At 67.0% G+C, this 57250-nt stretch carries 51 protein-coding genes and 3 pseudogenes (1 of these 54 cut by a window edge); 23 read left to right on the top strand and 31 right to left on the bottom strand.

All coding sequences use genetic code 11. The features are described 5' to 3' along the window. From A5673_RS06565 to A5673_RS06555, 3 genes are all read right to left on the bottom strand, one after another. Nucleotides 1-402: the 5' portion of a DUF421 domain-containing protein gene (locus tag A5673_RS06565; protein WP_231970907.1), read on the bottom strand. 12 nt of this gene lie to the left of the window's left edge; the window shows 402 of its 414 coding nt (coding positions 1-402); its start codon is at nucleotides 400-402; its stop codon lies off the left edge, out of view. A 122-nt stretch (nucleotides 403-524) separates the two neighbouring features. Further along, complete coding sequence (locus A5673_RS06560) at nucleotides 525-1889, bottom strand: NarK/NasA family nitrate transporter (RefSeq protein ID WP_068228760.1); 1365 nt, start codon at nucleotides 1887-1889, stop codon at nucleotides 525-527. Nucleotides 1890-1952: 63 nt separating this feature from the next. Then, entirely contained in the window at nucleotides 1953-3149 is a 1197-nt protein-coding gene (locus A5673_RS06555) for a phosphatidylserine decarboxylase (protein WP_068228757.1), read from the bottom strand. 119 nt (nucleotides 3150-3268) lie between these two features. Between A5673_RS06555 and A5673_RS06550 the strand changes: the two genes are divergently transcribed. Further along, a complete protein-coding gene (locus A5673_RS06550; RefSeq protein WP_068228754.1) occupies nucleotides 3269-4207 on the top strand; it encodes a nitrilase-related carbon-nitrogen hydrolase in 939 nt (312 codons plus the stop codon). Here the strand turns inward: A5673_RS06550 and kasB are convergent. Further along, nucleotides 4204-5463: a 3-oxoacyl-ACP synthase KasB gene (kasB, locus tag A5673_RS06545; protein WP_068228815.1), complete on the bottom strand. Its 1260-nt coding sequence runs from the start codon at nucleotides 5461-5463 to the stop codon at nucleotides 4204-4206. The two genes, A5673_RS06550 and kasB, sit on opposite strands and share 4 nt — an antisense overlap. Nucleotides 5464-5831: 368 nt before the next feature. Here kasB and A5673_RS06540 point away from each other — a divergent pair. Beyond that, a pseudogene (locus A5673_RS06540) lies at nucleotides 5832-7228 on the top strand (flavin monoamine oxidase family protein). 71 nt (nucleotides 7229-7299) lie between these two features. Here A5673_RS06540 and A5673_RS28900 read toward each other — a convergent pair. Then, nucleotides 7300-7464 carry a hypothetical protein gene (locus A5673_RS28900; RefSeq protein ID WP_197518309.1) on the bottom strand — a complete coding sequence of 55 codons (165 nt, stop codon included), beginning with the start codon at nucleotides 7462-7464 and terminating at the stop codon, nucleotides 7300-7302. Between the two features lie 884 nt (nucleotides 7465-8348). Between A5673_RS28900 and A5673_RS06530 the strand changes: the two genes are divergently transcribed. Further along, nucleotides 8349-9371, top strand: a complete 1023-nt coding sequence (locus A5673_RS06530; RefSeq protein ID WP_255396630.1) for a tellurite resistance/C4-dicarboxylate transporter family protein — start codon at nucleotides 8349-8351, stop codon at nucleotides 9369-9371. Between the two features lie 34 nt (nucleotides 9372-9405). Here the strand turns inward: A5673_RS06530 and A5673_RS30395 are convergent, their stop codons facing one another. Together A5673_RS30395 and A5673_RS06520 are read right to left on the bottom strand one after the other, a co-directional pair. Further along, nucleotides 9406-10791: a PPE family protein gene (locus A5673_RS30395; protein WP_068228748.1), complete on the bottom strand. Its 1386-nt coding sequence runs from the start codon at nucleotides 10789-10791 to the stop codon at nucleotides 9406-9408. A 52-nt stretch (nucleotides 10792-10843) separates the two neighbouring features. Then, entirely contained in the window at nucleotides 10844-12055 is a 1212-nt protein-coding gene (locus A5673_RS06520) for a PPE family protein (protein ID WP_068228809.1), read from the bottom strand. A gap of 329 nt (nucleotides 12056-12384) precedes the next feature. On the opposite strand from A5673_RS06520, the gene A5673_RS06515 reads away from it, so the two are divergent. Next, nucleotides 12385-12780: a hypothetical protein gene (locus tag A5673_RS06515; RefSeq protein WP_068228745.1), complete on the top strand. Its 396-nt coding sequence runs from the start codon at nucleotides 12385-12387 to the stop codon at nucleotides 12778-12780. A gap of 8 nt (nucleotides 12781-12788) precedes the next feature. On the opposite strand, the gene A5673_RS06510 is transcribed toward A5673_RS06515, so the two are convergent. Both A5673_RS06510 and A5673_RS06505 read right to left on the bottom strand, forming a co-directional pair. Next, nucleotides 12789-13112 (bottom strand): hypothetical protein, encoded by a 324-nt coding sequence (locus A5673_RS06510; RefSeq protein WP_068228742.1) that lies wholly within the window; start codon nucleotides 13110-13112, stop codon nucleotides 12789-12791. A 1-nt stretch (nucleotide 13113) separates the two neighbouring features. Next, nucleotides 13114-14604: a molybdopterin-dependent oxidoreductase gene (locus tag A5673_RS06505; RefSeq protein WP_068228740.1), complete on the bottom strand. Its 1491-nt coding sequence runs from the start codon at nucleotides 14602-14604 to the stop codon at nucleotides 13114-13116. 541 nt (nucleotides 14605-15145) lie between these two features. On the opposite strand from A5673_RS06505, the gene A5673_RS06500 reads away from it, so the two are divergent. Next, nucleotides 15146-17113: a SpoIIE family protein phosphatase gene (locus A5673_RS06500; RefSeq protein ID WP_068228737.1), complete on the top strand. Its 1968-nt coding sequence runs from the start codon at nucleotides 15146-15148 to the stop codon at nucleotides 17111-17113. Here the strand turns inward: A5673_RS06500 and A5673_RS06495 are convergent. Then, a complete protein-coding gene (locus A5673_RS06495) occupies nucleotides 17073-18317 on the bottom strand; it encodes an acyl-CoA dehydrogenase family protein (RefSeq protein WP_068228735.1) in 1245 nt (414 codons plus the stop codon). The two genes, A5673_RS06500 and A5673_RS06495, sit on opposite strands and share 41 nt — an antisense overlap. Beyond that, nucleotides 18314-19465, bottom strand: a complete 1152-nt coding sequence (locus tag A5673_RS06490; RefSeq protein ID WP_068228733.1) for an acyl-CoA dehydrogenase family protein — start codon at nucleotides 19463-19465, stop codon at nucleotides 18314-18316. The genes A5673_RS06495 and A5673_RS06490 overlap by 4 nt, the downstream gene beginning before the upstream one ends. 154 nt (nucleotides 19466-19619) lie before the next feature. On the opposite strand from A5673_RS06490, the gene A5673_RS06485 reads away from it, so the two are divergent. Both A5673_RS06485 and A5673_RS06480 read left to right on the top strand, forming a co-directional pair. Beyond that, nucleotides 19620-20348, top strand: coding sequence for a hypothetical protein (locus A5673_RS06485; RefSeq protein WP_068228731.1), 729 nt, complete (start codon nucleotides 19620-19622; stop codon nucleotides 20346-20348). Continuing rightward, nucleotides 20345-21013, top strand: coding sequence for a hypothetical protein (locus A5673_RS06480; protein WP_369806465.1), 669 nt, complete (start codon nucleotides 20345-20347; stop codon nucleotides 21011-21013). Before A5673_RS06485 ends, A5673_RS06480 begins: the two co-directional genes overlap by 4 nt. A 4-nt stretch (nucleotides 21014-21017) precedes the next feature. On the opposite strand, the gene A5673_RS06475 is transcribed toward A5673_RS06480, so the two are convergent. From A5673_RS06475 to A5673_RS06460, 4 genes are read right to left on the bottom strand one after another with little or no spacing between them, the layout of a single operon-like run. Continuing rightward, entirely contained in the window at nucleotides 21018-21977 is a 960-nt protein-coding gene (locus A5673_RS06475) for an alpha/beta hydrolase (protein ID WP_068228806.1), read from the bottom strand. Nucleotides 21978-21990: 13 nt separating this feature from the next. Then, entirely contained in the window at nucleotides 21991-23139 is a 1149-nt protein-coding gene (locus A5673_RS06470) for an amidohydrolase family protein (protein ID WP_068228729.1), read from the bottom strand. Further along, nucleotides 23139-24176, bottom strand: coding sequence for an amidohydrolase family protein (locus tag A5673_RS06465; protein WP_068228726.1), 1038 nt, complete (start codon nucleotides 24174-24176; stop codon nucleotides 23139-23141). The genes A5673_RS06470 and A5673_RS06465 overlap by 1 nt, the downstream gene beginning before the upstream one ends. Then, nucleotides 24173-24532: a Rieske (2Fe-2S) protein gene (locus A5673_RS06460; RefSeq protein WP_068228723.1), complete on the bottom strand. Its 360-nt coding sequence runs from the start codon at nucleotides 24530-24532 to the stop codon at nucleotides 24173-24175. Before A5673_RS06460 ends, A5673_RS06465 begins: the two co-directional genes overlap by 4 nt. A 103-nt stretch (nucleotides 24533-24635) precedes the next feature. Here A5673_RS06460 and A5673_RS06455 point away from each other — a divergent pair, with 103 nt between their 5' ends. Next, nucleotides 24636-25862, top strand: coding sequence for a cytochrome P450 (locus tag A5673_RS06455; RefSeq protein WP_068228720.1), 1227 nt, complete (start codon nucleotides 24636-24638; stop codon nucleotides 25860-25862). Then, entirely contained in the window at nucleotides 25859-27013 is a 1155-nt protein-coding gene (locus A5673_RS06450; protein WP_068228716.1) for a Zn-dependent alcohol dehydrogenase, read from the top strand. The genes A5673_RS06455 and A5673_RS06450 overlap by 4 nt, the downstream gene beginning before the upstream one ends. Here the strand turns inward: A5673_RS06450 and A5673_RS06445 are convergent. Then, a complete protein-coding gene (locus tag A5673_RS06445) occupies nucleotides 27010-27801 on the bottom strand; it encodes an SDR family NAD(P)-dependent oxidoreductase (protein WP_068228713.1) in 792 nt (263 codons plus the stop codon). The two genes, A5673_RS06450 and A5673_RS06445, sit on opposite strands and share 4 nt — an antisense overlap. Next, nucleotides 27798-28238 (bottom strand): VOC family protein, encoded by a 441-nt coding sequence (locus A5673_RS06440; protein WP_068228711.1) that lies wholly within the window; start codon nucleotides 28236-28238, stop codon nucleotides 27798-27800. The genes A5673_RS06445 and A5673_RS06440 overlap by 4 nt, the downstream gene beginning before the upstream one ends. A 260-nt stretch (nucleotides 28239-28498) precedes the next feature. Between A5673_RS06440 and A5673_RS06435 the strand changes: the two genes are divergently transcribed. Next, nucleotides 28499-29938, top strand: coding sequence for an MFS transporter (locus tag A5673_RS06435; RefSeq protein WP_068228708.1), 1440 nt, complete (start codon nucleotides 28499-28501; stop codon nucleotides 29936-29938). On the opposite strand, the gene A5673_RS06430 is transcribed toward A5673_RS06435, so the two are convergent. The 4 genes from A5673_RS06430 to A5673_RS06415 all read right to left on the bottom strand — a co-directional run bounded on the left by A5673_RS06430 (nucleotide 29939) and on the right by A5673_RS06415 (nucleotide 33405). Then, nucleotides 29939-30148 carry a dsRBD fold-containing protein gene (locus tag A5673_RS06430; RefSeq protein WP_068228705.1) on the bottom strand — a complete coding sequence of 70 codons (210 nt, stop codon included), beginning with the start codon at nucleotides 30146-30148 and terminating at the stop codon, nucleotides 29939-29941. A 147-nt stretch (nucleotides 30149-30295) separates the two neighbouring features. After that, nucleotides 30296-31132: an SDR family NAD(P)-dependent oxidoreductase gene (locus tag A5673_RS06425; protein WP_068228702.1), complete on the bottom strand. Its 837-nt coding sequence runs from the start codon at nucleotides 31130-31132 to the stop codon at nucleotides 30296-30298. A gap of 18 nt (nucleotides 31133-31150) precedes the next feature. Further along, nucleotides 31151-32371, bottom strand: coding sequence for a cytochrome P450 (locus A5673_RS06420; RefSeq protein ID WP_068228800.1), 1221 nt, complete (start codon nucleotides 32369-32371; stop codon nucleotides 31151-31153). Nucleotides 32372-32382: 11 nt separating this feature from the next. Further along, the gene (locus A5673_RS06415; protein WP_068228699.1) at nucleotides 32383-33405 is read right to left on the bottom strand and encodes an LLM class F420-dependent oxidoreductase; all 1023 of its coding nucleotides are present in this window, start codon (nucleotides 33403-33405) and stop codon (nucleotides 32383-32385) included. 137 nt (nucleotides 33406-33542) lie between these two features. On the opposite strand from A5673_RS06415, the gene A5673_RS06410 reads away from it, so the two are divergent. Further along, nucleotides 33543-35039: an acyl-CoA carboxylase subunit beta gene (locus A5673_RS06410; protein ID WP_068228696.1), complete on the top strand. Its 1497-nt coding sequence runs from the start codon at nucleotides 33543-33545 to the stop codon at nucleotides 35037-35039. Nucleotides 35040-35133: 94 nt separating this feature from the next. Here A5673_RS06410 and A5673_RS06405 read toward each other — a convergent pair whose 3' ends face one another. Genes A5673_RS06405 through A5673_RS06390 form a run of 4 tightly spaced genes read right to left on the bottom strand, consistent with a single transcriptional unit; the run spans nucleotide 35134 to nucleotide 39274 of the window. Beyond that, nucleotides 35134-36180, bottom strand: coding sequence for a TIGR03857 family LLM class F420-dependent oxidoreductase (locus A5673_RS06405; RefSeq protein WP_068228693.1), 1047 nt, complete (start codon nucleotides 36178-36180; stop codon nucleotides 35134-35136). Continuing rightward, nucleotides 36177-36554 carry a nuclear transport factor 2 family protein gene (locus tag A5673_RS06400; protein WP_068228690.1) on the bottom strand — a complete coding sequence of 126 codons (378 nt, stop codon included), beginning with the start codon at nucleotides 36552-36554 and terminating at the stop codon, nucleotides 36177-36179. The genes A5673_RS06405 and A5673_RS06400 overlap by 4 nt, the downstream gene beginning before the upstream one ends. Then, complete coding sequence (locus A5673_RS06395) at nucleotides 36551-37651, bottom strand: alpha/beta hydrolase (RefSeq protein WP_068228687.1); 1101 nt, start codon at nucleotides 37649-37651, stop codon at nucleotides 36551-36553. The genes A5673_RS06400 and A5673_RS06395 overlap by 4 nt, the downstream gene beginning before the upstream one ends. Next, nucleotides 37652-39274, bottom strand: coding sequence for an NAD(P)/FAD-dependent oxidoreductase (locus tag A5673_RS06390; RefSeq protein ID WP_068228685.1), 1623 nt, complete (start codon nucleotides 39272-39274; stop codon nucleotides 37652-37654). Between the two features lie 86 nt (nucleotides 39275-39360). Here A5673_RS06390 and A5673_RS06385 point away from each other — a divergent pair, with 86 nt between their 5' ends. The 11 genes and pseudogenes from A5673_RS06385 to A5673_RS06335 all read left to right on the top strand — a co-directional run bounded on the left by A5673_RS06385 (nucleotide 39361) and on the right by A5673_RS06335 (nucleotide 50155). Next, entirely contained in the window at nucleotides 39361-40353 is a 993-nt protein-coding gene (locus A5673_RS06385) for a Rieske 2Fe-2S domain-containing protein (protein ID WP_068228682.1), read from the top strand. Continuing rightward, a complete protein-coding gene (locus A5673_RS06380; protein WP_068228679.1) occupies nucleotides 40350-40967 on the top strand; it encodes a cysteine hydrolase in 618 nt (205 codons plus the stop codon). The genes A5673_RS06385 and A5673_RS06380 overlap by 4 nt, the downstream gene beginning before the upstream one ends. After that, nucleotides 40964-41578: a PaaI family thioesterase gene (locus A5673_RS06375; protein WP_068228676.1), complete on the top strand. Its 615-nt coding sequence runs from the start codon at nucleotides 40964-40966 to the stop codon at nucleotides 41576-41578. The genes A5673_RS06380 and A5673_RS06375 overlap by 4 nt, the downstream gene beginning before the upstream one ends. An 8-nt stretch (nucleotides 41579-41586) precedes the next feature. Next, nucleotides 41587-43239: an acyl-CoA synthetase gene (locus A5673_RS06370; protein ID WP_068228673.1), complete on the top strand. Its 1653-nt coding sequence runs from the start codon at nucleotides 41587-41589 to the stop codon at nucleotides 43237-43239. Between the two features lie 2 nt (nucleotides 43240-43241). Further along, nucleotides 43242-43718: an SRPBCC family protein gene (locus A5673_RS06365; RefSeq protein WP_068228670.1), complete on the top strand. Its 477-nt coding sequence runs from the start codon at nucleotides 43242-43244 to the stop codon at nucleotides 43716-43718. Next, nucleotides 43715-44532: pseudogene (locus A5673_RS06360) on the top strand (SDR family NAD(P)-dependent oxidoreductase). The gene A5673_RS06365 and the pseudogene A5673_RS06360 overlap by 4 nt, the downstream one beginning before the upstream one ends. A 94-nt stretch (nucleotides 44533-44626) precedes the next feature. Then, nucleotides 44627-45835, top strand: coding sequence for a cytochrome P450 (locus A5673_RS06355; RefSeq protein WP_068228667.1), 1209 nt, complete (start codon nucleotides 44627-44629; stop codon nucleotides 45833-45835). 21 nt (nucleotides 45836-45856) lie between these two features. Continuing rightward, on the top strand, nucleotides 45857-47071 hold the full coding sequence (locus A5673_RS06350; protein WP_068228664.1) for a CaiB/BaiF CoA-transferase family protein: 1215 nt from the start codon (nucleotides 45857-45859) through the stop codon (nucleotides 47069-47071). Next, nucleotides 47068-47874, top strand: coding sequence for a thioesterase family protein (locus A5673_RS06345; protein WP_068228661.1), 807 nt, complete (start codon nucleotides 47068-47070; stop codon nucleotides 47872-47874). Before A5673_RS06350 ends, A5673_RS06345 begins: the two co-directional genes overlap by 4 nt. A 25-nt stretch (nucleotides 47875-47899) precedes the next feature. Beyond that, nucleotides 47900-49048 (top strand): thiolase family protein, encoded by a 1149-nt coding sequence (locus A5673_RS06340; RefSeq protein ID WP_068228658.1) that lies wholly within the window; start codon nucleotides 47900-47902, stop codon nucleotides 49046-49048. 375 nt (nucleotides 49049-49423) lie between these two features. Beyond that, nucleotides 49424-50155, top strand: coding sequence for an NAD(P)-dependent oxidoreductase (locus tag A5673_RS06335; protein WP_068228655.1), 732 nt, complete (start codon nucleotides 49424-49426; stop codon nucleotides 50153-50155). A 54-nt stretch (nucleotides 50156-50209) separates the two neighbouring features. Here A5673_RS06335 and A5673_RS06330 read toward each other — a convergent pair whose 3' ends face one another. The 6 genes and pseudogenes from A5673_RS06330 to A5673_RS29870 form a co-directional block, all read right to left on the bottom strand. Beyond that, nucleotides 50210-51409 carry an acyl-CoA dehydrogenase family protein gene (locus A5673_RS06330; RefSeq protein ID WP_068228652.1) on the bottom strand — a complete coding sequence of 400 codons (1200 nt, stop codon included), beginning with the start codon at nucleotides 51407-51409 and terminating at the stop codon, nucleotides 50210-50212. Nucleotides 51410-51426: 17 nt separating this feature from the next. Next, nucleotides 51427-52485, bottom strand: coding sequence for an acyl-CoA dehydrogenase family protein (locus A5673_RS06325; protein ID WP_068228649.1), 1059 nt, complete (start codon nucleotides 52483-52485; stop codon nucleotides 51427-51429). Nucleotides 52486-52487: 2 nt separating this feature from the next. Continuing rightward, a complete protein-coding gene (locus A5673_RS06320; RefSeq protein ID WP_068228646.1) occupies nucleotides 52488-53318 on the bottom strand; it encodes an amidohydrolase family protein in 831 nt (276 codons plus the stop codon). Then, nucleotides 53315-54934 carry an acyl-CoA synthetase gene (locus tag A5673_RS06315; protein WP_068228644.1) on the bottom strand — a complete coding sequence of 540 codons (1620 nt, stop codon included), beginning with the start codon at nucleotides 54932-54934 and terminating at the stop codon, nucleotides 53315-53317. Before A5673_RS06315 ends, A5673_RS06320 begins: the two co-directional genes overlap by 4 nt. Nucleotides 54935-54945: 11 nt before the next feature. After that, nucleotides 54946-56148, bottom strand: a complete 1203-nt coding sequence (locus A5673_RS06310) for an amidohydrolase family protein (RefSeq protein WP_068228796.1) — start codon at nucleotides 56146-56148, stop codon at nucleotides 54946-54948. 29 nt (nucleotides 56149-56177) lie between these two features. Then, a pseudogene (locus tag A5673_RS29870) lies at nucleotides 56178-56345 on the bottom strand (enoyl-CoA hydratase); the annotation flags it as partial. Between the two features lie 118 nt (nucleotides 56346-56463). Here A5673_RS29870 and A5673_RS06305 point away from each other — a divergent pair. After that, nucleotides 56464-57250: enoyl-CoA hydratase (locus A5673_RS06305; RefSeq protein WP_068228793.1), on the top strand; the 787-nt coding region annotated here is incomplete at its 3' end.

Here is a 57250-nt window from a genome sequence, read left to right as displayed (position 1 = left end):
GGCGAACACGGAGACCACACCTTTGGTCTCAAAGAGCGCTAGGCGAACGTCGCGTGGGGTTTGCTGGCCGTGCTGGCGCAGAATCGCGTCGAGATCCTCGTGCGTCAGTCGGCAACGTTTCAAGTTCCTTTCATCGAGTTCTCCGTCGCGGACGAGGACCCGCACCGGTGGGTCAACGAGCCGGCGCACCCACGGGATGAACCGCAGGCGCGCAACGACGTCATGCGCGGCGATCAGCGCCAGTAGCGCGGCCGCTCCCGTGAGCCACGAGGTATCGGCGGCCGTCGCGGTGCGGCCGACGATGGCGCCGACCGCCACGGCGGTGACCCAGTCGAACGGCGTGAATTCGGCGATGGTGCGCCGGAGGGTGAGCCGGAAAGCCGTTGCGGCGGTGACGAACAACGCGAGGGCCTTGACGGCGGCGTAGGCCGCCGGCCGCCACCCGTCAACCAGCTCCAGTAAGAGGTCCTTCATCCCAACCACCCCGTTCCACCCGAGCGTGTCTTCTTGCCGTTGAGCTCAGCCTATCCCCGATCCGTGACCGGCCGGCGAACATACACGGCCCAGGTCAGAACGGCGAAACCGATGTAGCAGCCGAGGAAGATCCACAATGCGGGGGTCTCCGTGTGAGCCATCAGATACGACTGCCGCAGCGCGATGTCGATCGCGAAGCCGCCGAACGCGCCGACCGAGTCGGCAAACCCGACCATCGCTCCCCCAACGTTTTTCGACCACTGCTTGCGGTCGTCCTCACCGAGATCCAGCGATCGGCTACGTGCCTCGAACACCGAAGGGATCATCTTGTAGATCGATCCGTTGCCCGCCCCGGCGAAAAGGAACAGGAAGACGAAACCGACGATGTAGGTGATGATCGACGTGGTGGTGAAACGGCCGCCGTTGTTGTCCTCGAGGGTGCTGGCAAACACGAGCAATCCGGCGGCGAGGATCATGCCGCCGAAGACGGCGAGCGTCACCCGGCCGCCGCCGACACGGTCGGCCAGTTTGCCACCGAAGATGCGGGCCAGCGAGCCCAAAAGAGGCCCCACAAAGGCGATTTGGGCGGCGTGCAGCGATGCCTGCGCCGAGCTCTGCCCGGCTTCGGTGAACTTCATGTGGAGCACCTGGCTAAGCGCGAACGCGAACCCGATGAAGGAACCGAACGTGCCCACATAGAGCAGTGAGAGCAACCAGGAGTCCGACTGTCCGATCATCTTCCGCATGGCGGCGAAATTGACTCGATACTCCTTGATGTTGTCCATGTACACAAAAGCACCGATGCTGGTGATCGTCAGCAGCACCATGTAGAGCCCGGACACCCAGTACGGCTGCCGGTGACCCGCCACCGCAATCACCAGCAGGCCGACCAGCTGGATCGCCGGCACGCCGATGTTGCCGCCGCCGGCGTTGAGGCCCAGAGCCCAGCCCTTGAGCCGCTGCGGGTAAAAGGCGTTCACATTGGTCATCGACGCGGAGAAATTGCCGCCGCCCAATCCGGTCAGCGCCGCACACACCAGGTATGGCCACAGCGGCAGGCCGGGATTCGCCAACAGCGCGATCGTGCCGCCTGCGGGGATCAACAGCACGGCGGTCGAGACCACCGTGAAATTGCGGCCGCCGAAAATGCCTATTGCCGCCGTGTAGGGAATGCGCATCAGCGCACCCACCAGCGTGTTGACCGCCACCAGCAGGAACTTGTCGCTCGCCGAAAAGCCGTAAACCGATTCCGGCATGAACAGGACCAGCACCGACCACAGCGACCAGACCCCAAATGCGACATGGTCCGTCGCGATTGACCAGATCATGTTCCGCTGGGCCACGGCTTTGTTGCCCGACTCCCAGGCTTCCTCGTTTTCCGGGTTCCAGTCGACGATGTCGTGAGAGCGCGCCATGGCTATTCGCCTGCCCGCGCGAGGGCGCCACAAACGGTCACCCGCCGAAAGATTCGCTGTGACTTATCTAGCAATACGTTGTGAGCTTGCCCGCGCTACCGGCGTGCCGAAGAGCCGATAGTGCTCGCCGGTGTCGATCTGCGGATCGACGCCCTCCTGAAAAAGGATGATGATGTCGGAGCCGCCGAACTGGAAGTAGCCGAACTCGTCGCCCTTGGCCATGTGCGTGCCTTTGACTGCGGTGAGAATCACCGAGGACACGTGCGCCATTCCCACGGGGATGACCGCGACAACGCCGATGTCATCGGAGTCGGACGCCGACGTGTCGATCGTGACGACACCCCTGTTTTGGAAAAACTCGTAGCCGGTGGTCGCGCTATCGCTGGATTTGAATTCGTGACCCTCGAGGGACACCTGCATGAATACCTGGCCGCTGACGTTGAAGGCCTCCTTGATCTCCCCCGACACGGGCAGGTGGTACCGGTGGTATGACGAGGGTTTCAGCATGTAATGAACGAATGTCCCGCCCGCGAAGCTTTCGCTGTATGCGCTGCCCTCGAGGAGCTGCTTCACATTGCCAAAGGTCTTCACTGACTTGAGGGTTACCGGCGGGATGTTCGAGTCGCCGTCGATGTCGTATGCGTGTTGAAAAACGCAATCGGCGGGCGAGGTCACCACGAGATTGCTAGTCGGCTCGGAAATCGGGCGCAGCCCGCCGTTCAATTCGCGGCCGAAGAACTGGTTGAACGTCAACCAACCGCTGGGCATGTTCGGCCTCCCGTCGATCAGCGACTCATGGACCCGATACTCCGGCGCGTAATCGATGAAGGATTGCAGGGTTTCCTGGCTGAACGACGCCGTAGTGTCCAAGAAGCTGCCCCACCGGCGCGAGAAATCCGTCATCCAACCGCGAAAAGCCACCGAGTCCTGCGGCGCACCACCTTCGACCTCTTGATCGACCAAGAAGAAGAAGTGCGCGGTCCGGTCGCTGACCTCCTTGGCCTGTCTTTCCTCCGGCTCCAGCTCCTGCCATGCCTTTGCGTCGGACTGGCGGGGCACCCACCGGATGAAGCGCTTGATGTAGTCCGCGTATTGATCGATGTCGATGGGCCACTCGAGCGCCTCGAACAACTCCGGCCGCAATTCGGCCTCGGCCGATTTGCGGGCCTGGACCAGCGATCGCTCCAGGGCTTGCGCGAGCCCCGGCTCTCTTTCGAAGAGGTTGCGCAGTTCTTGAACGGTCGCATTCGGATTGCTCATCTGATCTTTCCTCGCGTGTGCTCTCTCGGTGCCGGACCCAAGAAGTCGTACCCACGAACGATGGAGGTAATCGGTCGGGCTTCCCGATTGCACGCGCCGCCCATGGGTAGTCAGGCCTGATGATCACGCTCACCGCGGACGCGCCGGAATCGCCGACGCGTACCGAAACCTCCCGCCGCCCACCGCTGCGGATCGGTGTGGTTCAGCATCGGTGGCGCCCGGACCGTACGGAGCTCACCAGCGTCCTCGGCGATGCAATCGCCAGGGCCGCCGCCGCTGGGGCGCGCGCCGTTTTTCTGCCCGAGCTGACGCTGAGCCGGTATCCCGGCGACACGTCGCCCCCCTCCACTCCCGCTGCCGGAGCGGAAGACCTTCGCAGCGGGCCCACGTTCGCCTTCGCTGCTGAAAGCGCCCGGGCCAACCGGGTTTTCGTGCACGCCTCGCTGTATGAGAAAGCGGCACCGGAGCGGGGCCGTAACGACGGGCTCGGCTATAACGCCGCAATTTTGGTATCTCCCGACGGCGAGCTGGTGGCGCGGGTGCGCAAGATGCACGTTCCCAACTCTGAGGGTTACCGCGAGCGCGGTTATTTCCGGCCGGGTCCCCTAGACGGCGACCCCTATCCGGTGCATGAGCCGTCGGGCCTCGGTGCCCGGTTGGGGCTGCCAACGTGCTGGGATCAATGGTTTCCCGAAGTGGCCCGGACATACTCGCTTCGTGGCGCCGAGATCGTCGTCTATCCCAGCGCGATCGGCTCCGAACCGTCGTTTCCGCAATTCGACAGCGAACCCCGTTGGCGAAAGGTCATCGTGGGCAACGGTATCGCCAACGGGCTGTTCATGGTGGTGCCCAACCGCACCGGCGACGAGGGCACGATCAACTTCTACGGATCGTCGTTCATCTCCGATCCCTATGGCAGGCTTCTCCTTCGCGCGCCACGCAACGAAGAGGCGCTTCTGATCGCCGACCTCGATCTGGACCAAAGGCGGGACTGGCTCAACGCCTTTCCCCTGTTGGACCTGCGCCGGCCCGACAGCTACGACGCGCTGGTCGACTAATACCGTCCGAATACGATGGCGACGTTGTGGCCGCCGAACCCGAACGAGTTGTTGATCGCGTACTTGTAGTCGCCCGGGCGCGGCTTGCCCGCCACCACGTCCAAATCGATCTCCGGATCGAGGTTCTCCAGGTTCAGGGTCGGCGGAACCACCTGGTCGCGCAGCGCCAACACGGTCAGGATCGACTCCACCGCGCCGACCGCGCCCACCGAGTGACCCAGCGCGGCCTTGGGGGCATACACCGCCGCGTTGCCGCCGTGCGGTCCCAGCGCGTTGTTGATGGCCTTGGCCTCCGCCAGATCGCCCACCGACGTGCCGGTGGCATGCGCGTTGACGTGGTCGATGTCGCCCGGCGCCAAACCCGCCAGCTGGATGGCGCGGGTCATCGCGTGCGCGGCCCGCTCGCCGTTGGGATTCGGGGCCACCATGTGGTAGCCGTCGGAGGTGATGCTGGCCCCCATCAAGCGAGCCAGGATCGGGGCGCCGCGGGCCTTGGCGTGCTCCTCGGTCTCGATCACCATCAGCGCGCCGGCCTCGCCGAACACGAAGCCGTCGCGGTCGCGGTCGAAGGGGCGGCAGGCGCCCTCCGGGTCGTCGTTCTTGGTGGACATCACGATGCGCATTTTCGCGAACGCGGCGATCGGCACGGCCTCGATCTTGGTCTCCACGCCGCCGCAGATGGCGATGTCGGCCTCGCCGAACACGATGTTGCGCCACGCCTGGGCGATGCCCTCCGAACCCGACGCGCACGCCGACACCGTGGTGAACACCCCCGCCTTCGCATGCCGATCCAGGGCGATCGCCGCGGCGGCGCCGTTGGGCATGTACTTCTGCACGCCCAGCGGTGAGACCGCGCGGCCCCCACGAGCGCGCATGTCGTCGTAGCTGAATACCATTTCCTCTGCCGAGCCCAGACCGGTGCCGACGGACACCAGCAGCCGGTCAGGGTCGACCTCGGGCGACCCGGCGTTCTCCCACGCCCGGCGGCTCAGGACTGTGGACATCCTCTGCAGGTAGCCCATGCGGCGCAGCTCCACTGGCGTCAGCTGGCCGTCGAACTCCTCCCGCAGGTGGCCGCCGATGCGAACCGGGAGCCCGAACTCCTCGACGAACGGGTCATCGAGCTCACGGATGCCACTTTGACAATCGAGCAGCAACCTCCATGCCGTCTCGGTGTCAGCGGCGAGCGCGGTCGTCATCGCAATACCGGTGACGACCACATTGGGGAGACTATTTCCGGTAGCCAACGGAGCCATCATCTTTGAGAACCCTTCCCTCATTCCCAGTAACGATTCAAGGCGACTCCTACCCACCCGTCAATCATCAAAACACACCTTCGCGGTGGGCTCACGATCCCGAAGGGCCTTCCGCCGCAATTAAAGTCATCAACACTTCTGTCTCGCATAAACTTTCGAATGCCACGCCACCAAATGGGCCAATTGACAATTCGCTTGGTGGCCGATGGTTCGCTTATCGGATCTGATCACCCAGGCCGTGTTGAACCGGCACGCGAGGAAGGCTGAGGCGTTTCTCCCGGCGGCATTCGGGCATTCGGTTGACTGCACAAGGGGTTCGGCACTGAGCCGGGATTCATCGACGCCTTTGACGGGCCGGAGGGAGGACGATGACGAACGATGTCGACGTGGTGATCGTGGGTGCGGGGCTTGCCGGCCTGACGGCCGCCCGTCATCTTCTTGGCTGCGGCCAACGGGTGGTAGTGCTGGAAGCTCGCGACCGCGTCGGCGGCCGCCTGCTCAACGCAACGCTCCCGGGGGGCGGAGCGATCGAGGTCGGAGGTCAATGGGTGGCTCCCGGACAGCTGCGAGTTCGCGAGCTCGTCGGGGAGCTGGGCTTTCGCTCTTTCCCACTTATCACCACGGGCGCCACCTGCTCGACCTCGGTGGTCGGATCGTCCACTACAGCGGACGCTTCCCGCGGCTGAGCCCCGCACTTTTGGGCGACATCGGCTACGCGCTGTGGCGCCTTGACCGTACGGCACGCCAATTGGCGCCATTCGATACGACGGCGAACCCGCGCATGGCCGCACTCGACAAGCAGACGTTCGCTTCCTGGATCAACCGACATGTACGCACGCGGCAGGGACGCAACTGCATGCGGCTCATCACCGAAACCATTTTTGCCGCCGAGCCCGAGGATATTTCGGCCTTCTGGGCATGTTCTTATGTCGCTGCCGCCGGCGGAGCGGCAATGCTGATCAACACCGAAGGGGGTGCCCAGCAAGACCGGATCGCCGGCGGCTCGCAACTGATCGCCATCCGACTCGCCGAAAAGCTCGGCGATGCCGTCCGGTTGGGTTGCCCGGTAACCAACGTGAGTTGGCACGAGGGTGCCGTCCGCGCGAAAACTTCGGATTTGGGCGTGATTTCGGCGCGCCGAGCCATCATTGCGGTGCCGCCGATGCTGAGCGGGCGGATACATTACACCCCGCCCTTACCGCCGGAGCGGGCGCAACTGACCCAACGCATGCCGATGGGACACGTGCTGAAGACGAACGTTATCTACGACGAACCGTTCTGGCGCCGAGCCGGTTTCAGCGGTCAGGCCAACAGTGATTGGCGCGCGGTGAGCTCGGTCTTCGACAACACTCCGATGCAGGGACGCCCTGGCGTCCTCGTCGCCTTCCGCGAAGGACGGCACGCCGACGGCGCCAGCCGCATTTCCCGGCGGGAGCACCGACGGCAAGTGGTCGACGACCTGGTTGCTTTCTTTGGGCCCAAGGCCGCAGAGCCGATCGATTACATCGAACACGACTGGGTCGCCGAGGAATACACCGGTGGATGCTATGGCGCTTTCACCGCGCCCTCGACGCTTGCCCGGTTCGGCGCCGCCCTGCGCGCACCCATCGGACCGCTGCACTGGTCCGGCACCGAGACGGCGCGACGTTGGACCGGCTACATGGATGGCGCCGTCGAATCCGGACACCGTGCCGCAAGCGAGGTCGCGTACAGCCTCGGCGTAACCCGCCAACCGCACGCCGACATGATTGTTCCGACCACCTAGCCGCGTGCGCCAGGCCGGCAACAACGCCGTTCTTTTTGCGTGCACGCTCGTCGCCACGATGGCGCGATGAGTCACAACCACCCGTTGCGCCAGGCGAGGTCGACCAGCACCAATGGTTGCGTGGCGAAACCCAACGCGCGGCCGGCCATTTCGCACATTTCAGCCAGCTGGGCATTCAGCCCGGCGACCTGCGCTCCATACGAGGAGCGCAATTCTTCGGTGGGTCTTACCAACACAGTGACCCCCCATCACCCACCGCGAGAGCTACCGGGCCAGGCGTCGTCAAGATCTGCGGCGCTGAAATCGGCCGGAGCCGGTCGCAGCAGCAAGGCCGACCAAATCTCGTCGATCGAGACGTGCGTGACCGCCTCAACGCCGTATTGGCGGACGGTTCGGGCCAACCAGTCTCGGTGCAAGTCGGTTGCCATGCGGCCCGGCTTCGGGTAGGTCACCCAAGCCACCCGAGCTTCCCGCGCGGCAGCATAAACCGCCTCGAGTAGGCCCAAGTCCCCGCGGCACGCCGCAAACCCGATGACCGCGCCGGCCGAATCGGGCTCTGGCCCATCGGTGATCGGAAAGCCAACCGGCGCATAATCGGGGGGCCCGTTGACGACCGCGAACCGTTGGCCCGGCAACAGCGACAATTTTCTCTCGAACTCGACGACATCAGTCCAATGCATAGCCGTCTCACTTCCTTGGATCCGTTGTGCGGGGAGATAGCGACCGCTGAATTGCGCTCGGCACCAGGATCTTCGCCTGAGCCTCGCCGCAACCACGTTGAATCGCTAGGAGCCTCGACTGCGCCACGGCCTGTGCTGCCGAACGGGCCGGCGCGTCAGGGAGTCCACGCGCGACGTCACGCACTGACCCTCCGCAGCCACGGAAGGAAGGAAGAAAAGTCGTAACTCTGCCAAGGCAACACTCCGGATCACGCGGTGTCGAAGCCGCGACGTGTACCTGCCCTGGCATCTGAAGACAGATCGATCTTTGAATTATTCATAGCACAAGCTCGACACCCGGTCCAGTGGGCTGCGGCGATGCGGAACAGGTGATTTGGAGGTTTGGCGTCGATATTTCGGGTATCTGATCCGGGTTGAGGTAAAACGTCCAAGGGCCGACATTGAGCAGCAATTCGCTTGAGATTTCGCCGGACTCGTTTGCGGCGGTGATGGCCACCGGCATCTTGTCGGTCGCCGCCAAGAATCATCACTACCACCGGGTCAGCGTCGCGCTCGGCATCGTTGCCTCGCTGGCGTTGATCGTCCTTGTCGTCATCGCGGTGATCGTCACGGTCACCAAGCGACGGGTCGTGCCATGGGACATGAAGGACCCCCAGGTCACCATGGCACTGTTCACATTTGTCGCCGCGTGCGCGGTCCTGTGTAACCGAATCGCATCCGGTCATCCGCTCATGCTTCCGGTGCTTGGCTCAATCGCGGGCCTGGCCTGGCTGGTCCTTGCGCCAACCAGTGTCCGCAACCTGTCAAAGAGCGGATTGACTGAGCTGCGCGACGAAGTCCACGGCGCGTGGCTGCTCGCGAGCGTCGCCACATCGGGATTGGCGATCGTGGCGGCCCAGCTGGCGGCCAATACCGGCCTCCACCAATGGCTTATCGCAGCGGCCGCGATCTGGGTCTTGGCATTGGCCATCTATGCCGTGCTGGCGGCGCTGATGGTGTGGCGCGCAACCGCCGAGCGCCTCGACCGCGATGGATTCGAACCCGACACCTGGATCCTGATGGGTTCCCTGGCCATCGCAGTCGTGGCCGGCCACAATATCCACCAGCAGGCCCGCGGCGGGCTCGCATCGAGCGTGCATGCCGTCACGGTGGGGGCCTGGGTGGTGGCATCCCTTTGGATACCTCCCTTGATTTACTTCGGGCTGCACCGCGTCGAAGAGCGACCGAGGCTGTTGCGATTCACGGGCGCGTGGTGGACGCTGGTTTTCCCGCTCGGCATGTATTCGGTCGCCACCTACCGGATGGCCGACGAGATCCAGGCGCGATCGCTGCAAACCGTTGCACTGGTTTTTTTCTGGATCGCGATGGTGGTGTGGCTGATCGTCGCCGTCGCAGGTCTGATGCGGATTCCACAGGCGATCAGAGCGATTGGCTCGTCGGGCACTACGCGGGATGAATCGTGATGGGCCGCGTTCCTCCATTGCCTTCGTTGCGGCGCTAAACCGACTCCGACCGCGGTAGCGCAACCGTGCCCTTACCGCCCTTCACGTGCACCGCGTGGATGCCGGGCTTCTTCCGCAATTCCGCCAGCAAACCGTCGAGGTGGTCGGGATCGGTGTGCCAATGCTGCACGGCGTCCGGGTTCTCCGCCATGTCCGCCACGACGCGTTGCAGATTCTCCGGGGAACCGCCGTCTTTGAGATCTGTGCGGTCTTTGTCGCCGCCGCCGCGCCCCTTGGGCGGCCTGGAGCCGGGTCCGGTTCGTGGAAGTGCCGCACCGAGGGCGGCGCCGGCCATGCCCGCCAAAGCCATTCCGCTGAAGAAGGTTCCCTGGCTCACCGTCGCTGCGGGCACCGCACCCTCCGACGTCCCCGACAACACCTCGGCGACCGTCCTGATCGCCGGGGTGGCCGTTGCCCAGCTCGGCGGCACCGCCAATCCGCCGATCAATCCGGCCTGGCCCACGCTCGCCGACACCGCCGACCCGGCGCCGGACGCCAGTCCTGCCGACGCACTGCTCGCCGCCGCCTTGATCGCGACCGTCATGTCGCCCAGTCTTCGGGCGCCGATCACCAAGCCCATGATGGTACTGATCAACACGTCATTGGCCGGGAGAATGGCTTTCGGTATCAGTTCGACATTCGCGGCGATCTTCGCCAACGGTGACGAATTCAGGCTGCTGAGGAAGCTCGCCAGCGAAGAGAGCGGCGACGATGGAGCCGCGGCGGTCGGAGCCGCGAGGGATTGCAACGCATTTGGCATCGAAGACGTCAGCGCTGCGAGGGCCGACTGGGTGTCCGTCCCCGTCGACCCCCCAATGGCCTGCGCAGCCGCGGAAGTTTGACCAGCCGTACCGGCCGGATTCGTGTTCTGCGCGGGCGAATCGAACGGCGTCATCGCGGAGGCCGTTGCCGACTGGGCGGCGTAGCCGTACATCGCGGCGGCGTCCCGGGCCCACATGCTGCCGTAGCGAGCTTCGTTCGCGGCGATCGCCGCGGTGTTCTGACCGAAGACGTTGGTCGCCACCAGCGAGGCCAGCTCGGCACGGTTTGCTTCGATCACCACCGGCGGCACCGTGGCCGCAAACGCGGTCTCATAGGCGGCCGCGGCCGCCCGGGCCTGGTTGGCGGTCTGCTCGGCCTGAGTTGCGGTGGTGGTCAGCCATGCCGCGTACGGCGCCGCCGCAGCCGCCATGTTCGCCGACGCGGGACCCAGCCACGCGGTGGTCAGCCCCGAGATCACCGAGGAATAGGAGTCCGCCGTCGAGTGCAGTTCGGCGGCGAGCCCATCCCACGTCTCGGCGGCGGTCAGCATCGGACCCGCCCCCGGGCCGGTATACATACGCACAGAATTGATCTCGGGAGGTAGGGCTCCGTAATCCATTGCTAGACCCCTTGATTCGCCGGATGTGCGTGGGACGTCGTGGCACTGTAGCTCATTCGGCCGCCTCCGGTATCACGAAGATGTTGGCTGTCGTGGCCTCGCCGCCGGCGGCAGCACCGCCCATACCCACCGAGTGGGTCGCCCCACCACCGTTTCCGGCCACCGCACGTCCAGCGAGGCTGGACAGGGCCATGCTGCCGAAAAGGCCTCCGCCTCCCTGGTCTTCCATCGCGAGCGCCGCGGGAGCGGCGCTCAGACCGCTGTCCGGCAGCACCATTGCGGCAGTCTTGATTTGTGGAGCGGCCGACGCCCAGCCTTGCGGCACCGACAGTCCGCCGACGAGGCCCGCGCGGCCAACGCCCCCGGACACCGGTGCGCTCACCATCCGGGCGGCGCTCCCACTCGCGCCTGCTTTGGCTTCGGCTTTGGCGAAATTTTCAGACGCCCTGGTCAGATTTGCCCCGGCTTGAGGGGTCAGATAACTCTGGATGCCCAGCAGATAGGGAACTCCGGGAACGGTGAACAACGAAGCCGGCGATAGCGGCCCGGTGATGAAGCTATCGATCGCCATGAGTGGCGACGGCGGATCCGCCGCGGGCGCCGCGGACGCAGCCGGCGTCGCCAGGGTTTGCAGCGACTGTGGCACCGCGGACATCAGTTGGGGCAGCGTCCGGGTCCCGGCGCCGGCACCGGTGCCGGTGGCCTGCGCGACCGCGGCCGCCTGGCCCGCCGCGCCGGCTGGGTTGGTGGTCTGGGGCGGCGGGCTGAACGGCATCATTTGCGACGCGGTCGCCGACGAGCCGGCGTAGCCGTACATCGCGGCCGCGTCCTGAGCCCACATTTCGACGTACTCGGCCTGAGTTGCCATGATCGCCGGGGTGTTTTGACCAAAAAAGTTTGTCGCGATCAGCGCGAGCAACCGCGTGCGATTGGCCACCACAGCGGCCGGCGGGACCGTTGCCGCAAATGCCGTCTCGAAGGCGGCCGCCGCGGCACGAGCCTGGCCGGCCGATTGCTCCGCCTGCCCGGCGGTGGCGTTCATCCACGCCGCATAGGGTGCGGCCGCGGCCGCCATTGTCGCCGATGCGGGACCCCGCCATCCGATGGCGAGCCCCGAAACCACCGACGAAAAAGACGCGGCCGTCGCGTACAACTGTGCGGCCACGTCATCCCAGGCCGCCGCGGCGGCCAGCATGGATCCCGGCCCGGGACCCGTATACATCCGTGCCGAATTAATTTCCGGGGGCAAGGCGCCGAAATCGATTGCCAACGCGCACCTCCTCGCGGGACCCGCCGTGATCGCAGCCGCAGGAATCGCTGCCCGCTGGTCGCTTTCGGCACGGCTTCGGTCAACTGGTGACTGGTTCCTAGGGCTACGACTTCCCGCGCCGCCCTCCGATAAACTTGCGAAACTTCGCAAGGATCGCTGGGAAAATGCTGCGGAGAAATCGCCCGACGTTCACCAATGCGCCGAAGCGGCAATACGCCGCGTGCCCGTCAAGGCGTCACAGTTCCCGCCATGTGTAACACGACCCGACCTGGGTAATCGCCAGCGAAACAGGACAGTGAGCGGCGCGCAAGGATGGATAACAGATGACCACGTCACCGGAGCAGCGTGAGCCAGTCAACATCGACGATGACGTCGCATTCATCACCGAGCAGATGGAAAGACTCAAAGAGCTCGGCGACCGGGACGGCACGGGAAACATCCTCGACGACGAAGACGTCTACGACCTGAGCGTCCGGTGGGGCACGGCGCTTGCCGGCCGGCTGCCACGCATCGCGCACTACAGTGCGACTGGCGCGCTTACCGACTGCGACGAGCACCGGTTCCAATCGTTGTGCGACGGACTGCGCGAATTATCGCCACTGATCGAGAGATTCAAACTCACTCACCCCGACCTGGCGGGTTGCCCGGACACCCGCGCGAACGGCCGGCACCGCCAGAAGAAACCCGCCGCAAAGCGGCGGCGCCTGTTGGCGCGCTGAATTCGTTGTCACGCGATCGAGGAGCGGCGCGAGAAGCCAACAGCGGCTTGTTCCTCCGAAAGGAATTCGTCGGCGCGCAACCTTAGTCCGGTACGCGGCTTGGGGCACTCGGGATTGCGACACGTCAACGCCACCATGTAGGCATCGGCGTCCTCGTCGAGGAAAAGGAACCCCATACACATCGCGTCGCCGACGGCGAAATCGTTTTCCCCGCAGGCCTCGCAGTGTCCGCCCTTCGCGGCGATCTGCTCCAGCACCCGTTGACGAGCCGCATGATCCAGGCCGATCAACTCCGGGCGCGTCTCTAGTTGTTCCGTTGTCGGTGCGGCCATTTCAGATCTCCACGTCCTTGTCGTAGAAGACGCGATCCTCGCGCCACCCGCCCGTTCCGAAGCCGATGCCGGCGTAATCCTTGACGAACTCGATCTGATTGGTCCATTTCGTCATCTTGAACCCCACCTGGGTCTCCACCCGCAACCGCAGCGGCGCGCCGTGCTTGATCGGTAGCGGCACGCCGTTCATGTCATAGGCCAGCAGCGTCTGCGGCTTGCCGGCGAGTTCGAGATCGATGACTTCGTAGAACTGGCCGCCGCCGTGCGAGGAGGGTTCGTCGGTGCTGTTGTCTTGCATGCTGAGGAAGCAGACGTATTTCGCGTCGGGCAGCGGCCGCACCAGTTCAACCAGGTGGCGCAGGTGCAGCCCCCGCCATTCGCCGATGCTGGTCCAGCCCTGCACGCAGTTGTGCATCACCCGCTGCGTTTCCGGCTCGGCGAGCGACCGCAACGCGGGCAAGTCAAGAATCACCGGATTCTCGACCAGGCCCCCCACCCGCAAGCGCCAGTCGGCGAAGTTGTGGACGGCCATCACCTTGTAGTCGACGCTGGTCGGCGGCTTGCCGTTAATGCGGTGCTGCTCGGAAATCTTGTGCGCCGGGTAGTCCTGCCGCGAGTTCAGGGGCCGCAACAGCAGGTGCCGGGCACCGCTCGTCACCGCCCCGAGCACGCGCTGCACCGAGCGCGGACTGCGATGGCTCCAGCGGGTCGCCGCATAGTGCACGGCAACGATCGCCCCGATGATCACGAAGGACAGGGCCGTCGCCCAATACACGTTGTGGATGGACCCGAAGATCATCAACGCGGTCAATTTGCCCCAGCCCCAGAAGAAAATCATCGACAGGTGGATGACGATGAACACGAGAAATGCGGCCAGGCCGAGGAAATGCAGGCTGCGCGCCCATTGGCGTCCGCCCCACATTCGCACGTACCAGGGGAACCGCGCCTCGATGGCGGGGGACTGCGCGGCGCCGGTCAGGATCTGGAACGGCGCGAGGAGGAACACGACGCCCGCATAGGTCAGCTTCTGGATGGCGTCGAGGGGCTGACCCGGCAGGACGGGCGGGAGGTTGAACGTCATGTACGTGACGATGTCGTTCCACGCTTCGGGAAAGATCGACCAGGAATACGGCCAGTACCGGTGCCACTGGCCCGTCGCGAACAGCAGGACGTAATACGAAAGCCCCACCAGGATCCAGCCAATAACCGAAACGAAGTGCCAATGCCGGCCCATCCCGAGCTTCGCGTGACCCGGCAGGGAAATCAGTGGGTGGTAGTCCTCTTCTTCGTCGAGGGTGTCGTAGAGCCTGTCGCGCGGCAGCTCTTTGCGCGTGAACCGCGCCCACTCCGTTCCGGGTTTGCTGTCGTCGTGCCAGTACAACTTGGGGTGGGTGGAGAGGATTTCGATGCCGCTGCGGATGAGCAACGTCAAGAACAGCACGTTGAGCCAGTGCTCGATGCGCAGCCACGCGGGAAAATCGAGCGCTGTCATCCGTGACTCTCCCGTTCAGTCGATCCGATATTGTTGTCGCGGACGATCCGCGTCAGTTCACGGCGACGATACGACTCTCCCTGCTGCACAACTATTTTGAGGCAACAGCGCGCTGTCCGTCGCAGACCGGCAGCAGCCCGGGCACCGGCTGCTGCGGCCCGCCTGGACATCCGTACAGGCACCGCCGCAGGGCGCGCGGGAGACGTCTCACCAAGTGGCGACAATCCATCGATTCGGCGCGCCGCCACGAGCGAAACTACCTGTCCGCACACCAGCAGTCCCGTCCGACGATACGCTTATGCAACTATTTCTACAACGAATACTTTGCTACCGTTGGCCACGTGGGTCACCCTCGACGCATTCGCGAGCGACCCCTGTGCTGCGACTCGGCGCACAGCGCTGCGAGGCGAGCCCCGCCGGGCGACACGTCCGCGATCGGACGGAATGGTTGTTAGCAAACTGATGCATCCCCCGCCCGACGCCCCGTTGATAATCTGATTACCTGCGTGTGCAAAAGCCGCGCTCGAGGAGGGACGGCCGATTGGTCGCCGAAAAGGACTGGGACGAGACCGTTGGTGCGGCCGAAGATGTTCGCCGCATCTTCGAGAATGTCCCCGCGATGCTGGTCGGCCTGAAGGGGCCGGACCACCGGTTTGTGTCGGTCAACGCGGCCTACCGCGCGTTCAATCCGACGGGTAACCCGATTGGAAAGCTTGCGGTCGAGGTCTTTCCCGAGTTGGAGAGCCAGCAGATCTACCAGATGTTCGACCGGGTGTACGAAACGGGCGAACCGCAATCCGGGAGAGAGTGGCGGCTGCAAGCCGACTATGACGGATCCGGCATCCAGGAACGGTACTTCGACTTCGTGGTCACACCGCGCCGCGGGGACGACGGGTCCGTCGAGGGCGTCCAGATCATCTTCGATGACGTCACCGAGCGCGTGCGGGCGCGACAGGCCGCCGAGGCGCGCATAGCGGAGCTCTCCGAGCGCTACCACAACGTGCGCGATTCGGCCATCGTCATGCAACAGGCGCTACTGGCTCCGTCGGTGCCCGTCGTTCCCGGCGCCGACATCGCCGCGGAATATCTCGTCGCCGCGGAAGACACCGCCGCCGGGGGCGACTGGTTCGACGTGATCGCCCTCGGGGACCGGCTGGTCCTCGTCGTCGGCGACGTCGTCGGCCATGGCGTCGAGGCGGCCGCGGTGATGTCGCAATTGCGCACCGCCCTGCGGATGCAGATTTCGCTGGGGCACAGCATCATCGAGGCGCTCGAGCAGCTCGATCGCTTCCATGAACACGTGCCGGGTTCCAAGTCCGCCACACTGTGCGTCGGTTCGCTCGACCTCGCGACGGGCGAATTCCAATACTGCACGGCGGGACACCCGCCACCGCTATTGGTGAGTGCCGGCGCCAACTCGCGGTACGCGGAACCGTCGGGCGCGGGACCTTTGGGCAGCGGCACCGGATTTCCGGTGCGCACCGAGGTGCTCGAGGTCGGCGAGTCGGTGCTGCTGTATTCCGACGGCCTGATCGAGCGCCCGGGCAGGCCGCTGGGCTCGAGCACCGCGGAATTCGCCGAGCTGGCCGCGCACATCGCCGGCGGTAGCGGCGGCTTCGTCATTGATGCGCCGGGGCGTCCGATCGACCGGCTTTGTTCGGAGACACTGGAATTGCTGCTGCGGTCGACCGGCTACCAGGACGACGTCACGCTGCTCGCGGCGCAACGGCGCACGCCCCCACCACCGCTGCACATCACGCTGGACGCGACGATCCACGCGGCGCGCGCGGCCCGCACGCGGCTTCGTGAGTGGCTCTCGGAGATCGGGGCCGACGGCGACGACGTCTGCGACGTGGTGCACGCGGTCTCCGAATTCGTCGAAAACGCGGTAGAACACGGGTACGCAGCCGAGGTGCCCGACGGTGTCGTTGTCGAAGCCGCGCTGGCCGATGACGGAAACCTACACGTCTCGGTGATCGATCATGGGCGGTGGAAGGACTACCGCGAGGGCGAAGGGGGTCGCGGGCGCGGACTCGCGATGGCCGAGGCCCTGGTGTCCCATGCGCAGCTCACGCACGACGACGGCGGCACGACGGCCAGCATCACACACTCGCTGTCGCGACCGGCCAACTTCATCACCGACGCGACCGTCAACCGCTCACCCCGCCGGCGACCCGTCGACTCCGAATTCGTCTCCCTGGTCCGCAACGCCGGCCGCATCGTCGTCAGCGGCGACGTCGACACCACCACCGCGTCCACGCTGGACCGCCAGATCGCGGTCGAAAGTCGCTCCGGCATAGGGTCTTTGACGATCGACCTAAGTGGAGTCACCCATCTCGGATCAGCCGGGGTCAGTGCGCTGGCCGCCGCCCGCGACCGTGCGCAGACGCAGGGGGGCGCCTTCGTGCTGGTAGCCCCTCCCGGCAGCGCGGCACATCACGTCTTGTCGCTGGTCCAAATGCCCTTTGTCAGCGGCGATCCCAGTCTTGACCGTGGCGCACCTGACTGAACGGCACCCCGCGATCGGCGGCGTATTCGCGCGGAAAGCCCAGCACGCGCTCGCCGATGACGTTTCGGGCCATCTCGGTGGTGCCGCCACCGATGGCGACGTTCTGCCGCGACAGATAGCGCAGCCCGGCCTCTAAGCCCTCGCCGAATTCCCCTACGACGCCGGAACTTCCGGCGATCGTGAGCGCGGTGTCCATGTCCAGGGTCACCGTCTCGGAATGAAAGAGCCTGATGAGCGTCCCGGCGGCGGGGGGCAGCACGCCGTCCCGGACGTTGCGGTACACGTGGTCGATCAGTTGCTCGGCCACGGCGCGGTGCACGAGGACCCGGCCGGCCATCTCGTGGACCCGTTCGTCGTCGGCCCGGCCCGTCTTCTCGGCCAGGGCCACGTAGTCGACGGGCTTGGAGGATCCGCCCTCGCTGCCGCTGCCGCTGGAGAACTCCGAACCCTGCCCGACCGCCCGGCGCTCGTGATACAGCTGCCGCGAGGCCACCGCCCAGCCGCCGTTGACCTCGCCGACGACGGCGTCGTCTCCCACGTCCACGCCGTCCAGGAACTCCTCGCAGAACTCCGTCGAACCGCTGAGCATGGTGATGCGCCGCAACGTGATTCCCGGATGCGCGATGGGCACCAGGAACATGGTCAGGCCTTCGTGCTTGGGCACATCCCAGTCGGTGCGCGCCAGGCATAGTCCGTAATCGGCGGCGAACGCGCTGGTGCTCCACGTCTTCGCGCCGTTGATCACCCAGCGATCGCCGCGGCGTTCGGCCCGGGTGATCACACCGGCCAGATCCGACCCGCCGCTGGGCTCGCTCAACAGCTGCACCAGCACCTCGTCGCCGCGCAGGGCGGCGGCGATGTGTCGCTTCTTCTGCTCCTCGGTGCCGGTGTCGAGCAGGGTGGCGCAGCAGATGGTGAACGTGGGGGTGTTGAGAATCAACGGCATCTCGTAGCCGAAGGACTCGAAATCGAACGCCTTCTGGTATTCGTAAGCCAGGCCCAGGCCGCCGTACTCGCGGGGGAAGCAGATGCCGGCGAATCCGCCTTCGTAGAGCCGCTTTTGCAGTTCGCGGGCGCGCTGCCACGATCGCTCGTCGTCGCGCGGGACCGGCGGTGGATGCTCGGGATCGATGGCGGGCATGTTGTCCGCCAACCACTCTCGGGCCCGCGCGGCGAACTCGGCGACGGATTCGGTGCTCGTCATCCGGCGTTCGTCATCGATCGGGCCGCCTTCTCCGAGTCGTACACCCTCAGGTTGTGTTCCTCGGGCGTGCCGAACATGGAGCGGTACAACGTGACTCGCCTCAGGTACAGGTGCAGGTCGTGTTCCCACGTCACGCCGATGCCACCGTGCATCTGCACGCACGCCTGGACGACCCGCACGGCCATCTCACCGACGTAGGACTTGGCGATGCTGGCCGACAAGCCCGCGCCCCGCGAACGGGCGGCGACGTCGGACACGGCGGCGGCGGTGGTGGCGCGACAGGCTTCCAGCCACAGCTTCATGTCGGCGAATCCGTGCTTGAGGACTTGGTAGGACGCCAGCGGGCGGCCGAACGTGTGCCGGTCCAGCGCCCATTGAGCGGTGAAGTCGAACACCGTTTGCAGGATGCCGACCACCTCGGCGCACTGCAGCACCTGGGCGATCTGGCTCTGCCGCTCGATGAGGGCGGCGGTCTCGGTCGCGCTGCCGACCGCCGCGGACGGCCCCACCACCACGCCGTCGAAGCGCACCCGCGCGTATTGCTTGACCAAGTCGACCGACTGCTGGGGCTCGATGCGGACGCCCGGTGCGTCCGTCGGGACCAGGAACTGCCGAACCCCGCCACCGCAGCGCGCCACGACCAGCAGCACCGCACTTTGGGCGCCGGCCTCCACGCGGTCTTTGGTGCCGTCGATGCGGAAGCCGGCGTCCGTCGGGGTGGCCGTCACCGAGGGATCCAGCGGCGCCCAGCCCCGCCCCGGCTCGCTCACCGCCCACGACGCCACGGTTTCACCCGACATCAGCGACTCGATGGTGTCGGCGTGCGCCTGCGGATCGGCGCACTCGGCGAGCGCCGCGAGCACGACACTGACCGGATACAGCGGTCCCGGCGCCACCGTCTTGCCGAGTTGTTCGGCGACCATGGCGAGGTCCTCGAGACCACTGCCCGAGACGCTGCCGCCGCCCAACTCCTCGGGCACCAGCAGCGCGGTCCAGCCGAGTTCCGCGGCGCGGCGCCACCACGCCGGGTCGAACGACTCGCCGGCCGCATGCAGTTCCCGGACGCGACGCAGCGGCGCTTCTTTTTGCAGAAAGGCCTGGGTTGTGGAAGCGAAGAGTATCTTTTCCGGAGAGTCGACGGCGGTCATGATGCGGGAGGATTCAGCAGAAAGTGTGGGTGGTTGATCATCCGCCTGGTCGGTTCTCGTCGGAGTTCGCTGGAGATTCTGATGTTAGCAATGAGCAATACCGTAAGAGATACCGGAGTTCAATCGATAATGGTCGTGACGAGCGGTAACCGCGATGGCTGACCCGGACCCCGACGCGAAGGCGTTGCTCGAAGAGGCCCAGGCAGCGGAGGCCGCCGCGGCCGAGGCGATGGCCGCCGCGGCGAAGGCCCGCGCCGCCGCCGCGCGCCTGCGGCGTGAGGCCCTCGGCCGGCCCGAGACCGACGATGCGTACGGGGACGACGAGGATTACGACGAGGACTACGACGAGGAGTACGAGGAGTACGAGGAGCCGGTCACAGAGCAAGCGGCCTGGCGACGGCGGTTGCCAGCGCTCGCCGCGGTGGCCACGGTCATCGCCATCTGCGCTTTCGTGGCTGTGAGCGCATACATGGTGCTCCAACACCGCGAAGCCACCGAAAACCAACAGCGGGAAGCGGAGTTCATCGCGGGGGCCAAACAGGGCGTCACCAACATGATCTCCCTCGACTACAGCAAGGCCAGAGAAGACATCCAGCGCGTGATCGACGGCTCCACCGGCCAGTTCAAAGACGACTTCCAGCAGCGGGCCAACGACTTCATCTCGTTGGTCACGCAATCGAAAGCGGTCACCGAGGGGACGGTGAACGCCGCCGCCCTCGAGTCCATCAACGGCAACTCCGCGGTGGTGTTGGTCTCGGCGACTTCGCAGGTCACCAATTCCCCACCCGGAAAGGACGTGCCACCTTTGGTCTGGCGGCTGCGGGTGACGGTCGCCAAGGTCGGCGGGCAGTACAAGATGTCGAAAGTTGAGTACGTACCGTGACCGAAGACGTGCGCGAAATGGATTCGGCTGCACCGGAACCCGAGCCCGAATACGGCGTGGACGCCGACGTCGACCCCGAAGCCGAAGAGGACGCCGCCGGAGACACGGCGGAACCCGACGCCGACGAGGAGGAGGAGTCCCCGGAGCCGAGCGAACGTCGGCGCCGTGGCCTGCCGCCCGGCCTGCGCAAGGTCATTGCGGCGGTTCTGATTGTCCTGCTGCTGATTTCCGGCGGTGTGGCGACGTGGCTGTACTTCAAGCAGTACCGGCCCGACCAACAGACCGATACCGACGTCGCCCGAACGGTGGCCCGCGCCGGGTCCGACGCGACGGTGGCGTTGCTGTCGTACTCCTACGACACCCTCGACAAGGACTTCGCCGCCGCCAGGAAGCACCTCACCGGCGACTTCTTGTCCTACTACGACCAATTCAGTCAGCAGACCGTGGCCCCGATGGCCAAGCAGAAGTCGATGAAAACCACGGCGAAGGTCACGGGCGCCGCCGTATCGGAGCTACACCCGGACTCGGCCGTCGTGCTGGTGTTCGTCGATCAGGTCACGTCGACCAAGGACAGCCCCCAGCCGTCGGTGGCGGTCAGCAGCGTGCTGGTGCGCATGAGCCGGGTCGGCGGCAACTGGCTCATCACCAAGTTCACCCCGATCTAGCCGCCTACATCGCGAAGACACGGCGCAGCGTCTGGGCGTGCAGCGCCCGGATTTCCTGGGAGACAATCCAATCGGGAACCAACGAATCAAAACCGTTGAATGTCGCTGCGATGACGTGCAATTCGGTGTGAACGTAAGCGTGTAGGAGCCGGTTGGCGTAGCCGATGGCCTCGTCGCGGCATGGGTCGATCTCGGAGCAACTGATGAACGTCGGCGGCAGGCCCTCCAGGTTGGCCCGGTGCGCGGGGACGTCTTGACCACTGGCCGCCGCGTGGCCCAGGTAGTGGCTCCACGCGCGGCTCACCGCGGGGCCGTTGAGGCCGGGCGTGCGCTGAAATTCGCGGCGGGACGGCGTGGTGTCGGAGTCGAGCATCGGCTGATGCAGGATCTGCACCAGGATGGGCGGTCCTTCTTCGTCGAACATCCGCTGGGCCAGTCCCGCGACCAGTGCCGCACCGGCATCCCGGCCCATCACCGCGATGCGGCCGGGGTCGGCGTCGAATTCGGCGGGATTGGCGACGACGTGGCGCAGGGCCGCCTCCACGTCGGCCAACCCGGCCGGACACGGGTATTCGGGTGCGAGCCGGTAGTCGACGGACACCAACAGACAGCCGGCGGCACGGGCCAGCTCCACGCACTCGGCGTGGTCGGTGTCCAGGTTCCCAGTCACGAAGCCACCGCCGTGGGCATACACCACGAGCGGCGCCGGCGAGCCCGCTGCGCCGCGGTACACGCGAAGGCCCAGGCGCTGCCCGTCGGGACCGGCGATGGATCGCGATTCCACGGTGACACCGTCGGTATCGACGGTGGCGGCCCGCTCGGCGGCGCGCAGGTTGGTCCGGTCGCGCTCGGCGGGCAGCGTTTCCGCGCGGAACTCCACGACGCCCAGCTCGGTCGCGGCCTGCCGCAACACCGGGTCGATTCGGTTGAGGCCTTGCGGCCGGGTCAGCTTGGTCTGCGTCAGGTCCGCCAACGCGTCACCGTTCCCCCGGAAGCGCCTTGACGGTCGCCGGAAGCCCGTAGAGGGACATCGCGTTGCCGCGCATGATCCGCTCCCGCTGCTCGGCGGGGAACCGGTTGATCGCATAGGTGGGCGAGTCGTAGCTCCAGTGCGGGTAGTCCGTCGAGAACATCAGGTTGTCGCCGAGGTCCATCATCTCGAGGTACTCGCGGAATTTAACGGTGTCGGCGTCTTCCAGGGGCTGGGTGGTGAACCGAACGTGTTCGCGCACATACTCCGAGGGCCGCCGGCGCACGTGCGGCAGGTCACCGCGGCGGGCTTCCCAGATCCGGTCCATCCGCGACATCACCGGCATCGCCCACGTGAAGCCGCCCTCGACGAAGACCACCCGCAGGTCGGGGTGGCGGTCGAACGCGCCGTCGAACACCAGGCTCATCAGGTGCGAGACATACAGCAGCGGCCACGACGCGAAGAAGTCGTGCCAGTGCGCGGGGTTGCCGACCGGGTAGATCGGGACCAACTCGAACGGCGTCTGGCCCATCAGGTGCGTGGCGACCGGAAATCCGTTGCGCGAGGCCGCCTCGTAGAGCGGGTCGAAATGCGGGTTGCCGAAAGGGATTCCACGGGTCTGGGGTGTCATCAGCACCTGGGCCATGTACGGGTGCCCGGCCCATCGCTCCACTTCGCGGGCGGCCAGTTCCGGTGTCTGCGCGCTGATGCTGATCGAGCCGCGCCAGCGGCCGTGCCAGTTGCATTTGTCCAGCCAGACGTCGGCGAGCCAGTCGTTGTAGGTCGACTTGAGAACGTGCTCGGCCTGGGGCAGCTGCGCATCGCACATCGGCTCCAGCGTCGCGATGCTCACCCCGGCGTCCAGCAGCAACTGCTTGGCGGCGAAATCCGGGTCGCTGCCCGCGACTCCGCCGCCCGGTGGCCACGCGTCCATGCGCAGCGACGACGTCTTGAACGAATCCGGGGTGTCGTAGAAATGCGGCACCGGGCTGACGGCGTTGCCCGTCGGCCAGATCTTGTCCACCCATTCGGCCGGTGCGTACGACTTGAGCACATCGGCTGACACCGGCAACGGGTGCACGTCGGTGTCGACGATGGTCACGGCTATCTCATCCTGGCGGCCGGTGGGCGAATCGACCCGTTCGATCGTCGTCATCACACACGCTCCTTCAGCCCGTAGAGTTCACTGGCGTTGCGCCACAACACCTTTTCACGCTGGGCGGCATCGAGCCCGTCGGCGACCGCCTCCGGCGCCGACGTGGACCAGTGGGGATAGCTCGATCCGTACATCAGCAGGTCGGACTTGCCGGTGAAGTCCATCCACCGTTGCATCTTGTCCGCCTCCGTCGGGCCGTCGAAGGCCGAGGAGCAGAACCGGACGTGGCCGGGCAGGTATTCGCTGGGATAGCGGTCGACCCAGGGCGTCTGGTCGCGCATCGACAGCCAGAAGGTGTCCAGCCGCCACATCAGCGGGGTGAGGATGTCGTAACCGCCGTCGGCGAACACGAACCTCAGGCCCGGGTGCCGGCCGAACACCCCCTCGATGATGAGCGTGGCCAGGTGCACGAAGTAGTTCAGCGGCATGAACGCCGCGTAGCCGGGATAGGTGTGCGCGTGCCCGGCGAAGGTGGGCGGGTGGTCGACGCCGTTGCCGCCGTTGATGTGCACCGCAACCGGCAGCCCGTACGCGGCGGCGGCCTCCCAGATGGGCTCGAACATCGGCTTGCCGTACGGCTCGCGCGACTGCAGGGGAACGCCGACCTGCACCAGCTTCGGGTGGCCGGCGAGTCGTTCGATCTCGGCCACGGCTCCCCTGGGGTCCTCGGGGTTGACGCGGATGGTGCCCCGGAACCGGTCGGTGGTGTCGGGCTCGAGCCACCGGTCGAGCAGCCAGTCGTTGACCGCCGCGCAAATTCGGCTGTTGAGCAGGTAATCGGCGATGTTGCCGCGGGTCAGCGGGTTCAGGACGGCGTAATTGACGCCCATGTCGTCGAACAGGTGCCGGCTCACGGTCTCGGGATCCGAACCCGGGTAGTGCTCCCCGTACAGGTCCTCCCGATAGTCGCCGCCGGGCGCCTGATACCACTGCTGCTCGACGTCGGGAATCGAGCGCAGCTGGTGCGCGGCCGGCAGATAGCGCCGTATCTCGGCGTTGTAGCGGAAGTGCGGTTGCACGTTGGCATCGATGATCATGCGGTCACGTACACCTCCCCGTCGGTGACATCGACCCGGTAGGTGCGCACGCGGCGGCGCGGATCCGCCACGTTTTGGCCCGTGGTGACGTCGAATTCCCAATTGTGCCAAGGGCATCGCACGATCTGTCCGTCGCGGACGCGGCGCATCCCGTCGGGCGAGTCCGGCGCCGGCTCGTTGGTGCCGCCGAGCAGGCCCAGGCACAGCGGGGCGCCCTCGTGGGAGCAGTAGTTGACGATCGCGTAAAGCTCACCGCGCACGTTGTAGACGCCGACGCCGAATTTTCCCACGTCGACCAGTTTCATCGCACCGGGCGGCAGTTCGTCCAGGGAGCACACGAATCGCCGGTCGGGCACCTGAGAATCACCGCCTCCGTTGGGCTTCGTTGCTATTTATACTATGATAGCGACATTCCCTCAGCACCTATCGGCCTTACCCGGCTGCTCAGGAGGAGCGCGAATGACGCTCAGCACGGACCCGGACGGACAGCCCGTCACCCTCGACCTCACCGGGGAGACCAGCCCGTATCCGTTTTTCGAATATATGCGGCGCACCGATCCGGTCTGGCACGGTTCCCTGGCGGACCACTCGCAGCTGCCGGAGGAACTGCGGCCAAACGACGAATGGGTCCTGTTCGGCTACGACGGGCTGTTTCAGGCGTTCCGCGACGACCGCGTGTTCACCTCGGCCGCGTACGAAAAGACGATCGGCCTGGTGATGGGCCACACCATCCTGGCGATGGGCGGCAAGGAGCACCACGACCACCGCAGCCTGGTGGCCAAGGCCTTCCGGGCCACCGCGCTGGAGCGGTGGGAACCGTCGGTCATCGGGCCGGTCTGCGATCAGCTGATCGACGAAATCAAGGACGACGGCCACGCCGACCTGGTGAAGGCCCTGACGTTCGAGTTTCCGACCCGGATCATCTCCGTGCTGCTCGGTCTCCCCGCCGAGGATCTCGACATGTTCCGGCGGTTGTCCCTCGACCTCATCTCGATCCCGACGGACATCATGGCCGGGCTCAACGCGGCGGCCGAGCTGCACGACTACTTCCTCGACCAGGTGGAGCAGCGGCGCCGCAAGCTCACCGACGACATCATCGGTGACCTGGTGGCCGCCGAGATCGACGGCGAGAAGCTCACCGACGAGGCGATCATCGCTTTCCTGAGGCTGCTGCTGCCGGCCGGCCTTGAAACCACGTACCGCTCCTCGGGCAATCTGCTGTACCTGCTGCTGACCCATCCCGAGCAGCTGGCGATGGTCCAGCGGGACCGCTCCCTGATCCCGGCCGCCATCGAGGAGGGCCTGCGGGTCGAAACGCCGCTGACGATGGTCATGCGGACCACCACCGAGGAGATCGAAATCGGCGGCAAGACAATACCGGCCGACGCGCAGGTCGACATGTGCATGGGCTCGGCCAACCGCGACGAAAGCCGTTGGCCCGACGCCAACAAATTCGATATCCACCGGCCGCGCCACGCGCACATCGCGTTCGCCGCCGGCATCCATATGTGCCTCGGCATGCACCTGGCGCGGCTGGAGACACGCGTCATGCTGAACAGCCTGTTGGACCGCGTCCGGCATCTGGCCTTCGTGCCCGACGACGGAACCGACGAGGAGTCCAAGATCGTCGGCCTCACCTTCCGGTCGCCCAACAAGCTTCCCGTCACGTTCACCCCCGCCGCATGAGAAGCCGCGCGGCGATCCTGCACGACGTCGGCGGGCCCTGGTCCGTCGAGGAATTCGAACTGGACCCGCCGCGCGCCGGCGAAGTCCTGGTTCAGCTGGCCGCCGCCGGGTTGTGCCACTCCGACGACCACATCCTCAAGGGCGACATGTCGGCGCCCAACGAGGTGATGCGCTCGCTCGGGCTGCCCACGATGTTCCCGATGATCGGCGGCCACGAGGGGTCCGGCGTCGTGCGTGAAGTCGGCCCCGGCGTCACCGACGTCGTCCCCGGCGACCACGTGGTGATGTCGTTTGTCGCGGTGTGCGGGCAGTGTCGGTGGTGTGCGAGCGGAATCGAGTACCTGTGCGACGTCGGCATCGGCACCATGGTGCCGGGGATGCCCACCGACGGCACCTTCCGCCACCACACCGCCGACGGCAGGAACCTGGGCCACATCGCCAAGGTCGGCGCCTTCGCCGAACACACTGTGGTGTCGACGAATTCGCTCGTGAAGATCGATCCACACCTGCCGCTGGCACCGAGCGCCCTGCTGTCGTGCGCCATCCCGACCGGCTACGGATCCGTGGCGAACCGCTCCAACATGCGCGCCGGGGATACCGTCGTCGTGATCGGCGTGGGTGGGATCGGCACCGGCGCGATCCAGGGCGCCCGGATCAACGGCGCGGCACACATCGTCGCGGTCGATCCCGTTGATTTCAAACAGAAATCGGCGCTGCAGTTCGGCGCGACGCACGGCGCCGCGACGGCCGCCGAGGCGCTCGATCTGGTGCGCGACCTGACCTATGGGGTGATGGCCGACGCCGTGGTGGTCTCGCCGTCCTTGATCACGGCTGACGACGTCCGCGATGCGGTGAAGCTGACCCGCAAGGGCGGGACGTGTGTCCTCACCGGCATGACGTCGCAGCTGACCCGGTCGGTCAACATCGATCTGCAGGACTTCATCCTGATGAACAAGACTCTGGCGGGCACCATATTCGGCTCGTGCAACCCGAAGGCGGACATCGCCCGGTTGGCCCGCCTCTACCAGACCGGACAGCTGCAGCTCGACGAGATGATCACCAAGCGCTATCACCTCGACGACGTCAACGACGCCTACGCCGACCTGCTCAACGGCACCATCGTCAGGGGCGTGATCGACTTCGGGATCTAGGCCTCTTTGGCTTGCTCCCGCTGGTCTCGGATCTGTCGCAGCCTCTTCAGGCGCATCAGCTTCTCCAGCTGGCCGTACGCATCGATCGGGCTGTGCAGGGCCAGGCCGCCGTCGGCGTGCACCACCTGGCCCGTCACCCAGGGCAGTTCGAGGACGCCGACGATGGCGCCTGCCACGTCGCTGGCCTCACCCAGGCGCCCGAGCGCGGTCCGCCTGGCCAGCCCGTCCGCCCAGCCCAGCGTTGCGTCGGGGTTGGGCAGCATCGGAGTGCGCGTCACGCCTGGCCCGACGGCGTTGACCCGGATGCCGTAGGTGCCCCATTCCACGGCGGCGACCTTGACCAACATGTCGACGCCGGCTTTGGACACGCAGTACGCACCCATGTCGCGGTCGACCACCGTGCCGCTGATGCTGGAGACGGCGACGATCGACCCCGGCACCTCGGCGTCGACCATGGCCTGTCCGGCGGCGCGCAGCGTCAGCCAGGTGCCGGTCAGGTTCACCGACAGCACCCGTTCCCAATCGGCGGGCGCCTGCTTGAGCAACAGGCCCGAGGGACCCGACGACCCGATGCCGGCGGACGTCACCACCCGGGTCGGCACCCCGTGCTCACGCACCGTCTGTTCCATGGCCGCCGCGACGGCGTCGGGATCGCTGATGTCGCAATCGATGTCGGCGTCAGACAGGTCCCATGTCACGACCCGGTGGCCCGCGTCGCGCAACAGCCCGGCGACCTCCAACCCGATGCCGGACGCGCCGCCGGTCACCAACGCGGTCGACGCCGTCATTGCGGGGACCCGATCAGCTCGACGAGCACGCCGTCGGGTGCGGCGATGACCGCCATCGCGACCACTTTGCCGCCCGGGGCCGATACCGTGATGCGCCGGATGCCGTCGGTAAAGCCCAAATTCTCGAGGACCGAAAGCGTCTCGTCGACGTCCCGCTGCAGCGAGAGCAAGAAGAATCCGCGCCGCGGCCGCTGGGGCAACCCCGGCGCCTCGTCGACGCCCTCGAAGGCGACCAATTCCACGATGCCCGCGTCGGGCGTCTTCGGATCCCCGAGAAACACCGACCGCAGCCGATCGGTCTTCGCACCGAAGAGTTCCGGCCAGTCTCCGGTGAAGGTCTGGTCGAACAGTTCCGTCAATCCCAGGCCGTCGCGCCAGAACCTCATCGAGCGTTCGACGTCGCCCGTGCAGATCGCGGAGTGGTGGATACCTGACATGCTGCAATGTTAGGTGTTGGCCTTTTCCGCCGGCTCTGCGACCTGCGCAATTGGCCTTTTCGGTGGCTGCAGCCGTTCCCGGGTGCTCGGTGGAGTGGCGCCCAGGCGCGCGATCGAAGGGCTTAGCTGCGGCGTTGCAGCGTTCACCTGATCTTCAACTGCAGCCGCGCATGTGATCGGACGACTCAGGGGACTCTTTGCCAAGGGCCGCGGCCATGGCGCGCAGGCCCCCGATCCGCTGACGACGGAGAAGTTTGCTGATGACATCGGACGCGATCCGCAAGGCGTTCGCCACCGACGACAGCCACGGCGACGTACAGGTCAGTCGTGCGATGCTGGCCGAACTGGACGAGGCTGCCACCGGGGCGCAACACTGGAAGATCCTGCTCACTTCGGGCATGGGATTTTTCACCGACGCCTACGACCTCTTCATCATCGGAGTGGCGGCGAGCCTGATCCAAAGCGAGTGGCACATCGATGGCTACCAGAAATCGCTGCTGTCGTCATTGGCGTTGTTGACGTCGGCGATCGGTGCGGTGGTGTTCGGTCGCATCGCCGACGCTGTGGGCCGCAAAAAGATCTACGGCTATGAGGTGCTCGTCTTGGCCATCGGCGCGCTCGCCTCGGCTTTCGCTCCAAATATCTGGTGGCTGATCGGCTTCCGCGCGGCGCTGGGCTTCGGCATCGGCGGCGACTACCCGGTCAGCTCGACAATCATGAGCGAATACGCCGCGCGCAAAGATCGCGGCCGCATGGTTGCGCTGGTGTTCGCCATGCAAGGCGCCGGGTTGGTGATCGGCCCCCTGATCGCCATCGCCCTGCTGAGCGCCGGCATGTCCCACGACACCGCGTGGCGGATCATGCTCGGCCTCGGCGCGGTACCCGCACTGGCAGTGTTCTGGCTGCGCCGCCACATCCGCGAGACACCGCGGTTCCTGCTTGCCCAGATGGAGGCGGAGGAGTCCCAAGAACAAGCACGCCGTGACCGTCGACCGACCGGGCTGCGGGGCCTGCTCGCCGACCGACGAATGCTGCGCTGGCTCCTGGGCGCCTCGCTAACATGGTTCCTCTTCGACATCGCCTACTACGGCAACACGATCGCGAGCCCGATCAGCGTCAAGCTGGTTGCGCCACATGCCACCTTGATCACCCAGACCGCGCTGATACTCGCAATTTTCGCCGTGGCCGCGCTGCCGGGATACGCCCTCGCCGCGGCCACCATCGACCGCATCGGCCGCAAGACGATGCAGGCCGGCGGGTTCGCCCTGATGGCCGCCGCCTTTCTCGGGCTGTCGCTTATCCCGGGAGCGACCACAGCGGTATGGCTTTTCCTGGTGCTGTTCGGCGCGACATATTTTTTCGCCGAATTCGGGCCCAACACAACCACATTCGTCTACCCCGCCGAGATCTTCGCCGTTCGGGTCCGTACCACCAGCCACGGCATCGCGGCCGCCGCAGGCAAGATCGGCGCGTTCGTCGGCACCTACGCGCTGACCACTCTCCTGCCGGTGCTCGGGCTGGCACGAACCAGCCTCATCCCTGCAACGGTTTGCGTTCTCGGCGCGATCGCCACGGTGGCGCTGCTCCCCGAACCCAAAAGCAAAAGCCTCGAAGAACTTACCGAGGGTCCGCGCCACCCGAGCAGCGCGGTCGCCCTCGGGGTGGCAGACAGCCGCGGGACCCGGCCACCACCTGCTTGATCAGTTGGTGGCGCGGGACAGCTCTGTTAGCTGGTCGGCCAGGTCGGTTAGTGCCCGCGCCGTCGCCAGCCCCTGGCCGGCGTCGGCCGGCACCGCGTCGGCCGGATGGCGATAGGCGACGCCAGCCCCCGCCAGACGCGCACCGCCCCAGTGCAGCTCGGCCTTCGCATGCGTTCTTCCGCGGTGCTCGTCGATCGCTATGGTGACCATCGGATGCGTCGGAGAATGCTGGCAACTTGTCTGGTACATGCACCGAATCATGCTGCGCGACAGACTCAGTGTCGCGCTCATGGACCGGCGTGGCGCATTCTGGTGACTTTGGTCCCACCGGCGACTGCCAATGGACACCTCGTGCGGTCACACAATTTTCGCGGCGGTGCGATCCCACAACTCACGAGCCAGGACGGGATCGTAGGCCGCGCGGTTGGCCCTGGCGACCTTGCCCTTCGAGTAGTACTCGCCGGAGGTCCAGTCGACACCCGGCACGCTCGACGCCAGCCAGACCAGCTGATCGGCTCCCTGGTCCGCGGTGACGGTAAAACGGGCCGAAATCGGAATCCGGTACTTCATGAACACGAGGAACCGCGACCCCGAGGCATCGCCGAAGTTGGAGTTGACGTAGCCGGGGTGAAATGTCGCGGCCGACAATCCCGCTGCGTGGTAGCGCCGATGCAATTCCCTGGTGAACGAGACGATGGCGAGTTTGGTGAGGGCGTAGGCGTAGCTGGGCCGGCGCCGGTTGGTGTCCTCCAGGGCGCTGATCGAGACGCGCGGAATCAGTCGCTGCGAGGAGCTGGTGGTGTTGATGACGGCGGCGCGGGAATCGACGAGCAGGTCCAGCAGCCGCGTGGTGAGCAGGAACGGCGCCAGGTAGTTGACCTGGAGGGTCACGTCGTGGCCGTCGATGGTCTTTTGGGTGCGGTGGGTGTTGGCGAACAGGCCGCCGGCATTGTTGGCCAGGACGTCGATGCGCGGGTACTGGGAGCGGATTTTGTCCGCCACGTCACGCACCGCGGACAGGTCGGCGAAGTCGGCCACGAAGTAGTCGGCGTCCAGTTCCGCGGCCACCGCGGCGGTCTTGCTCTGGGATCGGCCGACCACGACGACGTTCGCGCCGCCCCGCTGTAGCCGGCGGGCCGCCGCGGCGCCGATGCCGTCGCTGGCACCGGTGATGACGATCGTCCTGCGCGCCATAGCCTAGAGGCTAGGGAATCAGGTCAGCGCGTAGCGCACCGGCAGGTGCTTGAGCCCTCCGACGAAGGTGGTCGCGGTGAGTTCGGGCTCGCCGGTCAGCTCGATGGATTCGAGCCTCGGCAGCAGCTCGGAGAAGAAGCTGTTGACCTCCATGCGGGCCAGCGCCGCTCCCATGCAGAAGTGCACACCATAGCCGAAGGCCAGGTGCTTGTTGGGGTCACGCCCGACGTCGAAGCGGAAGGGGTCGTCGAACACGTCCTCGTCGCGGTTGGCCGACACGTAGGACAACAACACGGAATCGCCCGCGGCGATCGGTATTCCGCGCACGGTGGTGTCCTTGGCGGCGGTGCGCATGAACTCCTTGACCGGGGTGACCCAGCGGATCATTTCGTCGGTGGCCAGCGGCATCAGGTCGAGGTTGTCGCGCAGGCGCTCCCGCTGGTCGGGGTTCTCGATCAGCGCCTGCATTCCGCCGGAGATGGTGGCGCTGGTCGTGTCGTGCCCCGCGGTGGCCACGATGAGGTAGTACGACACGGTTTCGATGTCCGACAGCGGCTCGCCGTCGATGCGGGCGTTGGCGATCGCCGACGCCAGGTCCTCGGTCGGATGCTCGCGGCGCGAGGCGGTCACCCCGTTGAAGTAACTGAACATGTCGAACAGCGCGGGCAGCTGATCCTCGTTGGTGGTGCCGCGTTTGAATTCGGCGTCCTCGCTGCCGAACAGCTCCTGGGTCAGCTTGAGCATGCGCGGGAAGTCGTCCTCGGGCAGCCCGAGGAGCGACATGATCACGTAGAGCGGGTAATTGACGGCGACCTGCTGCACGAAGTCGCATTCGGGCCCCACGGCCAGCATCTTGTCGACGTAGAGCTTGGCGAGCTCGTCGACGCGAACCTTCAACGCCCGCATCGCCTTCGGGCGAAACCAGTCGGAGCCGATCGCGCGTACCACCCGGTGCTGCGGGTCGTCCAGGTGGATCAGCGTCCGGACTCCCGCGGCGACCGCTTGCTCGTCGCCCTCCACGGTGGTCAGCACCGGGCGCGGCCAATTGGTGAACAGCATGTTGTCGCGTTCGATGTCCATGATGTCGGCGTGCTTGGTGATCGCCCAGAACGGCTTGTAGTTCGGCACGTCGACCCACGACACCGGCGCGTTGGCGCGCAGGTGAGTCAGCGCGGCGTGCAGCCGCGGCTCGTCGGTATAGGCCAGCGGGTCCGTCAATAGCCTGGCGGCCTCGTCCATCGTCGACGTGCTCACTCGCGAAACTCCTTCACTACGGCGGCGATACAGGATTGCGAAGCGGTCATGAAGATGGGCAGGACGCGATCGACCGCGCCCTCGCAGCGACTCTTCAACGCCGCCGCGATCGTGTCGACCGGACCGACCACGGCGAAAGCCGCCAGCATCTCGTCGTCGATGAGCGAGCCCATGGTGTCCCACTCCCCCGCCAGGGAGAGCCGGTGCAGTTCGGTGTGCAAATCGCCCCAGCCATGCAGCTCGAGGACCTTGCGGTAGGCCGGCGTCGACCCGTAGAACGCGATCTGCTTGCGCACGGCGGCGCTGGCGAGCGCCAGTTCGTCGTCGTTTTCGCCGGTCGCAACCAGCACCTCGCACGACACCTCGAAGACGCCGCGATCCCGCCCGGAGCGTTGCATGCCGCGCAGCAGGGCCGGCAGGGTCACCTCCTCGAGGTAGCGCTTCGAGACCATCGGGTGGCCGAGGTGGCCGTCGGCGACCTCGCCGCACATCTCGGTCATCGTCTCGCCGACGGCGGCCAGGAACACCCTCGGCGGCGAATAAGGCTGCGGCTCGGGCGTGAACATCGGCGTCATGATCTTGTGCGTGTAGAAATCACCCTCGAAACGAAGCTTCGCGCCGTCCCGCCACGCCGACCAGATCGCGTGCAGCGCGCCGACGAATTCGCGCATCCGGGGGGCCGGATGGCTCCACGGCATGCTGAACCGCTTCTCGATGTGGGGCTGGATCTGGGTGCCCAGGCCGAGGATGAACCGGCCCTGCGAATAGGCCTGCAGGTCCCAGCCGATGTTGGCGACGATCATCGGATTGCGGGCGAACGCGACCGCGATGTTGGTGCCCACCTCGAGTCGCGAGGTGTGTTCGGCGGCCAGCAGCACCGGCAGGAACGGGTCATGGTTGGTTTCGGCGGTCCAGCCGCCGTCATACCCTTCTTGTTCCAGAGCGCCGGCGACATGCGGCACCCGGGCGAGTTGATTCGGGATGCCCCCGTCGAGCTTGAGGCGGGGGGTGCTACCCATGCGGGCAACTTTACAGTAAGCAATCCAGTATGTGACCCTACTCGGCTAGTGGCGATCGCAAGCGCGGCGGAGCCGGGCGCGGCGGGTCGCCACCATCGACGTAGTCACGACGGATCGGCATGAGGTAGGACATAGGCATGACGAAAGCCCAGGACTGGGACGAATCGCTCGACGATCTCGAGCGTCGCCGTGAGCACGCGCGGGCGATGGGTGGGCCGGAGCGCCTGGACAAGCACCGCAAGAAGGGCAAGCTGGACGCCCGCGCGCGGATCGCGCGACTCCTCGACCCGGGCACCTTCCGCGAGTTCGGCACGCTGGTCGGCGGCGACGTCGCGGCCGACGCGCTGATCGTCGGCTCCGGTCTGATCAACGGATCGCCGGTGATGCTGGGCGCCGAGGACTTCACCACCATGGCCGGCAGTATCGGTCCCGGCGGCAACTCCAAGCGGTACCGGATCGCCGAACTGGCGCTGCGCGACAAGATTCCGCTGGTGATGATGCTCGAGGGCGCCGGCTTTCGGCCCACCGGAGGGCATTACGGTCGCAGCCCGACCGATCTGCTGGCCCAGACGCAGTGCTCGGGCCGCGTCCCGACCGTCGCCGCGGTGCTCGGCCCCTCCGCCGGGCACGGCGCGCTGGTGGCCCCGGTCTGCGACTTCCGGATCATGAGCGCCCAGGGCGCGATCTTCACCGCCGGGCCGCCCGTCGTCAAAGAGTCGACGGGAGAGGACATCTCGAAGGAGGACCTCGGGGGGCCGGACGTCGCCATACCCAGTGGCGTCATCCACAATGTCGCCGACGACGACGAGGCCGTGCTCGACGACGTCCGGCGCTACCTGTCGTACTTCCCGCCGAGCGCGTGGTCGTACCCGCCCTCGCTGCCGGGCTCCGATGCGGCGAAGCCGCGGCCGACGCCGGAACTGCTCGACATCGTCTCGCGCGACAACCGCCGGGTTTATGACATGCGCGCGGTGCTCGACGTGGTCTTCGACAGCCCCGACTGGTTCGAGGTGCAACCGCGGTTCGGCAAGGCGGTGATCTGCGCGCTGGCCCACCTCGGCGGTCACCCGGTCGCGGTCGTGGCCAACCAGCCGAAGGTGCTGGCCGGCTCCATCGACGCCGACGCCGCCGACAAGGCGGCGCACTTCATCACGGTGGCCGATTCGTTCCACCTGCCGATCGTCTTCCTCGCCGACAACCCCGGCATGCTCCCGGGCAGCCGCTCCGAGCGCAGCGGCGTGTTGCGCGCCGGCGCGCGGATGTTCGCGGCCCAGACGGCGGCCACCACGTTGAAGCTGCACCTCACGCTGCGCAAGGCGTACGGGTTCGGCTCCATGGTGATGTCGCTGCTGGGTTTCGACCACCAGGTCGCGACGTTCGCCTACCCGGGGGCGACGATGGGTGCGATGAGCGCCGCGGCGCTCAGCCGCGCGTCGCACGCCGGCGAGGACCTCTCCGCCAAGCTGCGCAACGCCGAATTGCAGGCGTCGTATCGGTCGGCCGAACACATGGGTTTCGACGAGCTCATCGACCCCCGCGAGACGCGCGACGCGCTGCTGGCCTCGTTGCTGCGCGGCCTGTCCAGCCGGCAGGCCGCCGCGGAACCCGTGGCGCGCACCGTCATCATGCCCTAACCCCCTTAGCTCTTTCTTTATCCGCGAGCGTGCGTGTTTGTACGCGACATGCCGGTGCCGCGTGACATTCTGCGCACGCTCGCGATCAAAAGGGCTAGGGCGTGGCCGCCCTATAAGCCGCGACGACGGGCTCGAGCTCGTCGGGCGTCGCGCCGTGCATGATCACCGCGTCGGCCCCGTAGTCGAATTCCTTGCGGATGCGCGCGACGCACTGGCCGGCCGATCCGGTGGCGGAGGGTTCCAGCCACTCGTCGGGGATCAGGGTCGCGATGTGCTCGATCTGTTCGGCTGTGGCCTTGTGGTCGATCCCGCCCGCGATCGACGTCACCACCGGGTCTTCCCGAAAGCGTTGCAGCACGGCGGGATCCCAGTCGTTGGTCCGCACCAGCAGATCGCCGTACCCCTGCAGGTAGGTGGCCAGGCGCGCGACGGTCTTCTTCAGCCGCAGCGGTTCGGGAAGGTGATCGCCGACGGTGGCGAAGCACGACCACACCCGCACGCTGTCGGGGTCGCGGCCGGCCTTTTCCGCGGCCGACTTGACCGTTTTGACGCACCGCTGCAACGTCTCGGGGGTGAAGTAGGTGTGCAGGATGACGTCGTCGAAGACCCGGCCGCCGAGCGCGAGCGTGTTGGGCCCGAAGGCCACCAGCGCCAAGCGGATGTCCTCGTTGAAGTCCGGGTCGAGGAACAGGATGGGGTACTTGCCCATGGGGCCGTCGTGGTTGAAGATCAGCTCGCCGTGCCACAGCCGGCGCATGACCTGGGCCCAGTCCTCCATCTGAGCGGTCGTCACCGCCGGGATGCCGAACGCCCCATAGATGGCCGCGATGCCGCGGCCGATGCCCAGCGTGAACCGGCCGCCGGAGAGCCGATGCATGGTGGTCGCCCAGGATCCGGTGATCAGCGGGTGGCGGGTGTTGTGATTCGTTGCGGCGGTGGCAATTTGCATCCGGCTGGTCACCGCGCACGCCGCCCCGACGAGCGAGGACGCCTCCTTGACGTTCCAGCGCTCGGAGATGAACGCGGTGCCGAAGCCCAGTTCCTCGCCGCGGCGGGCCTCATCCATCAAAGTCGCCGGGCCCTCCCCGCCGGCGCCGGCCAGCAGGTAGTAGCCCAGCTCGTCGAGTGCGCGCTCGCTCAATTCCAAACCCCTTGCTTGTAGCCGCAATTCCAGACCTCAGTGATCTTGCCGGCGACCACGCGGAACACCTCGATGCTCCCGACGTTGGTTGCGGTGCCGTCCTTGGTGGTCATCGTCGAGTCGTAGACGATCGCCACGTGCTCGCCGTCGTCGCCGGTGACCACGATGTTCAGGTCGAAGCGCAACCTGTCGAACAGTTCCCACACGTCTGCGACGCGTTGCACCGCCTGCGCGTGGGTAAGCGTGTGGGACGCGCCGACCTCGTGCCGAATCACGGTGTCGGCGAACAACTCCCCGGCCAGTTCGACGTTTCGCTCGTTCCAGACCACCAGGTTGTAGAGCTCTACCACCTCGCGGGCCGTCCGCGTGGTCACCCGGCCACCTCGCCCAGGAAGCGCTCGGTCACACCGAGCACGCGCCGCGAGAAGATGTGCCCGACGTGGCTGCCGTCATACCAATACAGCTGCCCGCCCCAGCGTTCCTGTAACGCCTCCGCGGGCTCGCGCATCGCCATGCGGTCGTGCCACGCCCCGACGATGAGCCGGCGCGGCGGGGGCGGCGCTGGTTCGACGCGCAGCGGATCGATCACCGAGGTCAGCTTCGAGACCTCCGGGGACCCGAGCAGCTCGCGGAACGCCGCGCGCGATTGCCCGAAGCGCCCCAGGTGCCGCGCGATCATCGCGTTGAGCCCCAGGATCGGGGTGTACATCGCCACGGCGTCGACCTGCCGCTCGAGGTGCGACACCAGCGCGGCCACCGGGGTGCCCATCGAAATCCCCGCCACCACAACGGCGGTGGCCTGCGGCTGAACCCAGCGCACCACCGCGCGGACCTCCGACACCGCGCGCATCATGCCCGCCACGTTGCCCAGCGGATCCACGTCGGGGTAGGCCGGCCATTCGCCGCGCCGGCAGCCGTGGCCGGGCTGCACCGGCATGGCGACGTTGAACCCCAGGCCGTGATGGATCCGGCCGATGCGGGACAGCAACAGGTCTTCGGCGCCGCCCTGACCGGCGCCGTGGACCCACACCAGCCAAGGCCGCGGGCCTCCCCGGTGCCGGCACACGTGCACCACCGCCCGCGCGGTGCTGCCCAGCCCGTCGGCCTCCAGCGTGGTGGGCAGCCTCGGATCGTGTTCGAACTTCATCCGCTCGTATGCCAGCCCGGCGATCCGCCGCCGCCGCACCGCGCTGGGGCGCACCGGTTCCGGTTCGGCGTGTGCCCTATCGATGCCCAGCGCCGACAGTTCCTCGGCCGCCGCGGTGCACTCCTGCACCGGCCGCGCCGCAGGGGGGCTCCCGTTCAGCAGCGAAAAGCCGCTCAGCACAAGCTCGTCCAGCAGAACCTCGCCGAATTGCCGCACCCCGCGCGGCGACGCCGGTGCCCAGCCGGTCGATTCGTGGAGGCCGGCCACCGTCCGCGGCAGCAGGAGGCCCAACTCGCGGGTGATGTCGATCGCGCGACGCAGCATCTACGCCAGCTTGAAGCCGGTGTATCCGCCGGCCGCGATTTCGTCGCAGCGGCGACGGTATTCGGGGATTCCGCCGGTATAGCCCATATACATCCGTTTCTTGCCGGGCACGTTGCCACCGTTGTACCAGGAGTTGCACGACGGGTGCACAAGCACCGTCGGCGCGACAAGCGCGGTGGCGTGGTCGATCCACTCCTGCTGGGCGGTGGCCAGCGCCTCGATGCTGCGGATGCCGTTGGCGCGCAGGTGGGCGATGCAGTCGCCGATCCACTCCACGTGCTGCTCGAGCGCGGCGACGAAGTTGGTTGCGGCGCTTGGGCTGCCGGGGCCCTGGATGGTGAACAGGTTCGGAAAGCCGGCCACCGCCAGCCCGAGATAGGACAGCGGCCCCTCCGTGGCCCAGAATTCACCGAGCGACATGCCGCCGCGGCCCCGGACGTCGATGCGGCTGAGCGCACCCGTCATCGCGTCGAAGCCGGTCGCGTACACGATCACGTCGAGGTCGTACGACCCGTGCTCGGTGCGAATGCCGGTCGCCGTGACCTCGCGGATCGGCGACGTGCGCAGGTCCACGAGCGTGACGTTGTCCCGGTTGAACGTCTGGTAGTAGCCGTGGTCAATGATCGGTCGCTTGCAGGCGAAGGGGTGGTCGGGAACCAGGGCGGCCGCGGTGCGCGGATCCTTGACGATCCGGGCCACCGCCTCGCCGTACAGTTTGGCGGCCATCCGGTTGGCGTCGATGTCGAAGAAGACATCGCCCCAGCTCAGCGCGCCCATCACCCCGCCCTCCTCGACGGCGCGCAGTTGCTCGTCGCGCGTCGCCGACTTCAGCGGCGGTCTGGCCAGCATCTCGAACAGCACCGAGAAGGCGCTCAACCGGGCCGCGCCGATCGGGTGGGCCCGTTGCGCCGCCCGGATCTCGTCGTAGCGGGCCTTCATCTCGTCCAGCTCGCCGGGCTCGAATCGCCGCACCTCCCAGGGCAGCGTGTATGTCGGCGAACGCTGAAATACTGTCAGCTGCAACGCTTCCCGCGCCACCACGGGAATGAGCTGGACGCCGGTCGAGCCGGTGCCGATGACACCGACCCGCTTGCCGCGCAGATCGCAGCCCTCGTTGGGCCAGCGGCCGGTGTACAGCGACGTTCCCGTGAAGGTGTCCATTCCGGGGATGTCTGGCTCGAGCGGCACCGACAGGATGCCGGTCGCGGCGACGACGAACGGGGCTCGGAAGGTCTCGCCCGCGTTCGTGGCCACCACCCACTCCCCGGCATCCTCGTCGAAGGTCATCGCGACGACCTCGGTGTGGAATTGGATGTCGCGGCGAAGGTCCAGCCGGTCGGCGACGAAGTTCAGGTAGGCCTCGATCTCGGGCTGCGCCGGCATCGACTCCGTCCACACCCATTTCCGCTGGATGTCGTCGGAGAAGCTGTAGGAGTACTCGATGCTTTCGATGTCGCATCGCGCGCCCGGGTACCGGTTGAACAGCCAGGTGCCTCCGACGTTTTCGGCTTTCTCCAGCACCCGCACCCGGACCCCCGCCTGCCGCAGCCGGTGCAGCATGTACAGGCCGGAGAAGCCGGCGCCGATGACCAGGGCGTCGAAGTGCGCGTCCCGTCCACCCATTGAGCAGCTCCTTGCCCTGAACCGGCCGAACTGCTGAAATCTATACTGTAATCAATTTAGTATCAATCAGTGCGGAAGGCGCCGGCGTGAAAGTGCCCTTTACCTGGAAGGTAACCGGGTGGTTCATGGTCGGGTGGTCGCCGGAATTCCCCATCGGCGAGGTGCGGCCGCTGCACTATTTCGGCGAGGACCTGGTGGCCTACCGCGACGAGCGCGGCGAGTTGCACGTCCTGGAGGCGCACTGCAAGCATCTCGGCGCCCACCTCGGCCACGGCGGCCAGGTGGTCGGCGACTGCGTCGAATGCCCCTTCCACGGGTGGCGCTGGGGCCCGGACGGCACCAACCGGTACATCCCCTACCAGCCGGAGCGCCCCAATCGCGCGCTGCGGCTGCGCGTGTACCCGGTCCGCGAGCAGTACGACTGCGTGTTCATCTGGCATCAGCCCGACGGCAAGGAGCCGCAGTGGGAGATGCCGGACATCTTCAACAAGTTCCCGCAATTCGAGACGGATCCGGCGGCCTATTACCGCGCGTACCCGGAGTTCTCCCGGCGCGCCGAGCGCGAGCCGGTGCACCCGCAGATCGTGGCGGAGAACGCGCCGGACAGCGCCCATTTCGAGTACGTCCACCACGCGACGGTGACGCCGCGGGTGCTGGACTGGAAGATCGTCGACCACGAATGGCAGTTCGTCGCGGGCTGGCCGGACGCGCACAGCGACAACCCCGAGGACCTGGCACTGCGCTTCCACAGCCACCTGTTCGGCCTCGGCGGGGCGATCAGCGTCTTCGAGGGCGCGCAGAACCATCGGCTGATCTTCACCTGCACCCCGGTCGACGACGAGTGTTCGGACCTGTTCTATTCGATCTGGTGGCCGCGGGTTCCCGGTGACACCGCGGACGTGCCGGAGGGCAAGCTGCGGGAGCTCATCGAGAAGCAGTTCCTGTCCACCGTCTTCGACGACCTACAGATCTGGCGTTACCAGAAGTACGTCGAACATCCGGCGCTGTCCAAGGTGGACGCGAAAGGGTATATGGCGCTGCGCAAATGGGCGACCCAGTTCTACGAAGTGCCGGCATGACGGCGCTGGAGAACCTCGCCGCGCCCGGCCACACCGCGATTGTCACCCAGGAGTGCCAGGGCGCGGTGATGGGCCCGAACGCCGGCCTGGGAATGCTGGCCACCGAGGCGCGCCGGGTCGCCCTGCCGAACATCGTGCGGCTGTTGCCCCCGGCGCGGGCGGCCGGGGTGCGCGTCGTGCACTGCCTGGTGCGGCGGCGCCCCGACGGGCTCGGCTCCAACCACAACGCGAAGATCTTCGCCATCGGAGGAGGCGCCGTCGACATCACCCCCGGCACACCCGGGGCTGCCCTGCTGCCCGAATTGGGCCCCGAGCCAACCGATTTGGTCCTGAGCCGCTGGCACGGCGTCGGGCCGATGGGCGGTACTGACCTGGACGCGGTGCTGCGCAACCTCGGGGTTTCCACCATCGTCGTGGTGGGCGTTTCGCTCAACATCGCGATCCCCAACGTCGTCATGGACGCGGTCAACGCCGCCTACCGCGTCGTCGTGCCCGAAGACGCCGTCGCCGGCGTGCCCGCCGACTACGGCGCCGCCGTCATCGCCAACACGCTGTCATTGCTCGCGACCATCACCACCACCGACGACCTGCTTCGGGCGTGGCAGCGCCCATGACCGAGACAGCACCAGGGGTGCGCGGCGGCTTCCCCGAGATCAAACCGGCCGAGCGCGCGCCCGCCGGGCTGGGCCGATTCGTCGCCGCGATGCGCCGGCTGCAGGATCTCACCGTCTCCACCGACAGCTCGAGCTGGGACGCCGCGGCCGAGCACGTCGAACGGGCGTGCGCGCTGCTGGACGGGCATCAGGTACCGCAAGGCGTGGCGCCGGGAGGGCGGGTACTCGAGCTGCCCGGGCTGGGGCACCCGCTGCTGCCGCCCTGGCTGGTCACCGAATCGGGACCGGGCGGCGTCACCATGGACGGGCACTTCTCCCGCGCCCATGTGGGCGGGAACAACGCCGTGCACGGCGGGATGATCCCCCTGTTCTACGACTGGCTGTTCGGCATGGTGGTCTCGACCGCCGGTTGCCCGCCGACCCGCACCGCCTTCCTGCACGTCGACTACCGCAACATCACCCCGATCGACGCGCCGCTGACCGCCCGGGGCCGGATCGCCGACGTCGACGGCCGGAAATTCTTCGTTGCCGCTAGCATGACCGCTGCCGACGGCACACTGCTCAGCGAAGCCAACGGCCTGATGGTCCGCCTGCTACCCCACCAGCCGTGAGAGGCACGATGTCCGACACCACAACGCAATTCACCGTGCCCGAGGTCGCCCAGGCCGTCGCCGCGGCGATCCCCGACCGCGACCTGGTGATCCAGGGCGACCGGCGCTACAGCTACGCGCAGATCCTCGAGCGGGCCGACCGGCTCGCCGCCTACCTGCACAAGCGCGGACTGGGTTGCCACACCGAGCGTTCGGGCCTCGCCGGCCACGAGGTGGGCCAGGACCTACTCGGCCTGTACGCCTACAACGGCAACGAGTTCGTCGAGGCCTTGCTGGGCAGCTTCCAGGCGCGGGTCGCGCCGTTCAACGTCAACTTCCGCTACGTCAAGAGCGAGCTGCAATACCTGCTGGCCGATTCCGGGGCCACCGCCCTGATCTACCACGCGGCGTTCGCGCCGCGCGTCGCCGAAATCCTGCCGGAACTGCCGCAACTGCGTGTCCTGATTCAGATCGCCGACGACTCGGGCAACGACTTGATCTACGGCGCGGTGGATTACGAGGCCGCCCTGGCGTCCAGCGCGCCGGAACCGCCGCCCGCGCAGCACTCGCCCGACGACCTCTACGTGCTCTACACCGGCGGCACGACGGGGATGCCGAAGGGCGTGCTGTGGCGCCAGCACGACATCTTCATGACGTCGTTCGGCGGGCGGAACCTCATGACCGGTGAGCCGTCCGCGTCGGTCGATGAGATCGTGGCCCGGGTGGGCGAGGGGCCCGGGGCCAAGTTGCTGATCCTGCCGCCGCTGATCCACGGGGCGGCGCAGTGGAGCGTGATGACCGCGATCACCACCGGACAGACCGTCGTATTCCCGTCGATCGTCGATCATTTGGACGCCGACGACGTCGTGCGCACCATCGAGCGTGAGCGGGTGCCGGTGGTGACGGTGGTCGGTGACGCGATGGCGCGGCCGCTGGTGGCCGCGATCGAGAAGGGCGTCGCGGACGTGTCGTCGCTGGCCGTGGTCGCCAACGGCGGCGCCCTGCTGACCCCGTTCGTCAAGCAACGCCTGATCGAGGTGCTGCCGAACGCCGTCGTCGTCGACGGCGTCGGATCCTCGGAGACCGGGGCGCAGATGCACCACATGTCCGCCCCGGGCGCGGTGTCGACCGGCACCTTCAACGCCGGACCCGACACCTTCGTGGCGGCCGAGGACATGACCGCGATCCTCGCGCCGGGCCACGAGGGCATGGGGTGGCTGGCGCAGCGCGGCTATGTTCCCTTGGGCTACAAGGGCGATGCGGCCAAGACCGCCAAGACTTTCCCGGTGATCGACGGCGTGCGGTACGCGGTCCCGGGCGACCGCGCGCGCCACCGCGCCGACGGCGCCATCGAATTGCTGGGCCGCGATTCGGTGACGATCAATTCCGGTGGCGAGAAGATCTTCGTCGAGGAGGTCGAGACCGCGATCGCGTCGCATCCCGCGGTGGCAGACGTGGTGGTCGCCGGCCGGCCCAGCGAGCGGTGGGGCCAGGAGGTGGTGGCCGTCGTCGCGCTCGCCGAGGGTGCGAGCGCCGACGCCGACGAACTCGTCGCCCACGCCGCAAAATCGTTGGCCCGTTACAAGCTTCCCAAGGCTGTGGTGTTCCGTCCGGTGATCGAGCGCAGCCCGTCGGGCAAGGCCGACTACCGGTGGGCGCGCGAGCAGGCGGTGAACGGCTAAGCATGCCGGTGCTGCAGAAGGACGAGACGCTGACGGCCTCGACCGAGGTGCGGGCGTCGCCGGAGCGGGTGTACGCCGTCGTCTCGGACGTCACGCGCATCCCCGAGTGGAGCCCCGAGACAACGCGCGCGGAGTGGTTGGCGCCGAACCGCTTTCGGGCGTGGAACCGCCGCCGGCTCGGCCGCTGGAAGACCGTCGCCAACGTGGTGGAAGCGGAGCCCGGACGCCGGTTCTCGTTCGTCGTGCAGGCGATGGGCGGCGACTGGACGCAGTGGACCTACCTCATCGAGCCGGGCAGCGCCGCCGGCACCACGCGCCTCACGGAGACCTGCCGGATGTGCGTCCCGCTGCCGTTCGGCGCCGTGGTTTTCGAACACCTCTTCTTGTTCGTGCGGGACCGCCGCGCGGATCTGCAGCGCAACATCGACGCCTCGGTGGACCGGATCCGGGCGATCGTCGAGGCGGGGGCCGGCGCGTGAAATACCAAGGGCGTGTCGCCGTCGTCACCGGTGCCGGCTCCGGCATCGGGCGCGCGTTGACAATTGCGCTGAGCCGGGGCGGCGCGCGCGTCGCGGCGTCCGACATCGACCAGGAGAACCTGGCCCTGACCCAGAGAGCCTGCCCGCCCGGGACGGTGACGGCGTACCGGGTGGACGTCGCCGACCGGGACGGGATGCGCGCCCACGCCGACGAGGTGCGCCGCGACCTGGGGCCCGCCTCGATGGTGTTCAACAACGCCGGCGTCGACCTGTTCGCCAGCGTGGCGGACATGTCCTGGGCGGACTTCGACTGGCTCGTCGGGATCAACATCGGCGGTGTCGTCAACGGCACCAAGGCATTCCTTCCGCAGCTCATCGAGTCGGGTTCGGCCGAGCGCCCGGCGCGGCTAGTCGCCTGTCCAGCGCCTTCGGTCTGATCGCGATCCCGTACCAGGGCGCCTACAGCACTTCGAAATTCGCGGTGCGCGGCCTCACCGAGGTGCTGCGCCAGGAGATGATCATCGAACGCCGTCCGGTGACGGTGCATTGCGTCCATCCCGGCGTGGTGCGTACCAACTTCGGGGCGAACATGCGCACCGCGGCCACCGAGGATCCCGATTTGGCGGCGAAACTTTTCGGGCGCGCGGCGCTCACTTCTCCGGAAAAGGCGGCCCGGGTGATTCTCCGGGGAGCCGAAAAGAACCGGGCCAGAATCCTCATCGGGCCCGACGGGCGCGCGATGGCGGCGATGCCCCGGGTGCTGGGCGCGGGCTACGCCGCCCTGCTGGCGCGTGCCGCGAGATTGACGCGCTAGCCGAGTCTGCCGCGCCCATATTGTCTACTGTAAGAATTACAGTACGATCTTACGCAAGGACCGCACGTTCCTGCTGAAGATGCTGGAGACCTAGGTGACGACCAACGTCCGCACCGGCCCCCCAACCGGGCACGAGACCGTCAGCCTGCGTGACCCCTACCCGTTCTTCGCTCACAAGCGGCGGCAGGCCGGCGCGTTCCGCGGCACGGTCATGGACTACTCGAAGACGCCGGAGTCGCTCAGGCCGAAGCGCGAGTACTCCGCGGTGTCGTTCGACGCGGTGAACACGGTGTTCCGCGACGGCCGGGTGTTCAGCTCCGCGCCGTACGACAAGACGATCGGCTTGTTCATGGGGCCGACCATTTTGGCGATGGAGGGTAAGAAGCACCGTGACCATCGCAACCTGGTGTCGGCGGCATTCAAGTCCAAGGCGCTGGCCCGGTGGGAGCCCGCGATCGTGCGGCCGATCTGCAACGCGTTGATCGACGAGTTCATCGACTCCGGCGAAGCCGACCTGGTTCGGCAGTTCACCTTCGAATTTCCCACCCGGGTGATCGCGGAACTGCTCGGGCTGCCGGCCGAGGACCTGCCGATGTTCCGTCAGCGGGCCGTGGAGTTGATCAGCTACCACGTCAACTACGAGCGGGCCTTCGAGGCGTCGGCGGCGCTGAAGGATTACTTCGTCGAGCAGATCGAGCGACGCAAGTCCAAGCCCACCGAGGACATCGTCGGCGACCTGGTCAGCGCCGAGATCGACGGCGAAAAGCTCAGCGACGAGGCGATTTACTCCTTCCTGCGCCTGCTGCTGCCCGCCGGTTTGGAGACCACGTACCGGTCGTCGGGAAACCTGCTGTATCTGCTGCTCACCCATCCGGAGCAGTTCGCGGCGGTGCAAGCGGATCGCGAGCTGATCGGCCAGGCGATCGAGGAGGGGCTGCGCTACGAGACGCCGCTGACCACCGTGCAGCGGTTCACCACGGAGGACACGGAACTCGAGGGCGTCGAGATTCCGGCGCGCGCCGTCGTCGGCGTGTGCATCGGCTCGGCGAATCGCGACGAGCGGCGCTGGGAACGCTCCGAGGAGTTCGACATCTTCCGCAAGCACCTACCGCACATCTCGTTCGCCGCCGGTGAGCACACGTGTCTGGGACTTCACCTGGCGCGGTTGGAAACCCGCGTCGCGCTCGAATGCCTGCTGAATCGGCTGACCAACATCGAGCTGCTCACCGACGGCGATCCACACATCCACGGCCAGCCGTTCCGGTCGCCGAATGCGCTTCCGGTGACGTTCGAAGCGCAGTAGGGTCCGGGAATGGTTAAGGTAATGGCGGGCTTTCGGGTCCTCGAGCTTGCGCAGTTCACCTTCGTCCCGGCGGCGGGCGCGATCCTGGCCGATTGGGGCGCGGACGTCATCAAGGTCGAGCACCCGGTGCGCGGCGATACCCAACGCGGCTTCCTCAACATGGGCGGCATCCAGGTCGATCCCGAGCGCCACCCGCTGATGGAACATCCCAATCGCGGCAAGCGCAGCGTCGGGATCGACGTGTCCACGCCGGGCGGCCAGGAGGTGATCTACGAACTGGCCAAGGCCTCCGACGTGTTCCTGACCAATTACATGCCCGCGGTGCGCCAGAAGCACAAGTTCGACGTGGAGCACATCCGCGCGGTGAACCCGAACATCGTCTATGCCCGCGGTTCGGCGTACGGCGACAAGGGACCCGAACGCAACGTCGGTGGCTACGACGGCACCGCATTCTGGACGCGCAGCGGCATCGGCTACGCGCTGACACCCGAGGAGCTGGGTGGCGCGCTGGGGCAAGGCATTCCGGCGTTCGGCGATTCCATCGGCGGCATGTTCATCGCCGGCGGCATCTCGGCCGCGCTGCTGCACCGGGAGCGCACCGGCGAGGCCGTCGAGATGGATGTGTCGTTGCTGAGCACCGCCTGGTGGGCGGCGGGCGCCAGCGTGACGCAGGGCATGGAGACCGGCGAGGTGATGCGCACGCCCATGCCGGGTTCCGGCGCGCCATCGGTGAATCCGTTCATGGGCAACTACGAAACCTCCGACGGCGGCACGATCAACCTGTGCATCATCAGCCCGACCGGCCTGATCCGAGACACCTTCGAGCACCTCGGCATCCCTGAGGCCGCCGATGATCCGCGCTTCTCCGAGGTGCTCCCGCTGATCCAGAACGCCGACGCGGCCGCGGAACTGATCGCAAAGTCCTTCGCCGGCAAGCCCTTTGCGTACTGGCGCGAGCACCTCAAGACGATGAAGGGTCAGTGGGCGCCCTTCCAGAGCCTGCTGGATCTCGTCGACGACGAACAGGCCATCGCCAACGACATGATCGCCGAGGTCGAAGTCGCCAGCGGCGGGAAGCCGTTCCGCGTCGTGCGCGGGCCGGTCCAGTTCAACCACGAGCCGCTGGTGACAACCCGTGCGCCGCAAGCCTCCGAGCACACCGAAATCGTGTTGATGGAACTCGGCATGGACTGGGATCGCATCGAACAACTCAAGGACGCGGGGGCCATCGCTTGACCGACGCCTACTACGAGCTGATCGGTTCGCACGATCAACTCGGTGAGAGGTTCAGCGCCTCGGATCATGTCATCAGTACCTGGTCGCCGACGATGCAGAATGCCGCGCCCGTGTCGGCGTTGCTGGTGCGCGCCCTGGAGCGCTGCTCGCCACGCGACGATGCCCGCTTGAGCCGCGTCGTCGTCGACCTCCTGGGACCCGTCCCGGTGGCCGGGCCCTTGTGGGTGCGCTCCCACGTCGAGCGCCCGGGCACCAAGATCGAGCTGCTGAACGCCCAGATGCTGGCGCCGGGCCCCGACGGGCAGCCGCGACCGGTCGCCACCGCGATCGCGTGGCGCTTTCAGGCGGGCGACGCGGCGGAGCTGTTCTTCACGCCCGCTCCCCCGCTGCGACCGCTCGGCGAGGGGCGGCTCCGCCCGCCGGACAATGACGCCAACCAGACGTACATCCAGAGCCTGGATTGGCGCTGGCTGAACGACATCCTCAACGACGTGCCCGGCGAGTGCTGGGCCAGGCCGATCGTCGACCTCGTCCAGGGCGAATCGATGACCCCGATGCAGCGCCTGTTCGCGGTGGCCGACATCGCCAACGGCATGGGCAGCCGCCTCAGCGTCGCCGAGTGGCTGTTTCTCAACACCGACCTCACGGTGCACATCCACCGCGTCCCCGACGGCGAATGGATCGGCGTCAGAGCCGAAAACCACTATGGCCGCGACGGAGTCGGCGTCTCCATCGCCACGCTCTTCGACCAGCACGGCGCGGTGGCGGCCCTGCAGCAGGCACAGCTGGTGCGCCGGCGTTAGCGCCGCCCGAGACAAGGAGATACCGATGACGAACGACGTCGCCATCATCGGGGTAGGTCTGCACCCGTTCGGCCGCTTCGAGGGCAAATCGGCGATGCAGATGGGCGTCGACGCGATCTTTGCCGCGGTTGGCGACGCCGGTGTCGCGTGGCAGGACATCCAGTTCGCGACCGGCGGCAGCTGGACGGTGGCCAACCCCGACGCCATCGTCGGCATGGTGGGCCTGACCGGCATCCCGTTCACCAACGTCTTCAACGCGTGCGCGACCGCGGCCAGCGCCGTCAAGGCCTGCGCCGACGGAATCCGGCTGGGCGACTACGACATCGGCATCGCCATCGGCCTGGACAAGCACCCGCGGGGGGCGTTCACCGAAGATCCGGCGCTGGTGGGCATGCCGAGCTGGTATGCCGAGAACGGGCAGTACCTGACCACCAAGTTCTTCGGCATGAAGGCGAATCGCTATCTGCACGATCACAACATCTCCACCGAGACGCTCGCGAAGGTCGCCGCGAAGAATCTCCGCAACGGTGCGCTGAACCCAAACGCATTCCGCCGCAAGGCCATCCCCGAGGACCAGATCCTGAGTTCGCCGGTGCTCAATTACCCGCTGACCCAGTACATGTTCTGCGCGCCCGACGAGGGCGCCGCGGCCGCGGTGATGTGCCGCGCCGATATCGCGCGCCGCTACACCGCCAAGCCCGTGTACCTGCGGGCGGTGGAGGTCCGCACCCGCCGTTACGGGGCCTACGAGGTGAACACCACCTTCGCGCCGGTCGACGAGGACGTCGCTCCGACCGTGTACGCCGCGCGGGCTGCGTTCGAGAAGGCCGGCGTGGCGCCCGAGGACGTCGACGTGATCCAGCTGCAGGACACCGACGCGGGCGCCGAGATCATCCACATGGCCGAGTGCGGGTTCTGCGCGCACGGCGATCAGCAGAAGCTGCTCGCCGACGGCGCCACCGAGATCGGCGGCGCCATGCCGGTCAACACCGACGGCGGGCTGATCGCCAATGGTGAACCGATCGGCGCCTCGGGGCTGCGCCAGATCCACGAAATCGTCCGCCAGCTGCGCGGTGAGGCGGGCGACCGCCAGGTCCCCGGCGATCCGCGGGTCGGCTTCACCCAGCTCTACGGCGCGCCCGGCACCGCCGCCGCGACGATCCTCACGACCTGACCTTCGCCGAGCGTGAAGCTGTTGCGAGATTTTGGCGGCAAACTCGCAACAGCTTCACGTTCGGCGACGCGGAGTCCACGATCGCGCTTGTAACTTTCGGCCGACCCATCTCGTCGTAGTAGCGAGCAGGCAGGAAGCACTGCCCGCAAAGCAGGTCGCCGAAAGGAATTGCGATGTCACGTCTGGGTCCGGTCGTCGCGATCGCGATCGCCGCCACCGCAACCGGTTCGCGTGGCGCTTGGGACGGTGGGCACACGTCGACTACATCGTGGATACGCCGTTCGGCACCCAACTCATGCTGCCCGCGCTGCACTGTGTCGCCGCCGGGGTCCTGATCCCCGCCCTACCCCGCCGCTAACTATCGAAGGAGTCGCCATGCACATCGTGATCTTCGGCGCCAACGGCGTGACCGGACGCCTGCTGACCCGTCGTGCCCTCGACGCCGGTCACTCGGCGATCGCCGTCACGCGGCAACCCGACGACTTCCCCATCACCGATCCGCGGCTGACGATCGCGGGCGCGGACGTGCGGCGCGATGGCCTGGCCGGCATCGTCGCCGGCGCCGACGCCGTGCTGTCGACGCTCGGTGTGCCGTTCACCCGCCGGCCCGTCGACACGTATTCCGTCGGCACCCGCAACATCGTGAACGCGATGCGGGAGGCGAGCGCCAACCGGCTTGTCGTGGTGAGTAGCACCGGCGCCCAGCCCGCCCGCGGCCGGCGCGATGCGCCGCTGGCGTTGCGGCTGTTCGAGCCGATCATCGCCCACACCATCGGTAAGACCGTCTATGGGGACATCCGGGAGATGGAGGCGTTGGTGCGAGACAGCCGGCTCGACTGGACGATCGTGCGACCGTCGGGCCTGTTCGATCTGCCCAGAGTGACGAATTACCTTGCGGGAGAGGTAGAACCGGTGGGGGCGTTCACAGCCCGCACCGACCTGGCGGACTATCTCGTCAAGCTCGCCGAAGATGGTGCGGCACGACGGAAGACCGTTGTCGTCTCGACAACGGAGCACACGCCGACGGTGTGGGAGATGATCCGCCGCGAGGCGTTCAAGAGCGCCCCGCCGCACACGCCGGGGCGTACCTCTTCACCGACCGTGTAAATGTTGCGACGACACGCCGAGGGCGGTTGCGGTGATTGCACGTTGGGCTCAGGATCAACTCGTTTTCTTCACCGGCGGTGAGTAATTCGGCTTGCCCAGCTCGAGGGCGTACTGGCCGATCATGTTGCGGAACACCTCGAGCGTGCCCCCATAGATGCCCACCAGCGGAGCGAACCGGAAGGCATACTCGGCGCTCCCGTCGTCGGCGGCGCCATCGGTCCCGAATGGCAGCGTCGACGCGGCCCCGAGGATGTCCATCAGGTCCGGGGAGATGTCGCGCATCGTTTGGGCGATCGCGACCCGGCCGTAGATGCTCGGGGCCGACAGCGCGACCTCCAACCGGGCGGCGCTGCGGCCCAGCCGATACACCACGGATTTGTCGTCGATCAGCCGGCGCCCGTCCGGGCCGGGCCGGGTCACGGACGCCGCCGCGTTGTCGACGGCCTCCGCCAGAGACCCGGCCTGGTGCATCATGATCGAGGTGTCCTGCAGCCCGTCGGGCGCCGCCGCGACGGCGCCGTGCTCGACGTTGAGCGGCTCCCGCAACACGGTCCAGCCGGCGTTCACGTCACCCAGCCGGTACTTGTCGTCCACACGGACGTCGCTGTAGTAGACGATGTTGGTCCGGTCGCCGTCCACGGTCCGGAGGCCCTGAATCTCGATGCCCGGCGAATCCAGCGGAACCAGAAACATGGTCAGGCTCTTGTGTTTCGGCGCCTCCGGGGCGGTATTGGTGATCAGGAACACGTATTGGCAGTTGTGCGCCCCGGTGGTGAACATCTTGGAGCCATTGATAATCCAGCTCGATCCATCCGCCTCCCGCACCGCGCGGGTCTTGCAGGTGGCAACGTCCGAGCCGCCCTCGGGTTCGGTGTAGCCGAGGCACAGCCGGACCTCGCCGCTGAAAACCTTCGGCAGCACCTCGTCGCGCACCTCGGGCGTGCCGAACTTCGCCACCGAGCGCGCCACCATCGCGGTGGTCCCCCACGTCACCCAGGGCACGTGGGCCCGCCGCTTCTCCTGCTCCCAGATGCGGCGCCGGACCCGGCTGAACCCGCCCTCGGCCGCCGGCTTCCACTCGGCCTCCAAATAGCCCGCGGCGCCGAACTTCAGGTGCAGGCCCTCGTCGAAGTTGTCGCCCGTCTCGCGGTCGCGACGGCGCACCTCGTCGGTCATGTGGGTGCTCAGGAAATTCCGCGCCTCGTCGCGGAAGGCCTCGTCTTCCGCGGACAGCTCGACTCGGGAGAAGTCCATTGCCTTTCGCTCCTGTCCTAGGCCGGCTGGGGTGTGCTCTCGCGGGCCGCGACAATCTCGCCGACGCGCAGCGCGGTGGCCCCGGGGTCGCCGGCGGCCAGCGGCCATCCGCGGGCGCGTACCAGGTACGCGGTGGCCGCGGCCTCGGACGAAACCCCCAGGCCGCCCTGGATGTGCACCGCCATCGTCGCCGCCTTGGCGGCCTCCTCGGCCATGAAGACGAAGGCCGACGGCGCCAAGTCGGGGCGTTCGTCGGGTTCGTTGTCCAGGAACCAGGCGGCCCGGCGGGCGAGGTTACGCCCACCCTGAACCGTGATGGCCATGTTCGCCAGGGGGTGCGAGATGGCCTGCAGGGTCGAGATCGGCACGCCCAGCGTGTAGCGGGTCTTGGCGAACTCGGCGGCGATCGTCATCGTCTCCTCGACCAGGCCCACCAGGGCGGCAGCGGTCAGGAGCCGCCATTCGTCCAGGGCGCGTTGGTAACTCGCCACCGCGTCGGGCCCCTCGGCGACGACGGTGCGGGTCTCCGCGGCGGCGGGATCCACCCAGGCCATCGGCAGCCGGCCGATGTTGTCCAGCTTCGCCGGCCGGGTGCCGAAGGCCAGCCGCACCACCTGATCGCCGTCGCGGACGATGATGTGGTCGGCGATCGACCCGGTCGGAATCAGGCGGGCACCCGGCGCGGCGTCGAGGCGCGCGTCGAGCCCGGCGAGCTGTTCGCCACTCGCCACACGGGCGGTGTCGGCGCCCAGCCCGCCGAGGCGTCCGAGCAGCCGGGCGGCGCACACGTGGTCGATCCACGGCACCGGCGCCAGTGACCGGCCGATCTCCTCGGCCACCAGGGTGAGGTCGACCAGCGTCGCGCCGTCGCCGCCGCAGGACTCCGGCAGCGCCATCGTGGTGGCGCCCATCGCGCACAGCCGTTCCCACAGGTCCTTGTCGAACCCGGATTGCTCTGCCGCGCGGACGGTTTCGATCGAGCAGTGCGTCTTGAAGAATTGCTTGTACGCGTCCTGCAGCGCCACGTGGTCTTCGGACAGGCTGTAGTCGAGTCGGCGCAGTTCGAAGCGGTCCATCGTCAATGTTCCTTCCCGAAGAAGAAGTCCTGCGCGTTGTTGTACAGGTAGTTGTCCAGCACCTCGGGCGGCAGGTCCAGTGCCCGGGCTTCGGGGATCACCCGGCGCATTCGCAGCACCGGCCAGTCCGACGCGTAGATCACCTTGTTGGGTCCGCGCGTTCGCATGTAGTGCAGCAGGCTTTCCGGCAGCCGCTTGGGCGACCACGCCGACGTCATCAGGCGCAGGTTGGCGTATTTGAGCAGCAGCCGGATGGCGACGTCCCACCATGGGTCGGCCCCGTGGATCATGCATAGCTTCAGCTCCGGGAACCGCACGCAGACGCGGTCCAGGTGCATCGGGTGCTGCACCTCCCCCGGAATCGGCGGGCCCGGGATGCCGGTGTTGACGCACAGCGGCAGCTCCAGCTCCGCACACTTCGCGTAAAGCGGGTAGTACACGGCGTCGCTGGGCGGATATTGCCCATCACCCCAAAAGCTCGGCCCCACTACGGCATACGCCACCGGCAGGTCGCCGGCGACGGCGGTCAACTCGCGCAACGACCGCACCGGGCGCAGCAGGTTGACCCCACCCATCGCCAGGGCGAACCGGTCCGGCCTGGCCTCGATGAATTTGCGCGCGGTGATCGACGGGCTGGCGATCGAATCCATCAGGATCGCCTTTTGCACCCCTTGTTCGTCCATCTCGTCGAGCAGCTCGGAAAGATCCACCGGCGCGAACATCGATTCCGGACCCTTGAAGTAGTCGTCGCGGACCTTGAGCATCCAGGTCGGCTGGGAGTCGGCCTCCCCGAAGTGCACGTTGATCAGGCAGTCGATCGCTTGGGTGTTCATGACACCTTCTCTTCGGCTTGCTCTCGGGCCCATCGGTAGTTGGGCTTGCCGTTCCCCAGGCGCCGGATCTGCTCGACGAAGATGAACGCCTTGGGGGCCTTGAAATGCGCCAGCTGCGCGGTGCAGAAGGTGTAGAGCGCGCGCGCGTCGGCGCTCAGATCGGCGCCCGGGTGGGGCGCGACGAGCGCGACCACCTCCTGTCCCCACCGCTCGCTCGGCCGTCCGACCACCAGGGCGTCGGCGACGCCCGGATGCGCCCGCAGTACCTCTTCGACCTCCTCGACGAACACCTTTTCGCCGCCGGTGTTGACCACCAGCGAATCGCGGCCGAAAAGCCTTATCGTGCCGTCTTTTTCGAGGGCCGCCCGGTCGCCGGGTATCACCACGCGCCGGCCGTCGATCTGCGGGAAGGTGAGCCGGGTAGCCTCGGCGTCGCCGAAATAGCCGAGCGGAATCCGGCCCGTCCGGGCGGCCCAGCCGACCTCCTGTTCGCCGGGGCGCAGGAACCGCGTGCGGTCGGCGGAGACGACGGTGGCCCCCTCCCTGGGCTGGAAGGTTTCGCTGGCGGTCCCCTCGCGGCTGTGCCCGAACGCCATGTTGCCGCTCTCGGACGACCCGTAGCCCTCGATGATGGTGACGTGCGGCAGGCATTCCATCAGCGCCCGTTTGTATTTCGCGTTGGTGGCGGCCCCGCCGGTGCCGATCGCGTTGAGCGCGGACAGGTCGTACCGGCGCGCGCGGAGCTCGGCGATCAGCGGCCCGGCGTACGCGTCGCCGACCATCGTCATCATGCCCACCTTTTCGCGCTCGGCGGTTTCCCACACCGACCGCACGTCGAGCTTGTTGCGGTCGTCATAGAGCACCACCGGCAGCCCGGCGCACAGCGCCGCGAATGCGGTCCACATGCCCGCGGCGTGCATCAGCGGGGAAACCGCGAACCAGGCCGGGCCGCCGCCGCGCACCTTGTCGTGGATCTCGGCGACGCTGTCGTGGTCGGCGCCGACCATGGACGACACGTACATGTCGCTCTGGCGCCAGAGAACCCCCTTGGGGCGCCCCGTCGTTCCGCCCGTGCACATCATGATCAGATCGTCCGGCGACCCCACCGGGTGCGCGTCCGGGTCGCCGGCGGCCAGCGCGTCGTCCAGCGACACCGCGCCCGGCAGTTCGGGTGCGCCGCTGCCGTCGTCGATGGAGATCAGCAGCTCGGTGCCGACGGGGGGCAGCACGTCGGCGAACCGGGCGCCCAGCGCGCGGTGGTAGATGATCGCGCGGGGCCGCACGTAGGCGAGCAGGTCCGCGATTTCGCGCGGCGAGTAGTGGTGGTTGACGTTGACCGGGACGGTGCGCGCCTTGAGGCATCCGATCACCATGTCGGGGTACAGGTCGTTGTACATCAGCAGCGCGACGCGGTCCTGGCCGCATTCCCAGGGTTCGAGCTCCTCGCGCTCGGCGTGGGCGCCGAAACCCTTGCCGCCCAGGAAGTTTGCGAGCCGGGTGGTGCGGGTCGCCGATTCGCCAAACGTGCTGCGGCGGTCACCGCAGACCGTCATCACACGGTCTGGAATGACGTCGGCGATGGCGTCGAGAACGGCGCCCACGGTCCATTCGCTCATCGTGTCGGCGGCTAGGCGGACGATCCGACTGGGACCCCAAGCAGGTCGAGGGCGTTGTCGCGCATGATTTTTCGGACCTCGGCATCGCTGAAACCGACGAGCTCTTCGGTGAAGGACACCGGTGACTCGAGGCCTTCGCCGTGCGGCCAGTCGGATCCGAACAGGATTTTGTCGACGCCGATCGCGTTGGCCAGCTCCGCCAGGTCGTCCTCGTAGTAGGGCGCGATCCAGACGTTGTTGCGCAACTGCTCGACCGGGTCCTCAGGAAAATGCCGCGGGTAGTTGTTGGCCACCTTCTTCAGGCGCTTGATCAGCCGGTGCACGAAGTAGGAGCCGTTTTCGATGCTGACCGCCTTGAGTTTCGGGTGGCGGGTGAACACGCCGTGCACGATCATCGACGCCATCGTGTCGTGGATGGCGCGGTCGTCAAGGAGCACCTGATCCAGCGGGTCCTTTTCGCCGAACCCCTCGAAGGTCGCCTTGCCGCCCCACTGCGCGGCGATGTGCAGATAGCCGCTGTCGCTGAGGTGAAAGCCCACCGGGACGCCCGCCTCGGCCAGCCGGGCCCACACCGGGTCGTGGCTGGGATCGCCCAGTGACCTCGGCTTGACCACGCCGGGCACCGGCGCCGGCCGCACCAGCACCAGTTTGGCGCCGCGGGCCAACACGAACTCGACCTCTTCGAGCGCCTTGGCCGGATCGGCCAGCGAGATGATCGGCGCCGCAATGATTCGGTGATCGGGCCGGTCGAAGCCCCAGTCCTCGTCGAGCCAGAGGTTGAAGGCGTGCACCGACGCCATCGTCGCGTCGATGTCTTCCTTGAGCGCCTCCTCGACGCCGCACCCGAACGTCGGCAGCATGAATACCGTCTCGATGTCCTGGGTGTCCATCACTGCGACGCGCGCATCGCGGTTCTGGTATTCGGGATGATCGCCCAGCCGCTCGACTTTCATCAGCGAGGCTGGGTCGACGCCCTCGGGGATCTCGCCGCGGAACAACAGATCGAGGCAGCCCGGCACGATGATCGGGTCGAAGGTGACGTTGGGGATGAAGTGGTTGACCCGGTCCCCGATCACGGCCCAGGTGCGCTTGCCGTCGCTGACCATCTGCACGCCGCGGCGCTTGAACTTCTTGTCCAAGTGGCGGGTGAAGGCGTCCAGCGGCTCGTAATAGTGGTTGTCGACGTCGATCGGCCGGTAATCCAAGTCAGCCATGATCATCCTTTCCGGTGCCACCGGCAAAATTAAGCTTCGGTCGAAGTGAGGGAAGGGAATTGGGGCGGGCGCTTCTCGAGGAAGCTGGTGATCCCCTCGATGACATCCGGTCGCGGCATCGCCTCGTGCAGCAGGACCTCGGCCTGCGCCGTGGCGTCGACGACGTCGCGGGTGGCGTCGGCGTAGACCTGCTGTTTGGTTGCGGTTCACGCGGGCGTGGCGGCGGTTGTGGAATGCGCTACCGATAGGTATACAGTATGCGTACAAAGTCGGGTGGATTTCCGGTGGGTCGAGGGTGAGGAGGTGCCGCGGCAGATGTCCGGCAGCGACGGTGCTTCCGAAGACGCCGTGCTCTACGAAGCCACCGCGAGCGGCGTCGCGATCCTCACCTTCAATCGCCCGGATCGCCTGAACGCCTGGGGCCCCGACATCGCCGCCGCGTTCTACGCCGGGATCGACCGCGCCGAGCAGGACCCCGACATCCGGGTGGTCGTGGTGACCGGTCGGGGCAAGGGATTCTGCGCCGGCGCGTATCTGGGCGCGCCGAGTTCGGCGCCCACCTACGGCAAGACGATGGAGAAGGCGGCCCAGACCGACCTGGCCGCGTTGGTCGGCGAGCGTCCACCCCATTTCGTGACCACGCTTCGCAAGCCCGTCGTCGCGGCGATCAACGGTGCCTGCGTCGGCATCGGTCTGACCCAGGCGCTGATGTGCGACGTCCGTTTCGCGGCCGCCGGGGCCAAGTTCGCCGCGGTGTTCGCGCGCCGGGGACTGATCGCCGAATTCGGCATCTCCTGGATCCTGCCGCGGCTGACCAGCTGGGGGGTCGCCCTCGACCTGTTGCTCAGCGGCCGCACCTTTCTCGCCGAGGAGGCGGCCGAGCTTGGCCTCGTCAAAGAAGTCGTTGCGCCCGAAAGCCTGTTGGCGCGCGCCCTCGAGTACGCGGAGGACATCGCGCGAAACTGCTCGCCCGCCGCGATGGCGGTGATCAAACAGCAGGTCTACGCCGACGCCACCCGCGACGTCGTCGACGCCACGGCGCAGGCCGAGGTCCTGCTGCACGAGGCGATGCCGCGACCGGATGTCATCGAGGGGATCACCA

The organism is Mycobacterium sp. E3198 (assembly GCF_001667015.1).
Classification (GTDB): Bacteria; Actinomycetota; Actinomycetes; order Mycobacteriales; family Mycobacteriaceae; genus Mycobacterium.
The sequence above is the reverse complement of the archived record's forward strand: the minus strand, read 5'-3'. Positions and strand labels throughout refer to the sequence as shown.

Excerpts from the sequence above, each read along its gene's own strand:
- A5673_RS06560 (WP_068228760.1), bottom strand. The coding sequence starts at position 1,889 with ATGGCGCGCTCTCACGACATCGTCGACTGGAACCCGGAAAACGAGGAA.
- A5673_RS06555 (WP_068228757.1), bottom strand. The coding sequence starts at position 3,149 with ATGAGCAATCCGAATGCGACCGTTCAAGAACTGCGCAACCTCTTCGAA.
- A5673_RS06550 (WP_068228754.1), top strand. The coding sequence starts at position 3,269 with ATGATCACGCTCACCGCGGACGCGCCGGAATCGCCGACGCGTACCGAA.
- kasB (WP_068228815.1), bottom strand. The coding sequence starts at position 5,463 with ATGGCTCCGTTGGCTACCGGAAATAGTCTCCCCAATGTGGTCGTCACC.
- A5673_RS30395 (WP_068228748.1), bottom strand. The coding sequence starts at position 10,791 with ATGGATTACGGAGCCCTACCTCCCGAGATCAATTCTGTGCGTATGTAT.
- A5673_RS06515 (WP_068228745.1), top strand. The coding sequence starts at position 12,385 with ATGACCACGTCACCGGAGCAGCGTGAGCCAGTCAACATCGACGATGAC.
- A5673_RS06510 (WP_068228742.1), bottom strand. The coding sequence starts at position 13,112 with ATGGCCGCACCGACAACGGAACAACTAGAGACGCGCCCGGAGTTGATC.
- A5673_RS06505 (WP_068228740.1), bottom strand. The coding sequence starts at position 14,604 with ATGACAGCGCTCGATTTTCCCGCGTGGCTGCGCATCGAGCACTGGCTC.
- A5673_RS06495 (WP_068228735.1), bottom strand. The coding sequence starts at position 18,317 with ATGACGAGCACCGAATCCGTCGCCGAGTTCGCCGCGCGGGCCCGAGAG.
- A5673_RS06490 (WP_068228733.1), bottom strand. The coding sequence starts at position 19,465 with ATGACCGCCGTCGACTCTCCGGAAAAGATACTCTTCGCTTCCACAACC.
- A5673_RS06485 (WP_068228731.1), top strand. The coding sequence starts at position 19,620 with ATGGCTGACCCGGACCCCGACGCGAAGGCGTTGCTCGAAGAGGCCCAG.
- A5673_RS06470 (WP_068228729.1), bottom strand. The coding sequence starts at position 23,139 with ATGACGACGATCGAACGGGTCGATTCGCCCACCGGCCGCCAGGATGAG.
- A5673_RS06465 (WP_068228726.1), bottom strand. The coding sequence starts at position 24,176 with ATGATCATCGATGCCAACGTGCAACCGCACTTCCGCTACAACGCCGAG.
- A5673_RS06455 (WP_068228720.1), top strand. The coding sequence starts at position 24,636 with ATGACGCTCAGCACGGACCCGGACGGACAGCCCGTCACCCTCGACCTC.
- A5673_RS06450 (WP_068228716.1), top strand. The coding sequence starts at position 25,859 with ATGAGAAGCCGCGCGGCGATCCTGCACGACGTCGGCGGGCCCTGGTCC.
- A5673_RS06445 (WP_068228713.1), bottom strand. The coding sequence starts at position 27,801 with ATGACGGCGTCGACCGCGTTGGTGACCGGCGGCGCGTCCGGCATCGGG.
- A5673_RS06440 (WP_068228711.1), bottom strand. The coding sequence starts at position 28,238 with ATGTCAGGTATCCACCACTCCGCGATCTGCACGGGCGACGTCGAACGC.
- A5673_RS06435 (WP_068228708.1), top strand. The coding sequence starts at position 28,499 with ATGACATCGGACGCGATCCGCAAGGCGTTCGCCACCGACGACAGCCAC.
- A5673_RS06430 (WP_068228705.1), bottom strand. The coding sequence starts at position 30,148 with ATGGTCACCATAGCGATCGACGAGCACCGCGGAAGAACGCATGCGAAG.
- A5673_RS06425 (WP_068228702.1), bottom strand. The coding sequence starts at position 31,132 with ATGGCGCGCAGGACGATCGTCATCACCGGTGCCAGCGACGGCATCGGC.
- A5673_RS06420 (WP_068228800.1), bottom strand. The coding sequence starts at position 32,371 with ATGGACGAGGCCGCCAGGCTATTGACGGACCCGCTGGCCTATACCGAC.
- A5673_RS06415 (WP_068228699.1), bottom strand. The coding sequence starts at position 33,405 with ATGGGTAGCACCCCCCGCCTCAAGCTCGACGGGGGCATCCCGAATCAA.
- A5673_RS06410 (WP_068228696.1), top strand. The coding sequence starts at position 33,543 with ATGACGAAAGCCCAGGACTGGGACGAATCGCTCGACGATCTCGAGCGT.
- A5673_RS06395 (WP_068228687.1), bottom strand. The coding sequence starts at position 37,651 with ATGCTGCGTCGCGCGATCGACATCACCCGCGAGTTGGGCCTCCTGCTG.
- A5673_RS06390 (WP_068228685.1), bottom strand. The coding sequence starts at position 39,274 with ATGGGTGGACGGGACGCGCACTTCGACGCCCTGGTCATCGGCGCCGGC.
- A5673_RS06380 (WP_068228679.1), top strand. The coding sequence starts at position 40,350 with ATGACGGCGCTGGAGAACCTCGCCGCGCCCGGCCACACCGCGATTGTC.
- A5673_RS06375 (WP_068228676.1), top strand. The coding sequence starts at position 40,964 with ATGACCGAGACAGCACCAGGGGTGCGCGGCGGCTTCCCCGAGATCAAA.
- A5673_RS06370 (WP_068228673.1), top strand. The coding sequence starts at position 41,587 with ATGTCCGACACCACAACGCAATTCACCGTGCCCGAGGTCGCCCAGGCC.
- A5673_RS06365 (WP_068228670.1), top strand. The coding sequence starts at position 43,242 with ATGCCGGTGCTGCAGAAGGACGAGACGCTGACGGCCTCGACCGAGGTG.
- A5673_RS06350 (WP_068228664.1), top strand. The coding sequence starts at position 45,857 with ATGGCGGGCTTTCGGGTCCTCGAGCTTGCGCAGTTCACCTTCGTCCCG.
- A5673_RS06340 (WP_068228658.1), top strand. The coding sequence starts at position 47,900 with ATGACGAACGACGTCGCCATCATCGGGGTAGGTCTGCACCCGTTCGGC.
- A5673_RS06335 (WP_068228655.1), top strand. The coding sequence starts at position 49,424 with ATGCACATCGTGATCTTCGGCGCCAACGGCGTGACCGGACGCCTGCTG.
- A5673_RS06330 (WP_068228652.1), bottom strand. The coding sequence starts at position 51,409 with ATGGACTTCTCCCGAGTCGAGCTGTCCGCGGAAGACGAGGCCTTCCGC.
- A5673_RS06325 (WP_068228649.1), bottom strand. The coding sequence starts at position 52,485 with ATGGACCGCTTCGAACTGCGCCGACTCGACTACAGCCTGTCCGAAGAC.
- A5673_RS06320 (WP_068228646.1), bottom strand. The coding sequence starts at position 53,318 with ATGAACACCCAAGCGATCGACTGCCTGATCAACGTGCACTTCGGGGAG.
- A5673_RS06315 (WP_068228644.1), bottom strand. The coding sequence starts at position 54,934 with ATGAGCGAATGGACCGTGGGCGCCGTTCTCGACGCCATCGCCGACGTC.
- A5673_RS06310 (WP_068228796.1), bottom strand. The coding sequence starts at position 56,148 with ATGGCTGACTTGGATTACCGGCCGATCGACGTCGACAACCACTATTAC.